Origin of the sequence: Sporosarcina sp. GW1-11 (assembly GCF_033088395.1) — a bacterium.
GTDB lineage: Bacteria > Bacillota > Bacilli > Bacillales_A > Planococcaceae > Sporosarcina.
Genome location: NZ_JAPMIW010000026.1, coordinates 1 through 43,805, shown reverse-complemented (window position 1 = coordinate 43,805; position 43,805 = coordinate 1). Strand labels below are relative to the sequence as shown.

At 42.2% G+C, this 43,805-nt stretch carries 43 protein-coding genes and 1 riboswitch; of the genes, 41 read left to right on the top strand and 2 right to left on the bottom strand.

What is annotated here, in order from left to right; translation table 11 throughout:
- Window positions 1-328: 328 nt before the first annotated feature.
- Window positions 329-459, top strand: a riboswitch (cobalamin riboswitch).
- Window positions 460-602: 143 nt separating this feature from the next.
- From ORD22_RS13455 to pyrG, 26 genes are all read left to right on the top strand, one after another.
- Window positions 603-1,583, top strand: a complete 981-nt coding sequence (locus tag ORD22_RS13455; protein WP_317646612.1) for an ABC transporter substrate-binding protein — start codon at window positions 603-605, stop codon at window positions 1,581-1,583.
- Window positions 1,576-2,568, top strand: coding sequence for a FecCD family ABC transporter permease (locus ORD22_RS13450; RefSeq protein ID WP_317646611.1), 993 nt, complete (start codon window positions 1,576-1,578; stop codon window positions 2,566-2,568). Before ORD22_RS13455 ends, ORD22_RS13450 begins: the two co-directional genes overlap by 8 nt.
- A 2-nt stretch (window positions 2,569-2,570) precedes the next feature.
- Complete coding sequence (locus ORD22_RS13445; protein WP_317646610.1) at window positions 2,571-4,043, top strand: adenosylcobinamide amidohydrolase; 1,473 nt, start codon at window positions 2,571-2,573, stop codon at window positions 4,041-4,043.
- Window positions 4,043-4,996 (top strand): adenosylcobinamide-phosphate synthase CbiB, encoded by a 954-nt coding sequence (gene cbiB / locus ORD22_RS13440; RefSeq protein WP_317646614.1) that lies wholly within the window; start codon window positions 4,043-4,045, stop codon window positions 4,994-4,996. The genes ORD22_RS13445 and cbiB overlap by 1 nt, the downstream gene beginning before the upstream one ends.
- Complete coding sequence (gene cobD, locus ORD22_RS13435; RefSeq protein ID WP_317646609.1) at window positions 4,983-6,056, top strand: threonine-phosphate decarboxylase CobD; 1,074 nt, start codon at window positions 4,983-4,985, stop codon at window positions 6,054-6,056. Before cbiB ends, cobD begins: the two co-directional genes overlap by 14 nt.
- On the top strand, window positions 6,038-6,607 hold the full coding sequence (locus ORD22_RS13430) for a bifunctional adenosylcobinamide kinase/adenosylcobinamide-phosphate guanylyltransferase (RefSeq protein ID WP_317646608.1): 570 nt from the start codon (window positions 6,038-6,040) through the stop codon (window positions 6,605-6,607). Before cobD ends, ORD22_RS13430 begins: the two co-directional genes overlap by 19 nt.
- Window positions 6,604-6,999: a nucleotide-binding protein gene (locus ORD22_RS13425; RefSeq protein WP_317646607.1), complete on the top strand. Its 396-nt coding sequence runs from the start codon at window positions 6,604-6,606 to the stop codon at window positions 6,997-6,999. Before ORD22_RS13430 ends, ORD22_RS13425 begins: the two co-directional genes overlap by 4 nt.
- 32 nt (window positions 7,000-7,031) lie before the next feature.
- Window positions 7,032-7,796: an adenosylcobinamide-GDP ribazoletransferase gene (locus ORD22_RS13420; protein WP_317646606.1), complete on the top strand. Its 765-nt coding sequence runs from the start codon at window positions 7,032-7,034 to the stop codon at window positions 7,794-7,796.
- Window positions 7,757-8,350 (top strand): histidine phosphatase family protein, encoded by a 594-nt coding sequence (locus ORD22_RS13415; protein ID WP_317646605.1) that lies wholly within the window; start codon window positions 7,757-7,759, stop codon window positions 8,348-8,350. The genes ORD22_RS13420 and ORD22_RS13415 overlap by 40 nt, the downstream gene beginning before the upstream one ends.
- Complete coding sequence (locus ORD22_RS13410) at window positions 8,302-8,679, top strand: bifunctional adenosylcobinamide kinase/adenosylcobinamide-phosphate guanylyltransferase (protein ID WP_317646604.1); 378 nt, start codon at window positions 8,302-8,304, stop codon at window positions 8,677-8,679. The genes ORD22_RS13415 and ORD22_RS13410 overlap by 49 nt, the downstream gene beginning before the upstream one ends.
- A gap of 1 nt (window position 8,680) precedes the next feature.
- Entirely contained in the window at window positions 8,681-9,256 is a 576-nt protein-coding gene (locus ORD22_RS13405) for a cob(I)yrinic acid a,c-diamide adenosyltransferase (protein WP_317646603.1), read from the top strand.
- A 173-nt stretch (window positions 9,257-9,429) separates the two neighbouring features.
- The gene (locus ORD22_RS13400) at window positions 9,430-9,891 is read left to right on the top strand and encodes a polyprenyl synthetase family protein (protein ID WP_317646602.1); all 462 of its coding nucleotides are present in this window, start codon (window positions 9,430-9,432) and stop codon (window positions 9,889-9,891) included.
- Complete coding sequence (gene comX / locus ORD22_RS15180; RefSeq protein ID WP_411567658.1) at window positions 9,845-9,967, top strand: competence pheromone ComX; 123 nt, start codon at window positions 9,845-9,847, stop codon at window positions 9,965-9,967. The genes ORD22_RS13400 and comX overlap by 47 nt, the downstream gene beginning before the upstream one ends.
- Before the next feature lie 47 nt (window positions 9,968-10,014).
- Entirely contained in the window at window positions 10,015-12,336 is a 2,322-nt protein-coding gene (locus ORD22_RS13395; protein ID WP_317646601.1) for a sensor histidine kinase, read from the top strand.
- 11 nt (window positions 12,337-12,347) lie between these two features.
- Entirely contained in the window at window positions 12,348-13,007 is a 660-nt protein-coding gene (locus ORD22_RS13390; RefSeq protein WP_317646600.1) for a response regulator transcription factor, read from the top strand.
- Window positions 13,008-13,303: 296 nt separating this feature from the next.
- Window positions 13,304-14,692: an ATP-binding protein gene (locus ORD22_RS13385; RefSeq protein WP_317646599.1), complete on the top strand. Its 1,389-nt coding sequence runs from the start codon at window positions 13,304-13,306 to the stop codon at window positions 14,690-14,692.
- A 363-nt stretch (window positions 14,693-15,055) separates the two neighbouring features.
- Window positions 15,056-17,203, top strand: a complete 2,148-nt coding sequence (locus ORD22_RS13380) for a (Fe-S)-binding protein (protein WP_317646598.1) — start codon at window positions 15,056-15,058, stop codon at window positions 17,201-17,203.
- A 230-nt stretch (window positions 17,204-17,433) separates the two neighbouring features.
- A complete protein-coding gene (locus ORD22_RS13375) occupies window positions 17,434-18,627 on the top strand; it encodes an acetyl-CoA C-acetyltransferase (protein WP_317646597.1) in 1,194 nt (397 codons plus the stop codon).
- 15 nt (window positions 18,628-18,642) lie between these two features.
- The gene (locus ORD22_RS13370) at window positions 18,643-19,494 is read left to right on the top strand and encodes a 3-hydroxybutyryl-CoA dehydrogenase (RefSeq protein ID WP_317646596.1); all 852 of its coding nucleotides are present in this window, start codon (window positions 18,643-18,645) and stop codon (window positions 19,492-19,494) included.
- Between the two features lie 32 nt (window positions 19,495-19,526).
- On the top strand, window positions 19,527-20,663 hold the full coding sequence (locus ORD22_RS13365) for an acyl-CoA dehydrogenase (protein WP_317646595.1): 1,137 nt from the start codon (window positions 19,527-19,529) through the stop codon (window positions 20,661-20,663).
- A 59-nt stretch (window positions 20,664-20,722) separates the two neighbouring features.
- Window positions 20,723-21,862, top strand: a complete 1,140-nt coding sequence (locus ORD22_RS13360; RefSeq protein ID WP_317646593.1) for an acyl-CoA dehydrogenase — start codon at window positions 20,723-20,725, stop codon at window positions 21,860-21,862.
- Between the two features lie 15 nt (window positions 21,863-21,877).
- Window positions 21,878-22,495 carry a TetR/AcrR family transcriptional regulator gene (locus ORD22_RS13355; RefSeq protein ID WP_317646592.1) on the top strand — a complete coding sequence of 206 codons (618 nt, stop codon included), beginning with the start codon at window positions 21,878-21,880 and terminating at the stop codon, window positions 22,493-22,495.
- 66 nt (window positions 22,496-22,561) lie between these two features.
- A complete protein-coding gene (gene icmF, locus ORD22_RS13350; RefSeq protein WP_317646591.1) occupies window positions 22,562-25,819 on the top strand; it encodes a fused isobutyryl-CoA mutase/GTPase IcmF in 3,258 nt (1,085 codons plus the stop codon).
- Window positions 25,820-25,888: 69 nt separating this feature from the next.
- Window positions 25,889-26,077 (top strand): hypothetical protein, encoded by a 189-nt coding sequence (locus ORD22_RS13345; protein ID WP_317646589.1) that lies wholly within the window; start codon window positions 25,889-25,891, stop codon window positions 26,075-26,077.
- Window positions 26,078-26,374: 297 nt separating this feature from the next.
- Window positions 26,375-26,917: a DNA-directed RNA polymerase subunit delta gene (gene rpoE, locus ORD22_RS13340; RefSeq protein ID WP_411567657.1), complete on the top strand. Its 543-nt coding sequence runs from the start codon at window positions 26,375-26,377 to the stop codon at window positions 26,915-26,917.
- 172 nt (window positions 26,918-27,089) lie between these two features.
- Entirely contained in the window at window positions 27,090-28,688 is a 1,599-nt protein-coding gene (gene pyrG, locus ORD22_RS13335; RefSeq protein WP_317646586.1) for a CTP synthase, read from the top strand.
- A gap of 253 nt (window positions 28,689-28,941) precedes the next feature.
- Here the strand turns inward: pyrG and ORD22_RS13330 are convergent, their stop codons facing one another.
- Window positions 28,942-29,466, bottom strand: a complete 525-nt coding sequence (locus tag ORD22_RS13330; RefSeq protein ID WP_317646585.1) for a DUF2529 family protein — start codon at window positions 29,464-29,466, stop codon at window positions 28,942-28,944.
- 295 nt (window positions 29,467-29,761) lie between these two features.
- On the opposite strand from ORD22_RS13330, the gene ORD22_RS13325 reads away from it, so the two are divergent.
- The 7 genes from ORD22_RS13325 (at window position 29,762) to rpmE (ending at window position 36,100) form a co-directional block, all read left to right on the top strand.
- Window positions 29,762-30,130: a response regulator gene (locus ORD22_RS13325; protein ID WP_317646584.1), complete on the top strand. Its 369-nt coding sequence runs from the start codon at window positions 29,762-29,764 to the stop codon at window positions 30,128-30,130.
- Window positions 30,131-30,224: 94 nt separating this feature from the next.
- Complete coding sequence (locus tag ORD22_RS13320) at window positions 30,225-31,082, top strand: class II fructose-bisphosphate aldolase (RefSeq protein ID WP_317646583.1); 858 nt, start codon at window positions 30,225-30,227, stop codon at window positions 31,080-31,082.
- Between the two features lie 93 nt (window positions 31,083-31,175).
- Window positions 31,176-31,823: a fructose-6-phosphate aldolase gene (gene fsa / locus ORD22_RS13315; protein WP_317646582.1), complete on the top strand. Its 648-nt coding sequence runs from the start codon at window positions 31,176-31,178 to the stop codon at window positions 31,821-31,823.
- Window positions 31,824-31,843: 20 nt separating this feature from the next.
- Window positions 31,844-33,121: a UDP-N-acetylglucosamine 1-carboxyvinyltransferase gene (locus ORD22_RS13310; RefSeq protein WP_317646581.1), complete on the top strand. Its 1,278-nt coding sequence runs from the start codon at window positions 31,844-31,846 to the stop codon at window positions 33,119-33,121.
- 133 nt (window positions 33,122-33,254) lie between these two features.
- The gene (gene glpX / locus ORD22_RS13305) at window positions 33,255-34,220 is read left to right on the top strand and encodes a class II fructose-bisphosphatase (protein ID WP_317646580.1); all 966 of its coding nucleotides are present in this window, start codon (window positions 33,255-33,257) and stop codon (window positions 34,218-34,220) included.
- Between the two features lie 164 nt (window positions 34,221-34,384).
- Window positions 34,385-35,668 carry a transcription termination factor Rho gene (gene rho, locus ORD22_RS13300; RefSeq protein WP_317646613.1) on the top strand — a complete coding sequence of 428 codons (1,284 nt, stop codon included), beginning with the start codon at window positions 34,385-34,387 and terminating at the stop codon, window positions 35,666-35,668.
- A gap of 213 nt (window positions 35,669-35,881) precedes the next feature.
- The gene (gene rpmE / locus ORD22_RS13295) at window positions 35,882-36,100 is read left to right on the top strand and encodes a 50S ribosomal protein L31 (RefSeq protein WP_317646579.1); all 219 of its coding nucleotides are present in this window, start codon (window positions 35,882-35,884) and stop codon (window positions 36,098-36,100) included.
- 62 nt (window positions 36,101-36,162) lie between these two features.
- Here the strand turns inward: rpmE and ORD22_RS13290 are convergent, their stop codons facing one another.
- Window positions 36,163-36,405 (bottom strand): hypothetical protein, encoded by a 243-nt coding sequence (locus tag ORD22_RS13290; RefSeq protein WP_317646578.1) that lies wholly within the window; start codon window positions 36,403-36,405, stop codon window positions 36,163-36,165.
- A 109-nt stretch (window positions 36,406-36,514) separates the two neighbouring features.
- On the opposite strand from ORD22_RS13290, the gene ORD22_RS13285 reads away from it, so the two are divergent.
- The 8 genes from ORD22_RS13285 to ORD22_RS13250 all read left to right on the top strand — a co-directional run bounded on the left by ORD22_RS13285 (window position 36,515) and on the right by ORD22_RS13250 (window position 43,200).
- Window positions 36,515-37,105, top strand: coding sequence for a thymidine kinase (locus ORD22_RS13285; RefSeq protein ID WP_317646577.1), 591 nt, complete (start codon window positions 36,515-36,517; stop codon window positions 37,103-37,105).
- A 97-nt stretch (window positions 37,106-37,202) separates the two neighbouring features.
- Complete coding sequence (prfA, locus tag ORD22_RS13280; protein ID WP_317646575.1) at window positions 37,203-38,279, top strand: peptide chain release factor 1; 1,077 nt, start codon at window positions 37,203-37,205, stop codon at window positions 38,277-38,279.
- On the top strand, window positions 38,272-39,123 hold the full coding sequence (prmC, locus tag ORD22_RS13275; protein ID WP_317646572.1) for a peptide chain release factor N(5)-glutamine methyltransferase: 852 nt from the start codon (window positions 38,272-38,274) through the stop codon (window positions 39,121-39,123). Before prfA ends, prmC begins: the two co-directional genes overlap by 8 nt.
- A gap of 47 nt (window positions 39,124-39,170) precedes the next feature.
- Complete coding sequence (locus ORD22_RS13270; RefSeq protein ID WP_317646570.1) at window positions 39,171-39,737, top strand: stage II sporulation protein R; 567 nt, start codon at window positions 39,171-39,173, stop codon at window positions 39,735-39,737.
- A gap of 60 nt (window positions 39,738-39,797) precedes the next feature.
- Window positions 39,798-40,829, top strand: a complete 1,032-nt coding sequence (locus ORD22_RS13265; RefSeq protein WP_317646568.1) for an L-threonylcarbamoyladenylate synthase — start codon at window positions 39,798-39,800, stop codon at window positions 40,827-40,829.
- A 72-nt stretch (window positions 40,830-40,901) separates the two neighbouring features.
- Window positions 40,902-41,405: a manganese efflux pump MntP gene (locus tag ORD22_RS13260; protein WP_317646566.1), complete on the top strand. Its 504-nt coding sequence runs from the start codon at window positions 40,902-40,904 to the stop codon at window positions 41,403-41,405.
- A 56-nt stretch (window positions 41,406-41,461) separates the two neighbouring features.
- Complete coding sequence (locus ORD22_RS13255) at window positions 41,462-41,905, top strand: low molecular weight protein arginine phosphatase (protein WP_317646565.1); 444 nt, start codon at window positions 41,462-41,464, stop codon at window positions 41,903-41,905.
- Complete coding sequence (locus tag ORD22_RS13250; RefSeq protein ID WP_317646564.1) at window positions 41,905-43,200, top strand: methyl-accepting chemotaxis protein; 1,296 nt, start codon at window positions 41,905-41,907, stop codon at window positions 43,198-43,200. The genes ORD22_RS13255 and ORD22_RS13250 overlap by 1 nt, the downstream gene beginning before the upstream one ends.
- The last annotated feature ends 605 nt before the right edge of the window (window positions 43,201-43,805 follow it).

Below are 43,805 nucleotides of genomic sequence, written 5' to 3'. Positions count from 1 at the left end.
TTTGCGGCATGCCCTTCAAAATAAAGCTCTACCACTTTCTTTTTCAGTTCATATTCATACGTTTTTCTAGTCATGATCTCACTCCTCAGGATGTAGTCTGTCCTTTAGGAGCGCTTTCTTATACTGTCTACTGTAAGGTAATTATGCAAGTGATCGCGCGATTATGTGACGAAATGGCGCTGTTAGAAGAAAGATTGGCTCGGTATTAATAAGGAATGGCGCGGTTCTTGACGTTAAATGCGCGTTCTTACCCATTGCTGAAAGTTTATCTCGCCCACATCACTCTGTACAACAGTTCAATGTATAGTATAATAAAACACAATTACGAATAACATTTACTCCGAAAGGTTCTCTCGTTCAAAGAGAGATGAAAAGGGAAATCGGTACAAGCCGATGCGGTCCCGCCACTGTGAGTGCAAAACGCACGAGCCAGATACCTGCCTTCATCGGAAATAGAGTTCTGTAGCAACCTACGAGGATAGGTACAGTGGAGGGAGTCTACTATAGATTTCGTCCTGCCTAATCCTTCGAAATGTTCGAAGGTTTTTTTCGTTTGTGCAGCAGAGACGTAATGTAATACAAACATACTAGGAGGATATAACATGAAAAAGTTTTGGCAACTGTTGCTAACAGCTATACTCGCAGTATTACTACTAGCAGCTTGTGGCGACGATACGAAGAAAGAAGAAGCTCCGGACAGTTCGGATCAGACATCTGAAGAAACAACTACAGATGAGGTAAAAGACACTACGTATCCGTATACGCTTAAAGATGCGTCTGGAGAAGATATAACGTTCGAAAAAGTACCAGAATCCGTTATTTCATTACTTCCAAGCAATACAGAAACATTATTTGCTATTGATGCAGGGGACAAAGTAATCGCGGTTACGGAAAACGATGATTACCCAGCTGAAGTTGCAGATTTAGACACAGTTGGCAACTTTACCGTCAACGTTGAAAAAGTAATTTCATTGGAGCCAGAAGTGGTTTTTGCCCATGAAATGATGCTCGGTTCAAGCGAAGGTGGAATTAACCAAATTCGTGACGCAGGTATTCCTGTCGTTGTCGTGCCGAATGCAGGAACATTTGAAGAGACATATGAAACGATTCAGCTGATCGGTGAAGTTATGAACAAGAACGAAGAAGCGACTCAAGTGATAGAAGGTATGCAAGCGAAAGTTGCAGAAATTAAAGAAAAAGCAGCGACGATTACAGACAAGAGACGTGTATTCGTTGAGAACTCTGACGTACCGGAAATCTATACGCCAGGTAAAAACACATTCCCACAGCAATTCCTTGATATGATTCATGCTGAAAATATCGTTACTGAAGATGACTGGATCATGATTAGCCCGGAAACAATCGTCAATGAAAACCCTGACGTGATCATAGTCATGTATAGCTACGTACCAGATATTATTGAAAAAATTAAAAAGCGTGACGGTTTCGATACAGTTACTGCGGTGAAAGAAGATCGAATCGTACAAGTTGAAGAAAACATCACTAGCCGGACAGGTCCTCGTTTAGCAGACGGATTAGAAGTTTTTGCAAAAGCAATTTATCCAGAGGTTTTTGGTGAATAAAACCTTGATCGCCTATACTGTGTCGATTGCCACGTTACTTGTGGCAATCTGGCTCGGTGTATCGATTGGTGCTGTGAAGATACCGATAGAGACGCTATGGAGTAACAGTGATGCAACTGCAAGTAATATTTTGTGGAAGATTCGTATGCCACGCGTGTTGCTGGCTGGGATTGTTGGCGCATCGCTGGCGATTTCAGGTGCCGCATTCCAAGGGTTACTGAAAAACCCATTAGCAGATCCATATACCCTCGGAGTGTCATCCGGTGCCTCTGTGGGCGCTGTGATTACACTCTTTTTTGGTATTTCCTTACCGGTCTTAGGGGCGTACACATTACCCGTATTTAGTATGGTCGGTGCTGCGGCTACGATGTTCTTAGTCATCGGCTTTGCCCGGCTAGTCGATCGTTCCATGAAAATGGAAACAATTATTTTAACAGGTATTATTTTCGGTTCATTTCTAGGCTCTGTTTTATCGCTGATGATAGCATTGACACAAGAAGAGTTGCGTCAAATCATCGGTTGGTTACTTGGAAGTGTGTCGATGCGCGGTTGGAATTATATTACAATGGTGTTGCCGTTTTTCATAATAGGTTCATTCATTCTGTGGCTCAATCGCCGGGAGTTGAATGCGATGTTGTTTGGTGAAGAACGCGCACATCATTTGGGAGTCAATGTAAAACGTCGTAAGTTACAGATTTTAATTGGTGGCTCTGTGTTGACAGGCTCTGCGGTGGCGGTTTCAGGGACAATTGGCTTCGTTGGCTTAGTCGTTCCGCATATGACACGGATGATGTGGGGGTCTGATCATCGACATGTGCTGCCGTTATCTTTATTTAACGGAGCTGCATTATTAATCATTTGTGATTTAGTTGCTCGGACGATTATTTCGCCGGCTGAATTACCGGTTGGCGTCATTACGGCATTCATCGGTGCTCCAGTCTTTGCCTATATCTTTTACAAGCAACGTAGGAAGGGGACCATGTAGATATGCTACAGGTGAATCAAGTGTCAGGTGGGTATGATAAGAAGCTAATCGTAAGAAATGTGTCGTTCCACGTGGAAAAAGGGGAAGTTCTTGGAATTTTAGGACCGAATGGTAGCGGAAAGTCTACATTATTGAAAATTATTTCAGGTATTTTGCCGAAACAAAGCGGTACCGTGGTGATAGATGGAAAGCTGGCTTCATCCTATACTCAAAAGCAATTTGCACGGAAAGTAGCAGTTCTGCCTCAACTTCACGCACATGCATTTTCTCATACCGTTGAGGATACGGTAGGGCTCGGTAGGTATCCACATCAGACAGGACTGTTTTCTAGTTGGTCAGAACAAGACGAGAAAGCAGTGCAAGATGCGATGCACTATACAGGAGTTACACGTTATGCAGATACACCGATTGAATTATTATCAGGCGGCGAGCAACAGCGCGTGTTTGTTGCTCAGGCGCTTGCTCAGGAAGCGCCTATTTTATTGCTAGACGAACCGACGAATCACTTGGATATTGCGCATCAGCAACAATTGCTAGATACGATTCGCAATCAAGCACACCAAAAAGGAATCACGGTTATATCGGTGTTCCATGATATTAATTTGGCTGCACTCTATTGTGATCGACTGCTTTTACTGAAAAAAGGTGAAGTGGCAATCATTGGTGAACCGCAAGATGTCGTGCTGGAACAAGAAATACGAACAGTTTATAATGCGCGTGTGAAAACGCAACCACATCCCGAGCTGCCGAAACCACAAATGACGTTACTGCCTAATTTGCAAGAAGAGACAAAGTTGTTCCGCGTGACAAAAGAAGATGTCATGGTGCAAGGGGATCATGTGTTAGTGCAAGCAAAGCAACCACTGAAGACGATTTCATCAGCTGTACATAATGCGGGAATGGGTTGGTATCGGACGTTTGTCAATCGAGGAGTGCGAGCGGATTATAATATTGATGATGTACAAAAAGAGAACACGGAGTATTTGCGGTCGCATGGCTATCATCTGACAGATACAGTTGCGATGATGACAGCAGTTAGCCCAGAGCATGTAGAAGTGGAAGAGTACCAAGGGGATTTTGGTTCAATCGTTATCGCGGTCACAGCGGGTATCGGCAATGCGGTGGATGTCTCGAAATCTTGGCAACGTGAAGATAGTTGGTATGTAGGCACGATCAATACGTGGGTGTTTATCAATGGGGCGCTGGCGGAGGAAGCATTCGTTCAGGCAATGATTACCGCGACGGAAGCGAAAACGAAAGCGTTGCAAGATGAAGAAGTACTAGACCCTGAATCAGGTACAATTGCGACAGGAACGTCAACGGACAGTTTGTTAATTGCGTCTACTCAGCAAGGGAAGTGCATTCCGTATGCGGGGCCGATTACGCAACTGGGTAAATTAATCGGTCGGGGCGTGTATGAATGTACAGTGCGGGCGATTCATTCGTATCGTCAGGCGAAGGAGGAGTTCCAGTGATACCGGCACATTTTATAGCGATCGCAATCGGTATGGTGCTGGATCGACTGATTGGTGATCCTCCGAATTGGCCACATCCTGTTAAATGGATCGGCACATCGATAGGGAATTTGACGAAGTGGTTGAATAAAGGAACAATGCGCACGTTTAAAGGGGCATTTTTATGGCTTATTGTTTGTGGAACAACTTTTGTGCTTGTAATCTGGCTCGTTAGTTTCTCTTATCGTCTTCATTTATTTGCTGGAATTGCGATTGAAGCAGTACTCATTGCTGCAGGGCTTGCGCAGAAAAGTTTGAAGGACGCAGCTATGCTTGTTTACGAACCGTTGCAGTCTGGAGATTTGAAAGAAGCGCGTGAAAAACTGAGCTGGATTGTCGGTAGAGATACAGACACACTAGATGCTTCGGGCATTTCGCGAGCGGCGATTGAGACGGTTTCGGAAAACACCTCAGACGGTATCACCGCGCCTTTGTTTTGGGCATTCTTGCTTGGAGCACCTGGCTTATGGCTTTATAAAGCAGCGAATACACTCGATTCAATGGTCGGCTATAAAGATGAACGCTATCGTGAGTTCGGTAAAGTGTCTGCACGAATGGATGATTTATTGAATATCATTCCTTCGAGGATAACTGGTTTATTAATCGTCTTATTCACTCCAAATGAAGGAAGATTACCTATTCGCCAGCGACTTGGTGGTTGGTTGCGCGATGCAAAACGTCATATGAGTCCGAACAGTGGTTATTTAGAAGCGGCTACAGCTTGGCAGTTGAATATCCAATTAGGCGGTAAAAATACCTATCGTGGTGTCACGTCAGAACGAGCGACGCTAGGGCCATCAGTTGTCGCAAGTGCATCTCATATTCGTTCTGCTTGCAGACAAATGCAAGTGGTGTCCTTGGTTTTCTGGTTAGTATTTACGGTGATAGGAGTGTGGATGTATGCGATTGCCTGAACATGGAGCGAACTGTGCGCGGTTATATGAATCGTTGAATATACCTGTACCTGAAAAGATTTTGGATTTTAGTGAGAATTGTAATCCAGCGGGTCCGCCAGTAGTAGTTAAAGAAGCGTGGGCGGATTTATTGTCTACTATTACAAGTTATCCGGATCCGGACGGTCAGCCGTTTAGAGCTGTAGCCGCGAAATTTCATCAAGTGGAAGAACGGTGTGTGCTTGTTGGAAATGGGGCGGCAGAATTATTGTCGTTGCTGGGGGAATGTTATCGCGGGGAAAAAGTGCTGTTGATTGATCCAACGTTTTCTGAATATCGGGCGACACTCGAAGCGAGTGGAGCGGAAGTTGTTTCGATTCAAGCGAAGGAAGAAGATGATTTTCGATTGCCTGTTGCGCAGATTGTCGATGCTTTGCCGAAAGTGGCGGCTGTTTATCTGTGCACACCGAATAATCCAACGGGTATTTTACCGACATTGGATGAATTGTTAACCATCGTTCAAGCGGCTGAACGTAGCAGAACGGAAGTCGTCTTGGATGAGGCGTTTATTGATTTCGTAGATGAAAGCCGTTCGTTCATTCATCATTTAGAAAAATATCCACACGTCATTGTCGTTCGGTCTATGACGAAAATGTATGCAATTCCTGGTATTCGTTTAGGGTACCTTGTGACGCATCCAGAAATTGTCTCGATGGTGAAAAGCCGAACACCTCATTGGCATGTGAATGGCGTAGCAGCTGAGATAGGAGCATTATGTTTAAATGAACGAAGCTACTGCGAGTCTGCAATTCTTCATGCGCAAACGGAGCGTGCCAAGATGGTTGAGTTTTTACGTGCATATGATTGCCAAGTTATTGATTCAGTAGCGAATTATTTAATCTTTGCACCGAAGCAAGACGCCCGAGTATTGTATCGCTATTTACTGGCACGAGGAATCGTCTTGCGTCACTCGGAAAACTTCCGTGGCATGGACGGTAGGTGGTTGCGTGTGGGGATGAAATCAGCTGAGCAGATGAATTCGTTGCGGGAGGCGATGGCGAATTGGTTCGAGGAACAGTAACGTTCATTAGTGGCGGTGCGCGCAGTGGGAAAAGTACGTATGCGGAGCAATTACTCGTTGGGCAACCGGGTCGTCTCGTGTATATCGCTTCAGGTGTAGCGTATGATCAGGAAATGAAAGAACGCATCACGAAGCATCAGTACGATCGTAGAATGGCCCACTGGGAAACTATTGAGCAGCCACTGAATATTCACGAAGTATTACCTTTCTTGCAGGCAGGGGACTTGGTGCTATGGGATTGTATGACGACTTGGTTAGCGAATGAATTGTATGAAGGCTATGAAGCGGATGATCCTTGTTGGCAACGTCCAGGGTGTTTGGAACAGAAAACGGAGCAATTACTACGTACAATCGAGCAAATTAAGGAACGTGTCACGCGGCTAGTCATCGTCTCAAACGAAGTGCTAGATGATTGGCCGCAGTATGAAGGTGAAACGGAAGTGTACCGAAAAACGCTCGGTACACTGCATCAAAAACTAGTTCAACAATGTGATGTAGCAATTGAAATGGATCACGGCTTGCCGATCATCTGGAAAGGGGATTCGCGATGAATGGATTAATCGTCGTAGGCACGGCTTCTGACGTAGGGAAAACGATGATTTGTAATGCGTTATGCCGAATCCTTTCCAATAAAGGAGTCAATGTGGCACCTTTTAAATCACAAAATATGTCCGATTTTTCGGTGGCGTTACCAAATGGTCGCGAAATTAGTCGCTCACAATTTCAACAAGCGCAAGCGGCACGGACGGAGCCGACCGCAGAAATGCATCCTATTTTATCGAAAACTATACAGGCATTCCAGTCGCAAGTGTCATTCCTGTTCTTGAGCAGCATGGCATTCCGGAAGAGGATATGGAACACAAGACGGAACCCGCGGCTGACGGAGTGGATGTTTATGAACAGTGGGCAAATCATGTACAGCAACATATCAATTGGCCGTTGATTCAATCTATTTTGGCGTAAAGGAGCGAGAAGATGAATAGCATTTTATTAGCGCTCCAATTTTTCACTTCTTTGCCTGTGCGTAAAGAATTACCACTCGGGAAAAAAGAAGTATCAGGCATGTATATGGCGCTACCTATCATTGGTGCGGGTATTGGTTTATTGCTGGCGGGAACTGCTTATGTCACTGTAGAGTTCAATAGTTTCCTTGCGGCGATGCTGATTTTACTTGTTGGGTTGATTGCGACAGGTGGCTTGCATGTGGATGGCTTTGCGGATCTTGGCGATGCTTTTTTCTCCTATCAAGAACGTGAGAAGCGTTTGACGATTATGGATGATCCAAGACTCGGGGCATTCGGTACATTGTCTTTGCTTATTTTGTTAGGGTTGAAAATCGGCTTGTTTATCGAAATGTTAACACTGCCGCATAGTTGGGTGTTACTTGTCACGGTACCTATTCTATCCCGTGCTGCAGTAGTCTATTATTTCACGCTAACAAATACAGCGAAACAAAACGGTATCGCATATTTTTTCAAGCAACACTTTTTACGTACACGGATGCTTGTGGCAGTGAGTACCATCAGTCTGCTTGTTAGCATCGCGCTCGGTGTAGTGTATAAGTCTGTTCTCCTACTTGCTATCATGTTATCCGTGATGGTTTTCGCAATCTGGCTCTATCGTCGCTTTACCGTCAAACACTTCGGCGGCGTAACAGGTGATTTATGCGGCGCATTCATTGAAGGAATGGAGGTGCTGTTATGGTTCGTCCTTATCGTTTATTTTTCATTCGCCATCTAAAGACCGTGGCCAATGAAAAACGGCAATATTGCGGTTGGACAAATAGTGAACTAGCTCAAATAGCAGGGGAAGCAATTGAATTTCCAATCGATGTAGAAACAGTGTATGGTAGCGATTTAACTAGAACACGTCAGACGGCAAAGATCTATTTTCCGGATGCAAGTTATATTGAAGATTCGCGTTTACGAGAATGTCATTTTGGAGATTTCGAAGAGAGGACATACGACGAGTTGAAGAATGATTCGGATTACCGTAATTGGCTGGATGATCCGTGGCAGATAGCACCGCCTAACGGTGAAACATTACAGCAAGTGAAGTCGCGAGTGCTTGATGCGTTGGAAGATTTACCGAATGACGCAGTCGTCGTAACGCATGGTGGAGTGATTCGTTTACTACTAGATACATTCGCTACGGATTCGCGTTCATTTTGGGAATGGAAAGTAGACAATGGTTCGGTTTGGAAATTCGAGTGGGCAGACGAGCAACAACGGAAGGAGCGGGCGCAATGCATGTCATTATCGGAGGTGCCTATAACGGCAAAACGGAGTATGTAAGGCGCTTAGTTGGCGATCAGCCGGTACAATTTTGTACAATGGAAACAGCAGCGGCATCAGACGAGCGATTAGTCATAGTCGGCTTGCTGGACTGGCTTAGACGAACAGAGATGGATGAAGCGCAAAGTTTACAAGCTGTGCACGATGTAATGAAGCCCGACACAATCTTCATCTTGACGGAAGTCGGTCGCGGAATTGTACCGTTTGAAGCGGAGCAACGCGAATTGCGCGATCGATGCGGACGGCTCTATCAGTATTTATTTGAACAAGCGACAGAAGTTACGAGAATTTGGTATGGAATTCCCCAACAGATTAAAGGAGTGAAGTGAGATGAAAATTTATACGAAGACAGGCGATAAGGGTCAGACGAGTTTGATTGGTGGGCGCGTGGCGAAAGATGATTTGCGAGTAGAAGCTTATGGTACGATAGATGAATTGAATTCATTTATTGGTAAGGCTATGACAGAACTAGAAGCAGACAAGTTTGCAGATATTTTGACTGACTTAGAAGCAATCCAGAATGAATTATTTGATGGTGGCGGTGATTTGGCAAACGTCATGAAAGAACGTCACTACAAGTTGGACGATGCACCAATAACCGTACTTGAAGAGCGAATCGACAAGTTGATGGAAGAAGCGCCCGCACTAGAACGCTTCATCTTGCCGGGTGGTTCACCTGCAGCGGCAACATTGCATATCGCCCGCACGGTTACACGTCGCGCTGAGCGAGTAACGGTAACGTTGATGAATGCAGCAGACGATGTTTCACCAGTCGTTCAGCGTTATTTAAACCGCTTGTCGGATTATTTATTCGTTGCAGCTCGAATTGTTAATGCGCGTTTAGGTATCGCGGATAATGAATATGTTCGTAGTGCAAAGGTGTTTCGTACGGATGATAAGAAATGAATGGTAAAAGGCTTGGGGAAGTAATCCTAAGTCTTTTTTTATTGGCGTCCTGCGACTAGAATCAGTTTACTTATGTTCTATGAGCAGTCACCGACGTTCGATAATCGCCCTAGCACTTTCATACAATCTATTGATGAACTTCCGTTACTAGAATTTTATATGACAGTGGAAGTTTGAGGAAAATAGGATACAATGAAGAATATGCTCTTCAATCGGTAAATGGGCAGTATAAAGATCTTCTGAATATGTGTAGAAATGAAGCGGATTACATACAGATGACAATCGAGAAGTCAGGTTCGTTGGTTGCGCTCGCTTGTGTAGTGGGTTCAGTATTGGCAACGAAAGACTATCCGGTTGAAATAGAAACCTATTCTACTTATATCGGTCTTATAGGACAAATGACTAATGATTTAGCAGATATAAAAACGTGGAATGAAAAGAATGATTTACTTAATAAAAAGTACAGTCTACCTATCCTTTATTTGTTGAATTACAAGGATAAAGATCTTAATTTTATTCATGAATATTACTTGGACCAGGTAGAGAAAAGTGAAATAGTGAAGAATCAGGAGCTTATTTCCGCAAAATTTGTTGGAAAAAGTAAAAGACGGAACAGCGAGCTTAGTTGGAGTTAGCCCGGAAGAATTAAAGGCAATTATGGAAGTATTCTTCGATGGACAAATTACACCTATAGCTTATTACTGGACATAAAATTTTGAACTGGGATAGTAATCCTTGTTTTTTTAGGAGTTAACATGATGAAGTCTGTTAAATTTACCACCTATAGCTTGCTGGCAATAGTATTGGCCATAATGATCACCGTTTATTTAACTGTAGTTATCTTAAAATTCCCACTAGTCGGTATGGAAGTAAAGTCAACAACTGACCAGTGGAAAGTGGAAAGAATTGTTGAAAATGGATGGGCATCGAGTCAATCGATAGAAGAAGGAGATATTGTAAAATTTGTTGATGGGAAAAAGCCCGAGCATCATACTACCGTAGTCAAGTTTAATCGGGTAGAAATGGCCGATTCCATAACAATTATAGATCAGGACTTGAGAGAAAATACATATTCCATCACGCACACTGATTCAGACAGACAGTATATTATCTACTTGTTTCTACCACTTGCATTTACTCTTACGACGATACTATTAAGTATTTTTCTATATAGAAGAAAGAAATATGACAAATCAGCAATGATCCTCATCTATTTTTTATTAACAATAGGTGTTAGCTATCTAAGTGCATCTGTTTCTGCTAGAGGAGACATTATAGGCAGGGTTTTGAACATCTTCACATTGCCTGCATCATTACTATTATTCGCGCACTTTCTACAAAGTTATTTAGTAAGATTCGATTTAGTATTTATAAAAACTAGATCGTTAAACATATTGTATATCATCTATTTTAATGTTATTTCATTAGTCATTAGTATCTTTATATTTCACAAAATAAATTCTTATATGATAGCTATTGAGCTGCTATTCTTCTTGTCATTACTAGTATATTTACTTTATCTAATTATTCGATTTTATCTAAAACACAAAAATACTGAAGCGAGTAATGTTCTGAAAATTTTTGGACTCACATTAATTTCATCAATACTTCCATTTGTCGGTTTATATGTAATTCCCACTATTCTTTTTAGTAAGGAACTTGTATCTGCTGAAATGACAGCAATTTTCTTACTCATCATCCCGATTGCTTTTGTTTATTTACAACTGGCAGAAAAGTTATTTGATATTGAATTTTTATTGAATAGGTTACGTTATTATTCTTTACTTTCTTTTCCGTTCACAAGCGTTGTAGTGATAGTCGTCTGTTTTCTTTTGAAAATTGATTTTCTGTCTAAAGAAATGATTATGATGTTTACACTTTTGTTGATCAGCACCGTGTTATTTTTGTACGTAAAAGAATACGTAGATTATTATTTTAAGCATCACTTATTTTCACAAAAGGGAAACTATGAAGAGAGCTTGTATCACTTTTTCCAAAAAGCGAAGCATGAAACGAAGGTAAGTAGTTTGATTACTAGTCTTCAAAATGAAATTAAAAATGTGTTAAAGGTAAGGAATGCATTCTATATAAAGATGGTGAAAGTGCAGAACGGGGAAAAATGGATTCCGGTAACTAATGAAAATAAATGTCCACACTCCTTTATTGAGGTGCTAGAAGAAGTGCAATGGGGTAATCATGGAGCTCGTTCTTTGATTGAAGTATCGGATGGATTCGGTATAGTTATTGGGGGAGACTACGATCATATACATACCATATTTTTCGGTATGAAGAGATCGAAAGTCAACTTGAATATCCAGGAAAGAATTTGGCTTGAGTCATTAGCGTACTTTTCTAGCATCCTTCTCGAAAACTTTCAATTAATCGAAGGACTTTTCGAGAAGATTGAGAATTATAAAGCGGAAACCCGACTAACTAACACAAATTACCCTTACTGGCTTTCAAGATTATTATTCTCTTTGTCGGAAAAGGAAAGAGCGAATTTATCCATTGATTTACATGACTCAGTACTTCAGGAACAATTACAACTTTTGAGAGAAGTTGAAAAGATAAAGGGGAAAGTTGTAGATCCAGCGATTAAAAATGAATTGATGGAGCTTATGGAAAAGGTGCTAGACAGTATTCACTTAATTAGAGAAACGTGTAATGAACTTCGACCACCTTTTTTAAATGAAATAGGAATTACTCAATCCATTCAAAGTTTAATCGATCAGACAAAACTGCGCTGTGATTTTATTATAAAAACAAAATTGGATCCATCGATTCGACAACTAGATAAAGAGTATGAATTAACCTTGTATCGAGTGGTGCAAGAACTTTTAAATAATGCATCAAAACATTCCCAAGCTACTGTAGTCGAACTATCTCTTCAACAGACTAATCAACTAGTAACCTTGAGATACAGTGATAATGGGAAGGGATTCGATATGACAGAGTTACAAGATTCTTTTAAAACGATGGGGATTTTCGGGATGAAAGAGCGAGTGAAGAGTATAGATGGTATGATTGATATTAGCTCTGCTCCAGGAAAAGGAACGCAAGTATACATCGAGATAAAATAGGGGGGCTACGAATGATTAATGTATTAATTGTCGATGATCATCCGGCAATTGGACAAGGAACTGTGGCTCTTATAGAACAAGAAGAAGACATGAAAGCTACGATCATTATAGATGTTGATAAAGTTTTAGACGCGATTAAAGAAAATAGTTATGATATTTATTTAATAGACTTATATATGCCGAAAATAAATGGTATAGAACTTACAAAAATGATTTTACACGTTGATCCAGATGCCATTATTCTTATTTATACTGGTTTTGACTTAGTTTCGCATTATAATTTATTAATTGAAGCTGGGGTTAAGGGGTTTATTAGTAAGACTGCCACACAAGAGCAGTTGATCACCGCAATCAGATGTGGAATAAGGGAAGAAGCGGTAATATCCTTTCAGTTATTAAAACAACTGAGAAGAGTGGATTCTGAACCGTCAACTAATAAAATAGAACATAATTTAGGCAATATGACGTTATCAAGCAAAGAACAAGAAATATTAGCAGGGGTTTCTAAAGGTCTGACAAACAAGGTAATCGCAATGGATTTGTCTATAAGTCAAAGGACTATTGAATACCATCTAACCAAGATCTTTTCGAAACTTGGAGTTAGCTCAAGGACAGAGGCATTATTGAAGGCGAAAGAGTTTGGTTTGTTGTCTCAACAGATAGTTGAATAAAGTAAAAAAAGCTGGCATATCATTGTCAGCTTTTTTTACTTTATTCTGCCTTCAGGAAATCGCATGTCTACCGCATACCCCTAGTAACACTTCGGAAAACCGCAAGTTGATTTACGGTGAAATCCGACAGAATCTATGTGAGAATAATAGAACGAGATATATTTTGTGTTAAAAGTATGTAATGACTAATTAGTTGAGTAGATAAGAATGAGTAAAGTCCTTATCCATAGTAACAAGAATTGTTTTACGTTTAAAATAGTTCTAAGATGTTTAGTGAAGGGGATCATGGTATGGCGATGAAAACGTTGGATATCAATAAATATCTTGAAAGCTCTCTAAATAAACTAATCATTAGTAAAAACGGCGATATACTTGGAATGACAAACGTTTTTAAAAATTTGGTGAATGAAAAAGAGCTACCAAACCATATATCAGAAATATTTGATGATCTATTATATAAAAAGATCCGAATTATTCTTGAATGTAACCAAGACCTTCAAACTAAAGTCCAGGAATCTTTAATTGGAAATTTAAAAATATCAGATGGACATAATGCATCCTGTTATATTACGTACGAGCCGGACAGTGAAAAGGCGATTATTACTGTAAATTTATATGAACAACAAGAGTCATGGAGTAAATTATATGAAAATACTTTTTTTGCGTGCACCACACCATTGGCGATTTTGAATGAATGGGGCTTTTTTGTATCGGTGAACGATGCATTCTGTAATGAATTCCATTTTCCGTCTAAAAGTAATGGCATTCATTTGAAAACATTTTTAGAAGGTTTCCAGTGCGAAGAAAATTTCTCTTTTGATGATTATTTTCTTCGAATAAAGAATGAAACATTTTTACAAACGAAAATTTCATCTCAAGTATTGGGGGAAACTACGAATTACAATTTATTATTGCAGCTTGATCCCAAAACTGAATTATTCCTCTTGAAAATAGTAGAAACTACCGAACAAGAGAGACTTCTAGACTTATTAGCCCGTTCCGATCAATTATCGACAACTGGAGAGATTGCGGCAAGTATTGCACACGAAGTTCGAAATCCTATGACAACACTACAGGGATTTCTTCAACTACTTGAGCATGAAGTGATAGGGAATGCTCAAAAATATGTCAAGGTGATTCAGGAAGAAGTTAAACATATGAACAGTATTCTAGACGAAATGCTTTCACTTTCAAAACCAGTGGTGGATAAAGTAACGATATTTTCACTTCCAGAGTTAGTAGAAGAAGTTTTAATTTTACTCAGACCAAAAGCGTTGTTAGATCAAATTAATTTAGTAAACGAAATACTTGTGACTGAGCCGGTTTTAATCAAAGCAAATCCAAAACGTATGAAGCAAGTACTCGTGAATTTGCTGAAAAATGCGATGGAAGCAATGGAGTCTGAAGGTACGCTAGGTGTTCAAATTTGTGCATCAACAGATAGTATAGTGGATATCTGTATTTCAGATACTGGTATTGGCATGAGTGAAGATATGCTAGAAAAGATCTTCTTGCCATTTATTTCTGAAAAAGAGGGAGGTACAGGTCTAGGCCTTCCGTTTGTTAAAAAAACGATAACTGAATACGGGGGGACGATTTCCGTTAGGAGTGAAGTAGGGAAGGGCTCTGTATTCCAGCTAGGTCTTCCACGAATCGATAGTAGTTTATTGGAAATAAAATCTTAATTATACGGACGATAAAAGGCTGAACCGCTTAAGCGTAGTTCAGCCTTTTTTAAGTGGTTAGGGCATTGCTTGATTATTGAAGTAAAAAACATCGAGGTTTCAATAGATCTCCTTAGTACCACAGCAATAGAAGAGAATGAATGTACCCTGTAAAATCAGGACAAGTTACTAGTCATCTAGGCGACTCATTAACATAAAATAAATACGATGGTATTTTTTCGCAAAGAAAGCAAGCGTTAAATTAATAATTAAATATCAAAAAACGGTTGACTGAATGATCATTCATTATTACACTATATTTAGAATATATATGTAAGCGCTTATAAATGGGTCTTACACAGAACTTCAAAGGGGGAGAAAGAGATGAATCTGTTACTTGTCGCAAACTGGATATTATTCCTAGCGGTCGTCGTGTACGGCGTAGGCCTATTTTTATACCTATTAAAAACCCGTTATGAATTTATTCAACTGGGAAGAAAAGAAGACTTTGACCAGAATGTTAAAGAGCGGCTGACAAAAATTTGGGTCTATGTATTTGGGCAAAAGAAATTATTGAAAGATAAAAAGAGTGGGGCAATCCACGTACTATTTTTCTATGGATTCTTACTTGTTCAATTTGGAGCAATCGATTTAATCTGGAAAGGTCTAAAACCGGGATCACACTTACCTCTAGGCCCATTGTATCCTGCATTTACATTTTTCCAGGAGATTGTCGTATTTTTAATCTTAGTAGCAGTCGTGTGGGCGTTCTACCGTCGCTATGTTGAGAAACTAGTGCGTTTAAAGCGAGGATGGAAATCAGGTTTAGTACTCATTTTTATTGGTGCATTGATGGTATCTACACTTGTTGCAAACGGAGCGAACATGATTTGGCATAATGAAGGAACTACATGGACGGAACCGATGGCGTCTATAATTGCCATGGTATTCGCAGGTGTTCCGCAAGGTGTTGCTATCGCAATCTTCTTCGTCGGCTGGTGGGTACACTTACTGACATTGCTGACATTCTTAGTGTATGTACCGCAATCCAAGCACGCGCACTTAATCGCTGGTCCAGCAAATGTTTATTTCCACCGTCTCGATCATGCAGGTCGCTTGAAGCCTATTGATTTTGAAGCGTTGGAAGAAGTTGAAGATGAAGATGACATGCCGCCACTTGGTGTGGGGAAAATTACGGACTTCACACAAGCGCAAATGATCGACTTCTACGCATGTGTAGAATGTGGACGTTGTACAAATATGTGTCCTGCAACCGGTACAGGTAAGATGCTATCACCGATGGACTTAATCACGAAATTACGTGATCACTTGACGAATACAGGCGCTGTCATGACAAAGCAAAAACCTTGGGTACCACAATTGATGTTCAATCAATCGCAAGGTAACCAGTTAGCTCTTGCCGCAACGGCAGAAGGCATGACGATGGATGAAATCTACAATCCTTCATTGATCGGCGATGTTATTACAGAAGAGGAAATTTGGGCTTGTACGACATGCCGTAACTGTGAAGATCAGTGTCCCGTAATGAACGAACACGTCGATAAAATTATTGATCTTCGTCGCTACTTAGTGATGACGGAAGGGAAGATGAATGCGGATGCACAGCGCGCGATGACAAATATCGAGCGTCAAGGAAATCCGTGGGGTCTTAACCGAAAAGAGAAAGAGAACTGGAGAGAGGCACGTCCAGACTTACACATCCCAACAGTGAAAGAAGCGAAAAAAGCAGGAGAAGACTTCGAATACTTACTATGGGTCGGTTCAATGGGGGCGTTTGACAACCGTTCTCAGAAAATCGCATTGTCTTTCGCTCATTTATTGAATGAAGCAGGAGTTAGCTTTGCGATACTAGGTAATAAAGAGAAAAACTCAGGAGATACACCACGTCGTTTAGGGAATGAATTTTTATTCCAAGAACTGGCGACTGCTAATATCGCGGAGTTTGAAAAAGCGAATGTCTCGAAAATCGTGACAATCGATCCGCACGCATACAATATTTTCAAAAATGAATATCCAGACTTCGGACTACAAGCTATCGTCAAACATCATACCGAGCTACTGTATGAGTTGGTTATGTCCGGCAAACTTGAACCGAAATATGCGATCGACGAAGTCATTACATTCCATGACTCTTGTTACTTAGGACGTTACAATGATGTATATGATCAGCCGCGAGAAATCCTCAAAGCGATCCCTGGCGTACAGTTGGTAGAAATGAAACGTAACAGACAAGACGGCATGTGCTGTGGAGCAGGTGGCGGAATGATGTGGATGGAAGAAGATACAGGTCAGCGTGTTAACGTAGCGCGTACAGAGCAAGCATTAGAAGTTAGTCCTGGCATCATTTCATCAGGTTGTCCGTATTGCTTAACGATGTTGTCTGACGGGACGAAAGCTGTAGAAGTAGAAGATCAAGTCGGTACGTATGATATCGCAGAATTGCTTGAACGTTCCATTTTTGGAGAACAGCAAATTGAAGTGGAATCAGAAGCAAGTGAAGAACTAGAATAGAGCGTTGTGAAAGTAGAAATGGCTGCAACTACGGAAACGGTGGATGAAATGCCGAAAAAAGCCGACGAAACGCATAATTAAAATTATTGCGAATATCCAGGTAATAACGTACAATTAGAGTATCTAAAACGCTAACAAAATAATAAATCGGAGGGACAAAGTCCCTCCAATTTATTAACCGGAATCCGAGCGAGCGTTCAGTCGACAAAGAGAATAGGAGGAATATATTCATGCGAACAGTAATATTACAAGGTGCTAGAACTCCATTCGGAAAATTAGGTGGCTCATTACAATCACAAACAGCTAGTGATTTAGGCGGTATCGCCATAAAAGAAGCACTTAAGCGTTCAGGCGTCCAAGGTGACCAAGTCGGAGAAGTAATTATGGGCACGGTGCTACAAGCAGGACAAGGGCAAATTCCTTCTAGACAAGCAGCAACAAAAGGTGGAATTCCATTCAGCGTCAAAACGGAAACGATCAATAAAGTATGTGCTTCAGGCATGCGTAGTATCACATTAGGCGATCAGATCATTCGTTTAGGAGACGAAAAAGTGATCGTGGCAGGCGGCATGGAGTCTATGTCCAACGCTCCTTACTATGTGCCAGGTGCACGCTCAGGTCTACGAATGGGCGACAGCAAACTAGTCGACGGCATGATCTTTGACGGACTTTCTTGTTCATTCTCACCAGACCGTGTCCATATGGGAACATACGGAAATAGCACAGCATCTGCCTTTTCATTGAGCCGTGAAACGCAGGATCAATGGTCATTACGTAGTCATGAACTTGCCTTAGCGGCGATAGATAAAGGATTATTAGCTGAAGAAATTGTAGGTGTTAGCATTCCGCAACGTAAAGGCGAGCCGGTCGTCGTAACAGAAGACGAAGGTCCGCGAAGAGGTAGTTCCCTAGAAGCGCTTGCGAAACTGCGCCCAGCGTTCGGTAAAGAGGGAACGGTAACTGCGGGTAACGCACCTGGCATTAATGACGGAGCGTGTGCAGTCGTGTTGATGAGCGAAGAAGAAGCGAAGAAGCAAGGTAAAGAACCACTTGCTGTCATTTTAGGGCACGCTGAAATAGCTATTGAACCTGAGCGATTCCCCGAAACGCCAGGACATGTAATCAATGCATTACTAGAGAAAACAGGTAAAACTATCGAAGACATCGATTTATTTGAAATCAATGAAGCTTTCGCAGTAGTAGCCCTTGTTAGTTCACAACTTGCTGGACTTGATGAAGAAAAAGTCAACGTTAACGGAGGCGCTGTTGCACTTGGCCACCCAATCGGTGCAAGTGGAGCGCGTATTGTACTAACACTTGCGAATGAACTAAAACGCCGTGGCGGTGGAATTGGTATTGCGGCAATCTGTTCAGGTGGCGGACAAGGCGATGGAATTATGATTGAAGTACCGAAAACTAATTAATCGGGGGTATTCTACATGACAATTGAGCGAGTATTTGTAATTGGCGCAGGCCAAATGGGTGGAGGGATCGCCCAAGTTTGTGCGCAAGCAGGTTACCAAGTAACACTCCATGATATCAGTGAAGAATCCTACGACCGCGGCTTCCAAGTAATCAAGAAAAACTTGAGCCGTACGGTGGAAAAAGGCCGAATGACAGAGCAAGAAATGCAAGAAGTCCTCGGTCGTTTCACGAAGTCAACAGATTTACAAAATGCAAAAACTGCAGATATCGTTATCGAAGCAGCTGTTGAAAATATGGCAGTGAAGAAAAAAATATTCGAAGAGCTAGATGAAATTACGCCAGCCCATACGATATTGGCAACCAATACTTCATCTTTGCCTATCACAGAAATTGGCGCAGCTACAAAGCGTCCAGAAAAGGTGATTGGTATGCACTTTATGAACCCCGTTCCTGTTATGAAGCTCGTAGAAATCATTCGCGGCCTGGCGACAGAAGATGAAGTGTTTGAAGTGGTTGAAGACATGACGAAGAAACTTAGTAAAACACCAGTTGAAGTCAATGATTATCCTGGCTTTGTCGCTAATCGCGTGTTGATGCCGATGATTAACGAAGCAATCTTCACGCTGTATGAAGGTGTTGCGACCAAAGAAGCAATTGACGATGTTATGAAGTTAGGTATGAACCACCCAATGGGGCCGCTACAACTAGCAGATTTCATCGGATTGGATACATGTCTTTACATTATGGAAACGTTGTATGAAGGATTCGGAGATTCTAAATATCGTCCATGTCCGTTATTACGTAAATACGTCAAAGCAGGTTGGTATGGTAAAAAGACAGGTCGAGGTTTTTACACGTACGAATGAATCAATAAAGCCGAAAGTCAGAGGTGAAGAAGATGGATTATACATTTTCAGAAGAACAACAAATGATGCGTCAAATGGTTCGTGATTTCGCGAAAAAGGAAATTGAGCCATGGATTCCACGAATGGAAGAAGGAGAATTTCCACGCGAACTAATAGAAAAAATGGGCGAACTTGGATTGATGGGAATTACAGCACCTGAACAATATGGTGGTTCTGAAATGGACTTCCTATCGTACATAATTGCCATCCATGAGTTATCTAAAGTAAGCGCAGTCATGGGGGTCGTATTATCTGTCCATACTTCTGTTGGAATGAATCCGATCCTTTACTTCGGCAATGAGGAACAAAAAAATCGTTACTTACCGAAAATGGCGTCAGGCGAATATTTAGGTGCGTTCTGTCTAACAGAAGCTTCTTCTGGATCAGACGCAGGTTCTTTGAAGACAAGAGCGAAACGCGTGGATGATGAGTATGTCATCAACGGCTCTAAAATGTTCATTACAAACGGTGGCGAAGCGGATGTCTATATTGTGTTCGCCAACACCGCACCCGAAAAAGGAACATATGGCATTACTGCTTTCATCGTTGAGAAAAACACACCCGGACTCGTGATTGGTAAAGACGAAAAGAAAATGGGCTTGCACGGTTCGCGTACAGTTGAGTTACATTTTGATAATATGAAAGTACCGCTAGAAAATAGACTTGGTGAAGAAGGCCAAGGCTTCAAGATTGCGATGGCTAATTTAGATGTAGGAAGAATCGGTATTGCTTCCCAAGCACTTGGTATAGCAGAAGCCTCACTAGAAGCCGCAGTCGGATATGCAAAGGAACGCGAACAATTCGGCAAGCCGATCGCCGCCAATCAAGGCGTCGGTTTCAAACTAGCGGATATGGCTACTGCAACAGAAGCCGCAAGACTACTAGTGTACCGAGCAGCTTGGCTACGTTCAGAAAATAAACCATGCGGTAAAGAGGCCTCCATGGCTAAACTTTTCGCCGCACAAGTAGCAGTAGATAACTCTATTGAAGCCGTCCAAGTTTTCGGTGGTTACGGTTACACGAAAGACTATCCGGTAGAACGCTACTTCCGGGATGCGAAGGTCTGCCAAATTTATGAAGGCACTAGCGAAATCCAACGTATGGTCATTGCGAAACACGTTACCAACTGATGTTCAAATAAATCATTAGAAATAAAAAACATTAAAACAGTATAAGGAGTGGGAGAATAATGGACTTTAAACTATCAGAAGAACATGAAATGATTCGTAAAATGGTAAGAGACTTTGCACAGAAAGAAGTAGCACCAACAGCAGCACAGCGAGACGAAGACGAAACGTTCGATATGGAGATCTTCCGTAAGATGGGCGAACTTGGACTTACAGGTATTCCTTGGCCGGAAGAATACGGTGGGATTGGTAGCGACTATCTAGCTTATGTCATCGCAGTAGAAGAACTATCTAGAGTGTGTGCTTCAACAGGTGTTGTTCTGTCCGCGCATACTTCATTAGCAGGCTGGCCACTATTTAAATACGGTAACGAAGAGCAAAAACAAAAATACTTACGCCCGCTTGCTGAAGGATCGAAAATGGGCGCTTATTGCTTAACTGAAGCAGGTTCTGGCTCAGATGCGGGCGGCATGAAAACAACAGCAAAACGTGATGGTGATGACTATGTGCTAAACGGCTCAAAAATCTTCATCACAAACGGTGGAATTGCTGACACATATATTGTCTTCGCAGTTACGGATCCTGAATCCAAACATAAAGGGACGAGTGCATTTATCGTTGAAAGTACGTTTGAAGGATTCTCTGTTGGTAAAAAAGAGAAGAAATTGGGGATTCGTTCTTCACCTACGACAGAAGTTGTGCTTGATAATTGCCGCGTACCGAAAGAAAATCTTCTTGGTGAAGAAGGCGAAGGATTTATTATCGCTATGAAAACATTGGATGGCGGACGAAACGGTATCGCTGCTCAAGCGGTCGGAATTGCACAAGGTGCGCTGGACGCATCTGTGGAGTATTCAAAAGAACGTGTACAATTTGGTAAACCAATTGTTGCTAATCAAGGTGTTAGCTTTAAATTAGCGGATATGGCTACGTCCATTGAAGCGTCTCGTCTGCTTACGTATCAAGCAGCGTGGCTAGAATCGAATGATCTACCATACGGTAAAGCGTCCGCGATGGCGAAGTTGATGGCTGGCGATACAGCGATGAAAGTTACAACTGAAGCTGTCCAAGTATTCGGTGGCTACGGCTATACAAAGGATTATCCAGTGGAGCGCTATATGCGTGACGCGAAAATCACTCAAATTTATGAAGGAACACAAGAAATTCAGCGTCTCGTCATTTCACGTATGCTGACGAAATAACAGGAGGAGTACAAAATGCCAAAACATGAAGTGAAGTCCACAGTCAAAGATGAAGAATTGATTCAGAAAAGACGCGAGCAAATTAGTCGTGGTGCCGTGAAATTATTCATCGACAAAGGCTTCCACCGCACGACTACACGTGAAATCGCCAAGGAAGCGGGCTTCAGTATTGGCACGCTGTACGAGTATATCCGTACGAAAGAAGACGTGCTATATCTCGTATGTGACAATATCTATCATGAAGTAAATGAGCGATTAGCTAAGTTAGATACAAATGACAACACGCTAGAAGGCTTGCGTACGGCAATCGCCAACTATTTTGAAGTCATTGACGAAATGTCAGATGAATTCCTTGTCATGTATCAAGAGTCGAAATCACTGCCGAGCGAAGCATTGCGCTATGTGTTGACTAAAGAACTTGAGATGGTGCAACAATTCGAAACGATTGTTCGACGTTGCGTGGAAGCAGGCAACTTACGTATCGGACCGGAAGAGGTCTCACTAGCAGCGCACCATATTCTCGTCCAAGGTCAAATGTGGTCATTCCGCAGATGGGCATTGCGCAGAGAATATACATTGGAGCGTTACATCCAAGTGCAAACAGATCAAATCATTAATGGACTAGCAAAATAAACAATAGACTCCACCACGCGAGATTTCCGTGGTGGCAGTCTGTATGTAAGGAAAGGCGGAAAGCTAATGGCTACTGAAGAAATTTATAAACCGAAACATCATATTCGTTTTGTGACGGCATCTAGCCTATTTGATGGGCACGATGCATCAATCAATATTATGCGAAGGATTTTACAGTCAACCGGAGCGGAAGTCATTCATCTCGGCCATAACCGATCTGTTGAGGAAGTTGTAAACGCTGCCATTCAGGAAGACGTTCAAGGTATCGCGATTTCATCTTATCAAGGTGGGCACGTAGAATATTTCAAGTATATGTATGATCTGTTGAAAGAACGAGGCGCTTCACATATCAAAATCTTCGGAGGTGGCGGAGGAGTCATCATCCCGAAGGAAATCAAAGAACTTCATCAATACGGTATCCAGTGGATTTTTTCGCCTGAAGATGGACGGAAAATGGGTCTGCAAGGTATGATCAACCGAATGATGGAACTATCGGATTTCTCCACGACGCCCGAAAATGAGGAAGCAAATCTAGAAAAACTGACAGCAGAAACGCCAGGCGTCTTAGCTAATCTCATTACCTATGTTGAAGATAAGCACTTGAAGAAAGATCAGGCGGCTGAAAAGTTAGTTGAACACGCACGTAAACTTTCGAAGAATACACCGGTTCTTGGAATTACAGGTACAGGCGGTGCAGGGAAAAGTTCATTGACGGATGAATTAATTAGACGCTTCTTACGGGAGTTCCCAGATAAGCGTGTAGCTATTTTATCCGTAGATCCGACGAAACAAAAAACGGGCGGTGCATTACTTGGAGACCGAATCCGCATGAATGCTATTTTTAATAATCGCGTCTATATGCGCAGTTTGGCGACAAGAGGCTCGCGTTCGGAATTGACGACTGCTATTCATGATGTGTTAGATGTTACGAAAGCTGCGGGCTTTGATTTAATCATTGTCGAGACGAGTGGGATTGGGCAAGGTGATGCGCAAATCACGGATATTTCGGACGTTTCTATGTACGTTATGACGAGTGAATTCGGAGCGCCAACGCAGCTAGAGAAAATCGACATGATTGACTTTGCAGACTTAATTGTCATCAATAAATTCGAACGAAAAGGTTCGGAAGATGCACTGAATCAAGTACGTAAACAGTATCAACGAAGCCATACGTTGTTTGATCAAGACTTAGACACGATGCCAGTATTCGGTACAATCGCTAGCCAGTTTAATGACAAAGGTACGAATATCTTGTTTGCGGCACTCGTGGATCGACTGAATGAAGTATGTGACTTTGATTGGACAACGAGTTATTCGGAATCCATTACGGAGCAAAAACAAACAGTCATTATTCCGCCTGACCGTAGTCATTATTTACGTGAAATTGCATCGACGGTACGTAATTATCACGCGAAATCTAAACAACAAGAAGAACTAGCGCGACGCCTATTCCAGCTTGAAGGTGCAATCGAAGCAGTAAAAGAAGCGGATTCCAATGAAGCGCTAATCGATTCATTAACTAGTTTGAAAGAAGGTATAGAAGAGCAGTTAACTAGTGAATCCAAACGTACGTTAACGAACTGGGAAGCGTTGAGGAAATCCTATGAGCAAGACGAGTATATCGTGAAGATTCGTGATAAAGAAATTCGCACAACTCTCAATACGACTAGCTTATCCGGCTTAAAAATCCCAAAAGTAGTTCTACCAAAGTATAAAGACTACGGAGAAATCTTGCGCTTCGTTTACAATGAAAACGTGCCCGGTTCATTTCCTTATACAGGAGGTGTGTTCCCGTTCAAACGTGAAGGGGAAGATCCGAAGCGTCAATTCGCTGGAGAAGGGACACCGGAGCGAACGAACCGCAGATTCCACTATGTTTCAAAAGACGACGATGCCAAGCGTTTATCGACCGCGTTTGACTCCGTTACATTATACGGTGAAGATCCTGATGAACGACCAGATATTTACGGTAAAGTCGGTGAATCAGGTGTTAGCATCTGTACGCTTGAAGATATGAAGAAACTCTATGCTGGATTCGACCTATGCGCACCATCTACATCTGTATCGATGACCATCAATGGACCTGCACCAATTATTTTAGCGATGTTCATGAATGCTGCTGTCGATCAACAAGTGCGTAAAAAAGAACAAGAGCTTGGTCGCACATTAACTGTAGAAGAATTCACAGATGTACGTGAGATGACATTCCAGACTGTTCGCGGTACCGTACAAGCTGATATTCTAAAAGAAGACCAAGGACAAAACACATGTATTTTCTCTACTGAATTTGCTTTACGACTGATGGGCGATATTCAACAATATTTCATTGATAAAAAAGTGCGTAATTACTATTCTGTGTCCATTTCTGGCTATCATATTGCAGAAGCTGGAGCAAATCCAATTTCGCAATTAGCTTTCACATTGGCAAATGGTTTCACTTATGTCGAATATTACTTGAGTCGCGGGATGCATATTGATGACTTCGCACCGAACTTATCGTTTTTCTTCTCAAACGGACTCGATCCAGAATATACCGTTATCGGACGCGTCGCACGCCGCATTTGGGCAATCACGATGCGCGATAAATACGGTGCCAATGAACGAAGCCAGAAGCTGAAATATCATATTCAAACATCAGGTCGTAGCTTGCACGCGCAAGAAATCGACTTCAATGATATCCGTACGACATTGCAAGCGTTAATGGCACTACAAGATAACTGTAACTCGTTACACACGAACGCTTACGACGAAGCCATCACAACACCGACGGAAGAATCTGTGCGCCGAGCTATGGCGATCCAGATGATTATTACAAAAGAACACGGCTTATCAAAAAATGAAAATCCACTACAAGGCGCATACATCATTGACGAACTAACGAGCCTAGTGGAAGAAGCTGTACTTCAAGAGTTTGATCGACTAAATGATCGTGGAGGTGTACTCGGCTCCATGGAAACTCAGTATCAGCGCGGTAAAATCCAAGAAGAGTCGATGCATTACGAGATGAAAAAACACTCAGGCGAGCTACCAATCATCGGCGTTAACACGTACTTGAATCCGAACCCGCCATCTGAAGAGGATATTGATAATATGGAAATTGCACGCGCGACACAAGAGGAAAAAGAAGCGCAAATCCGCAACTTGCGCGCGTTCCAATCCACTCATGCAGACGAATCAGAACAGGCCTTGCTAGACCTTCAGCAAACGGCCATTTCAGGAGGCAACGTCTTCGCTGAATTGATGAAAACAGTCCAAGTCGCCAGCCTAGGTCAAATCACCAATGCGTTGTACGAAGTAGGTGGCCAGTACCGACGGAATATGTAACAAGCTAAAAAGCTGCATATCTCATGCAGCTTTTTTTCCTGTAATTTCACTAACGCGCTCATAACCTAGGTGTCTACGCTCATAGAAAGTGTTCTGACGCTCATAGCCGTGGTGTCCGCGCTCATAGAAATGGATCCCGCACTCATAGCCTGGGTGTCCGCGCTCATAGAAATGGCCCCCACGCTCATAGCCTGGGTGTCCGCGCTCATAGAAATACTCAAATATAAAATCCGCCACACAATAGTGGATAAATTTTAAATTCCAACAGTATAATAGAAACAACGAAGAGAAAGGGGTGTGCTAAATGTGAGATGGTATCACCATGCGATCATAATTTTACTACTATTGATTCTCACATTTTTCCTTTATAACAGCGGTTTAGGAGCAATCCCCTTCAGCTTATCAGCCATATACTTGGGATGTTTGACGGTAAAAGAGTATAGAAACGTAAAGAGAAACAAAAGAATGTAGCATATTGGAAGATAAACTGTATATAATGTAAACTATGCTTATGTGATTGAAGAAAGGACGTGCCATACATTGAATATCCAGGAAATGACAAAAGAAGAACTATTGGAAGAGTCGTTCATCAATATTACACACCACATCTTAACCGAGCGACGCGAATCTTTAACATTACAACAACTGATGGACGAAATACGCAAAATGACAGGTCTTTCTGAAAAAGAAATGAAAGAAAGAATCCTTCAATTCTATACAGATTTAAACGTAGATGGAAGATTCCTTGCGATTCAAGACAACCGTTGGGGATTACGCGAATGGTATCCGGTAGACCAAATCGAAGAAGAAACAGCACCAGTCGTAAAAGTACGTAAGAAGAAAAAGAAGAAAAAAGACTATGATGACGAAGATGAAGATATCGAAGAGGACGATGAAGATGAAGAACTCTTCGATGAAGAATATGTAGAGCTTGGCGAAGAAGATGATATTGATGATGAAGAAGAAGAGGAAGATGAAGAAGTAATCGAGATCGAAGAAGAATTGATCGATCCAGACGATGACTTAGAAGTAATTCCAGATGAAGAACTCGACATTGATGAAGAAGATGAAGAGGAAGACGAGTACGAAGAAGAATAAACAGACTTGACATTTGGAGCCTGAAAATATAAGATTTGTATGGGCTCCTGAAAAGGACACATGAATTCGTGTATACGCGCTCCTTATTGTAGTTACGCTACAACTGGGGCGCTTTTTATATTTTTCACTTCAGCCTTCGAGTATATAAATAGAATAAATGGAGGAAGTACACATGACAAAATATATTTTTATAACAGGCGGCGTCGTTTCGTCTTTAGGTAAAGGAATCAACGCAGCATCTCTAGGAAGATTGCTGAAAATGCGCGGTTTGAAAGTCACAAACCAAAAATTTGATCCATACATCAATATCGACCCACGTATGATGAGCCCATACCAACACGGTGAAGTATTTGTTACAGAAGATGGCGCGGAAACGGACCTTGATATCGGACACTACGAGCGTTTCATTGACATTAAATGTAACCGATACTCAAACGTTACAATGGGTAAAGTGTATGATCTAGTGTTACGCAAAGAGCGTAGCGGGGAATATAAAGGAGCTACTGTACAAGTAATTCCACATATTACGAATGAAATCAAAGAACTAATCAAACGCGCAGGCCAAACGCTCAATGCAGATGTCGTCATCACAGAAATTGGTGGAAGTGTAGGCGATATCGAATCATTGCCTTACCTAGAAGCCATTCGTCAATTGAAGACGGATTTGGCAAAAGATGATGTCATGTACATTCATACCACACTTATTCCATATCTACATGCTGCAGGTGAAATGAAAACAAAGCCAACACAGCACAGCGTTAAAGAATTGAGAAGTCTAGGAATTCAACCGAACATGATCGTCGTACGTAGTGAATATCCAGTACCACAAGAAATGAAAGACAAGATTGCGTTATTCTGTGATATTAAGCCGGAAGAAGTAATCGAAGCATTAGATGCAGAAACATTGTATGAAGTGCCGCTACGTCTAAACGAACAGAATATGGATCAGTTAGTAGTTGACTACTTAGGTCTAGAAACGCCACAGCCTGTATTGACAGAAGTTGAAGAACTCGTCACACTCGTCAAATCACTGAATGAAAAAGTGAAGATTGGTTTGGTTGGTAAGTATGTAGAGCTTCAAGACGCTTACATTTCTGCAGTAGAAGCTATGCGTCATGCAGGGTACGCATTCGGTGCAGACATTGAAATCAAATGGATTGATTCGGAAGCGGTCACGAAAGAAAACGCGGAAGAATATCTTGGTGATGTCGATGGAATTCTAGTACCAGGTGGTTTCGGAGATCGTGGAATCGACGGGAAAATCGAAGCAATCACATATGCGCGTGAACATAATGTACCATTCTTTGGTATTAGCCTAGGTTTACAATTGGCAGCTACTGAAATCGCACGCAATGTACTTGGTTTAGAAGATGCACATTCAATAGAGTTCAATACAGAAACGAAAAATAAAATCACGGTATTCCACCCAGATTGCTTAACTGCAAGCGAAGCAGACAGCACATTACGTCTTGGTGCATATCCATGTAAAGTTACAGAAAACACGAAAGCTTATAATGCGTATGGTGAAGGGTTAGTATATGAACGTCACCGCCACCGCTATGAAATCAACGTTGCGTATCGGGGGCAGTTGGAAGAAGCGGGATTCATCGTCTCGGGTATTAGCCCAGATGGTCGCTTGATCGAAATTATGGAATTGAAAGATCATCCATTCTTCATCGGTTGCCAATTCCACCCAGAGTTCGAATCACGCCCGACACGTCCACAACCACTATTCCGCGAATTTATCCGCGCTTCATTGGAAAATCGCTAAGTAGTAAATAAAATGCCGCCAGAAGGGCTAACCTTCTGGCGGCATTTTTGTATGTAGGCAAAGTAAATGGGTAAACAAATTATACCGTGTCACTAGTACTGTCTTCAAACGATAGCGAGTAGAATCTTCAGCTTATTACCTAGTATCTTAATTTGAACTTTATAAAGTAAAAAATAGATGCTAAGTCACTAAAAAACTACAATGAAATCTCGAGCACACATCAAGTAATCACCTTTACTTGCTATCATTTTTGTTAAAACTCTTCATCATCTTCGAGCATTTCATCAAGTGATAACTTCACCGCTTCATAAATGAAAAGAGTAGCTAGTGCGTGAGGCTGTACGATACGTTCGCCTGTAGGACCCGGAAGCAAACCTTTTTTTAAGCCGGTAGAAATATAAGTGAATGCTAAATCTGCAAGATCATTTGAATCATCTACCGCACTCGCAGTCAGTGCTGCGAATGGAATGAACTGATCTGCTAGTTTTCGAGCAAGTGCTAAGGCGTCTGGATGATTTGCATTTCTTGCAAGTAGCCAAACACGATCTGCTTTCGTCGGTTCCATTTCTACGGTATAACGAACGGCTCCTTGCAAAGGCTCCGCGCCATATAAAGCGGTAGCGGTTACGGCTTCCATTTCGTCGAATGCAGCGATAATGATTCGCCCTTCGCCGACCAAAGCTTGTGCTAGTAAACGTGCGGTTTCATCTATATTCTCTTGCTGTCCATCAGCAATGCGCTCTAAAAGACCTCTAATTTGTGTCGTCAATATTTTCATATATATCCCTCCGACGTTTAGTATAGGGGAGATAATAAAGAAGTGCAAAAATAGATTGTAAAAAAAGAGGGGAAATTGAAATAGTTGCGAATAATATACATATATAGACTAAATGTATAAAATTAGGAATACTTCTTTATTATGAATATGAATGGCCACAATCACATACGCAGTGACAACTAGTATGCAAGCGTTTCCATCTTGTGGAAATTAACGTACTAAACGATCCAATTAGTATTAAAGTATAAAAAACGTAGACATGAAAAGAGAAGCAGGGCGATCGGGGGGCATGGGGATGAAAAAACTATTGATTATTGACGATCAGGCGGGGATCCGATTTTTACTTGAAGAGATCTTTAAACAAGCAGGTGTTCAAACATTATTGGCTGCAAATGGTAAGGAAGCTTTGGAAATACTTGACGAAACAAAACCTGACTGTATTTTATTAGATATGAAAATGCCTGGCATGAACGGTGTCGAAGTCCTTCGTGAAATTAGAAAACGAGTACCAGAAATGGTCGTTATGATGATGACTGCCTATAGCGAAATAGAGCTAACCGAGGAAGCGGGAATGTTAGGTATCGATCATCATTTCACTAAACCGTTCGATATATTTGAAGTGCGTGACACAGTCTTAAAAAGGTTGGAAATTCAAGGCGCCTGACAGTAGTAATAATGGTCTGTATTTGGTATGCTATAGAGCAGAAAGTGTAATGAAAATGCACAAAACTCGTTAAGAAACCAAGGAGGAATATTAAATGCCACTCGTCTCGATGAAAGAAATGATGATTAAAGGTAAACAACAAGGATATGCAATCGGTCAATTTAACCTTAATAATTTAGAATATACACAAGCCATTTTACAGGCAGCTGAAGAAGAGAAATCACCTGTTATTTTAGGGGTTTCAGAAGGTGCAGCGCGTTATATGGGCGGTTTCAAAACAGTTGTCATGATGGTTAAAGGATTGATGGAAGACTATGGTACAACTGTGCCTGTAGCGATCCATTTAGATCACGGCTCCAGCTATGAAAAATGTAAAGAAGCAATTGAAGCCGGTTTTACTTCTGTGATGATCGATGCATCTTCTAAGCCACTCGAGGAAAACATTGAAATTACGAAAAAAGTGGTAGACTTCGCAAAACAACATAACGTATCTGTAGAAGCAGAACTTGGAGTCGTGGGTGGACAAGAAGACGACGTCATTGCAGATGGCGTAATCTATGCAGACCCTGCAGAGTGTAAAGAATTAGTAGAAAAGACAGGTATCGATTGTCTGGCTCCTGCGCTTGGTTCAGTACACGGTCCTTATAAAGGAGAGCCGAACTTAGGATTCGAGGAAATGGAAGAAATATCTAAACAAGGTGATATTCCACTCGTATTGCATGGCGGTACTGGAATTCCACTAAAAGATATCCAACGCTCGATTTCTTTAGGAACTTCTAAAATTAACGTTAATACAGAAAACCAAATTCAAGGTACGCAAGCGGTACGCGACGTACTAGCGGCAGATTCTGAAGTATACGATCCACGCAAATATCTTGCGCCAATGCGCGAAGCGATCAAAGCATCAGTCATCGGAAAAATGCGCGAATTTGGTAGTTCACAGCAAGCATAACCAAAGAATTTTGATTGAGAGAAGGAGGAGTGCAAGACGTCTCCTTCTTTTCCATTGGAATTGAAAACACAATATATCAGGAGGGTCATATACGTGAAGTTTTTTATAGATACTGCAAACTTTGATGAGATAAAAGAAGCACATAGCTGGGGGATTATTTCTGGTGTTACAACGAACCCATCACTTGTCGCAAAGGAAAACATTTCGTTCCACGACCGTTTGAAAGAAATTACTGCACTTGTACCAGGTTCTGTTAGCGCAGAAGTTATCGCACTTGACGCTGAAGGTATGATTGAAGAAGGACGCAAACTGGCGAGCATTGCCGAAAATATTACTGTGAAATTGCCAATGACACCAGAAGGCTTAAAAGCTTGTTCTGTATTCGCGGCTGAAGGAATCCAAACGAATGTCACGCTCATTTTTAGTGCGAACCAAGCGCTACTAGCTGCACGAGCTGGCGCAACATATGTTTCACCATTTATTGGCCGTTTAGATGATATTGGACAAAATGGTGTCGAGTTAATCGAAACTATCTCTGATATTTTCACAATTCACGATTTGGACACGCAAATTATTGCAGCTTCAATCAGACATCCTCAGCACATTACTGCTGCAGCATTAGCAGGCGCTCATATCGCAACGACACCATTTAACGTGTTGCAAAGCTTATTCGCACATCCGTTAACAGCTAAGGGAATCGATCAATTTCTAAAAGACTGGGAAACTAGAACGAATAAGTGATGGAACAAAAGGAGATCGAAATGGACGTTTACAAAATTAAAGGTGGCAAACGACTACAAGGAACGATTAGAGTGAGTGGCGCAAAAAACAGTGCGGTTGCTTTAATTCCTGCAGCGATTTTAGCTGACTCACTTGTAACGATTGCAGGCCTACCGGAGATTTCGGATGTTTTCACATTACAAGCGCTAGTTGAAGAAATTGGTGGGAAAGTAGAAATGAAAGACGGTACGATGACGATTGATCCGTCTGAAATCATTTCTATGCCGCTACCGAACGGCAATGTTAAGAAGCTCCGTGCATCATATTATATGATGGGTGCGATGCTAGGTAAGTTCGGTCATGCTGTGATTGGTTTGCCGGGTGGCTGCCATCTAGGACCTAGACCAATCGATCAACATATCAAAGGGTTTGAAGCGCTAGGTGCCACTGTAGAAAACGAACATGGTGCAATTTATTTACGTTCAGAAGAACTGAGCGGTGCGAAAATTTATTTAGACGTCGTTAGCGTGGGCGCAACGATTAACATTATGCTTGCGGCAGTTAAAGCTAAAGGTAAAACGATTATCGAAAATGCCGCAAAAGAGCCTGAAATCATTGATGTTGCGACACTTTTATCCAATATGGGTGCCAACATCAAAGGGGCAGGTACAAACGTTATTCGTATTGAAGGTGTGGAAAAACTACATGGCACAAAGCACACAATCATCCCAGACCGTATCGAGACGGGCACACATATGATTATGGCAGCAGCTATTGGCGACGGTATTACGATTGATAATGTGATCCCACTTCATGTGGAAGCCGTTACAGCGAAACTCCGTGAGATGGGTGTCAAAGTAGAAGTCGGTGTAGAACAGATTTACATTCCTAAAACGTGCAAGTTAGAAGCAGTGGATGTCAAAACACTAGTGTATCCAGGGTTTCCAACAGATCTTCAACAACCGTTTGGTGTGCTATCGACGCAAGCGGAAGGCTCTTCCATTTTGACTGATACAATTTATCCAGCGCGTTTCAAGCAAATAGACGAACTACGTCGCATGAACGCAAATGGTCGAGTGGAAGGACGTTCTGCGATCATTACAGGCCCGACACCTTTGCACGCGGCGACTGTAAAAGCGACAGATTTACGTGCGGGAGCTGCATTAGTAATCGCTGGATTGGTTGCAAGTGGAGAGACAGAAATAACAGAAGTTGAACATATCGAACGTGGTTACGGCAATATTATTCAAAAACTACAGAAGCTTGGTGCTGATATTATAAAAGTAGAAGGTCTTAAAGCAGCTTCCATTTCAGAGTGACGTTAATTGCCAATTCGTGTATAATAGATACTAACGACACATTCAAGGCGTAGACTTGCCATGGATGCGAACGTGGCAAATGAAAGGTGAAACGTGTCATGCGTCTTACCGCAAACAGGAGGAACAACACATTATGGAACGTAGTTTATCGATGGAATTAGTACGTGTAACAGAAGCGGCAGCCGTTGCAGCGGCACGCTGGATGGGACGCGGAATGAAGAACGAAGCAGACGATGCAGCTACAGAAGCTATGCGTCAAGTATTCGATACAATCCCAATGGAAGGTATTGTTGTTATTGGGGAAGGCGAAATGGACGAAGCACCAATGCTTTATATCGGTGAAGAACTAGGAACAGGTCACGGTCCAGCAGTAGACATAGCGGTCGATCCAGTAGAAGGAACGAACATCGTTGCAGCTGGTGGATGGAACGCGCTTGCGGTTCTAGCAGTTGCAGATAAAGGCAACCTATTGAATGCGCCAGATATGTATATGGACAAAATTGCAGTAGGACCAGAAGCGGTAGGTAAAATTGATATCGACGCTACAGTTACCGAAAACTTGCATGCGGTAGCGAAAGCAAAAAATAAAGACATTACGGATCTAGTCGCGTCTGTCTTGAATCGGGAGCGCCATAAGGATATTATTGATGAAATCCGTTCAACAGGCGCACGTATTAAGCTGATCAATGATGGAGACGTCGCAGCAGCAATTAATACAGCATTCGACGATACGGGTGTCGATATTTTATTCGGAAGAGGCGGAGCACCTGAAGGCGTTATCGCAGCAGTTGGCCTAAAGTGTTTAGGTGGAGAAATCCAAGGTCGTCTTGTACCTTCAAATGATGAAGAGCGCGAACGCTGCATTAAGATGGGCATCGACGTAGACAAAGTATTGATGATGGACGATTTAGTTAAAGGTGATGACTGTATCTTCGCGGCAACAGGTATAACAGATGGAGAATTGATGGGCGGGGTGCAGTTTAAAGGCACATACTGCAGTACTCACTCACTTGTTATGCGCTCTAAGTCAGGAACAATCCGTTTCATAGAAGGACGTCACAGCATGAAGAAAAAACCTCATCTCGTTATGCAAGACTAACTCCCTCACATCCCGGTGTCACAGCCGGGTCTCTTTTCCAAAACTATGAATGATCCATAATGCGCATTATAGTAATAAAAGGAAAGGAAGTACGTTACGTATCTTCCTTTCTATTTAATTTGCGCAGAAATCCCCATATTATAAATGAAGAGTGGTGCACACAGATGACAATGATTACCCTGGCAGATCTAGAGAGTATGACGTTGAAAGACCTCTACGCTCTAGCGAAGCAGTTTAAAGTTACAAATTACAGCAAATTAACAAAGAAAGAATTGATCTTTGCCATTTTGAAATCCCGTGCGGAACAAGAAGGTTTCTTTTTCATGGAAGGCGTTCTAGAAATTATCCAATCTGAAGGGTATGGATTCTTACGTCCGATCAACTATTCATCGAGTTCAGAAGATATTTACATATCTGCGTCTCAAATCCGTCGTTTCGATTTGCGTAACGGTGATAAAGTAACGGGAAAAGTTCGCCCGCCAAAAGAAAACGAGCGTTATTACGGCTTGTTGCAGGTAGAAGCAGTCAATGGACAAAATCCTGAAGTAGCACGTGAACGTGTACATTTCCCGGCATTGACACCGCTGTATCCGGATCGCCAAATTAAGTTGGAGACAACGAAGAATCATATTTCTACACGTATCATGGATTTAGTTTCCCCAGTTGGATTCGGTCAGCGTGGTTTAATCGTCGCTCCTCCAAAAGCAGGGAAGACGATGTTGTTGAAGGAAATTGCCAATTCAATTACAGTCAATCATCCAGAAGCAGAATTAATTGTTCTTCTAATTGACGAGCGTCCTGAGGAAGTAACGGATATCGAACGTTCCGTTAAAGCAGATGTAGTCAGTTCCACATTTGACGAAGTGCCGCAAAATCATGTCAAAGTGGCAGAACTTGTACTTGAGCGCGCGATGCGTTTAGTCGAACATAAACGTGATGTAATCATCTTAATGGACTCCATTACTCGCTTGGCACGTGCATTCAACTTGGTGATTCCTCCGAGTGGACGTACATTGTCCGGAGGGATTGACCCAGCAGCATTCCACCGTCCGAAACGATTCTTCGGTGCAGCGCGTAATGTAGAAGAGGGAGGAAGTTTAACTATTTTAGCGACAGCTTTAATTGAAACGGGCTCTCGTATGGATGAAGTCATCTATGAAGAATTTAAAGGAACAGGCAATATGGAATTACACTTAGATCGTAGCCTTGCTGAGCGCCGAATCTTCCCAGCGCTTGATATTCGTCGCTCGGGTACGAGAAAAGAAGATCTTCTTATTCCGCCTGAGAAGTTAGAAAAGCTTTGGGCTATTCGAAAAACATTCTCAGATGCACCGGACTTCGCAGAACGCTTCCTACGAAAACTTCGCCAATCTGAAAATAACGAAGAATTCTTCGATAAATTGAACGAAGAAATGAAAGCTCACCGTAAAGGTAAAGGATTACTTTAATCTAGAAACAACCAATAAAAATCCAAATCAAACAGTTGCGCGTGACGTGCAATTTTGCTATACTACTTAAGTACGGTTTTCCGTACACTGCATATGCGGCTGACATAAACGGGCCGTGTAAGGCATCGATCCGTCTTATTGGCAATCGGTCAATAAAACACCCCATAATTTATACTCTGTTCCAGATGGTCCAGGGCGAGAGGAGAGATATCGATGAAAGCAGGAATTCATCCTAATTACAAACTTGCAACAGTAATTTGCTCATGTGGCAATACATTCGAAACAGGTTCTGTAAAGGAAGATATTCGAGTTGAAGTATGCTCAGAATGTCACCCATTCTACACAGGACGTCAGAAGTTTGCTACAGCAGACGGACGTGTTGACCGTTTCAACAAGAAATACGGCATCAAAGTTGAACAAGAACAACAGTAATCAAATGCCAGATACCCGTCAGGTGCAGTCGTGCCAGACGGGTATTTTTATCATTTAGCATGCTAAAATAGCCTAATAATCCCGCGCACGCTCTTAGAAAGTGTTTTCGCGCTCATAGAACTCGGCTTCTCGCTCATAGAAGCTGGTTGCGCGCTCATAGAACTTGGCTTCTCGCTCATAGAACCCGGTCGCACGCTCATAGAACTCGGCTTCGCGCTCATAGAAGCTGGTCGCGCGCTCATAGAACTCGGCTTCGCGCTCATAGAACCCGGTCGCGCGCTCATAGAACTCGGCTTCTCGCTCATAAAACGTGACCCCGCGCTCATAGAACCCAGTCAAATGCTCATACCACATTAAATCTAAACTTAAATCAGCAATAATCATACATAACACGGCATCGAAAGGAGATTGAACATGTACGTTTCAATGCAAGGCGGCTGGATGGAAGTCATCTGCGGCAGTATGTTTTCAGGTAAATCGGAGGAGCTTATTCGTCGAATTCGTCGAGCGGAATTTGCTAAACAGAAGATTGCGGTATTCAAACCGGCAATTGATGACCGTTATAGTGAAGAGGCAGTAGTCAGTCACGATGGCTCTTCAACGATTGCTAATCCAATTGTCAAAGCCCGTGAAATACCAGATCTTGTATCAGATGATTTCGATGTGGTCGCCATTGATGAAGCTCAATTTTTTGACGATGAAATACTTAAAGTTGCGATTAGTCTAGCTGATCGTGGATTCCGTGTAATTATCGCCGGGCTTGATCAAGATTTCAGAGGAGAGCCTTTTGGACCGATGCCACAACTAATGGCCGTTGCAGAACATGTTACAAAGTTGCAAGCGGTTTGTACGGTATGTGGATCTCCTTCGAGTCGTACGCAACGATTAATCGATGGACAACCTGCTCGCTATGATGACCCGATTATTCTTGTTGGTGCATCGGAAGCTTATGAACCACGTTGTCGACTACACCATGAAGTGCCTGTTCGCGCGCACGTAAAATAACACCGACGCCGTCTATCCACAAGTATAAAAGGATAGGCGGTTCTGCTATACCTTAAATCATTGAAAAGCCCAACATTATAGAAGAGGTGAAATCATTATGTTCGATAGACTCCAAGCAGTAGAAGATCGTTATGATCGACTCAATGAACTACTCAGCGACCCCGAAATCGTCAATGACTTAGACAAATTACGCACGTATTCCAAAGAACAATCTGACCTTCAAGAAACCGTAGAAGTATATCGGGAATATAAAGAAGTTCAAGCGCAGTATAAACAAGCTAAGGAAATGCAGGAAGAACATTTGGATGAGGACATGAAGGAACTTGTCAAAATGGAAATTGATGAGCTAGAAGGTCGTATCGAACCATTGGAAGAACAACTCAAAGTTTTACTTATCCCGAAAGATCCAAATGACAATAAAAGTGTCATCATGGAGATTCGTGGTGCGGCGGGTGGAGATGAAGCGGCATTATTCGCAGGGAGTTTGTATCGTATGTATACACGTTATGCAGAATCAAATCACTGGAAAGTCGAAGTATTAGATTCATCGCCAACAGAGCTTGGAGGTTTTAAAGAAATTATCTTCATGATTGACGGTACGGGAGCGTATTCGAAATTGAAGTATGAGAACGGTGCGCACCGTGTACAACGTGTACCGGAAACAGAATCTGGTGGACGCACGCATACATCTACTGCGACGGTTGCCTGCTTACCTGAAACGGAAGAAGTAGAAATCGAAATCCATGAAAAAGATATTCGTACCGATACATTTGCTTCATCCGGCCCAGGTGGACAATCCGTCAACACGACGATGTCTGCTGTTAGATTAACGCATTTGCCAACGGGAATCACAGTATCCATTCAAGATGAAAAGTCGCAAATCAAAAATAAAGAAAAAGCAATGAAAGTATTACGTGCACGTGTCAATGATAAATTCATGCAAGAAGCCCAAGCGGAGTACGATGAAAAAAGAAAAAGCGCTGTCGGTTCAGGCGATCGTTCTGAACGGATCCGCACATATAACTTCCCGCAAAACCGCGTGACCGATCATCGAATTGGTCTAACGATCCAAAAGCTTGATCAGGTGATTGAAGGGAAGTTGGATGAAGTCATTAATGCATTGATTATCGAAGAACAAGCGCATCGCTTAGAAAGTTTGGACAAAAATGACTGAAACCATTTTTGAATCAGTTCAACGTGCCAAGCAACTGCTCGAAGCGCGTGGATTGGAACCTAGAACGGCGGAATTGGCAATGCTTGCGGCAACCGGGAAGAGTCGAGCAAATTATCTCGCTAGCTTAAACGAGCATCTGCCTTCTAAACATGATACACTTTTTTGGTCTTATATTACAGAATTACTGACAGGGAAACCGATTCAATACATTCTAGGTGAAGAATCATTTTATGGTCTTTCATTTGAAGTGAATGAACATGTCTTAATTCCGCGTCCGGAGACAGAAGAATTAGTGCACTACGCATTGGAACGTGCGAAGAAATTGTTTAGTAACGAAACGATTCGTGTAGCGGATATTGGAACAGGTAGCGGTGCGATTGCGGTGGCATTTAAAACAGAATGTCCGAGCGCCCAAGTAACTGCCACAGATTTTAGTGAGCGCGCACTTGAAGTAGCGAAGCGAAATGCCGAGCGCAATGAAGTAGAAATTACATTTTTACAAGGCGATATGGAAGAACCACTCGAACAGCAAACATGGGATATCATTTTATCTAATCCACCCTATATCGCAGCGCACGAAAAAACAGAGATGTCAGCTACAGTCTATGACTTCGAACCCGAGTCGGCTTTATTTGCGGAAGAAGACGGGCTATACTTTTATCGCAGACTGGCAGAACGGCTAGCCCCTATGATGAACCGTCCGGCGCTCATCGGTTTTGAAATTGGTTATCAACAAGGAAAAGCGGTGCAACAATTTCTTGAAAAAGCCTTTCCTGAAGCGAAAGTGGATATCGTACAAGATATCAACAAAAAAGATCGAATGATATTTTGTGAGATTCGATGAATAAAACTCCCTCCTGCGGGTCATGATAGATTGCAGGAGGGGATGACATGTTACAAGATTATCCGATTACACAACAACCGACAAAAACATCAAAACTAGTTGCTTTTATAGAATTTACACTTGTACTATTCGCAATTCAAGGGGTGCTATTATTATTTAGTCAGGAAGTACCTACAAGTGAAGCTACGCAATTTCGTATTCTAGCAAACTCAAATACGGTAGCAGATCAGCAAGTGAAACAACAAGTTCAAGAAACTATTGCACCTTTACTTGAACAAGCGATAAGTCACTCAGCTACGACGCAACAGATGAATGATAAGCTACAGCTATTGGAGCCGAAAATTATCGAACTTGCCACACAACAAACGAGTGGATTACCTGTAACGTTTGAATATGGTGCTGCATTGATTCCGCCGAAGAGATTCGGCTTTGCGATTCAACAACAAGGTGTGTATGATGCGTACGTTTTGAAAATTGGTAAAGGTAAGGGAGATAATTGGTGGTGTGCATTGTTCCCAAATGTTTGTTTTCCAGAGGAAGCAACAGTAGTTGAAACAGAAGAAGAACCTGTTACATTTTTCATTTGGGAGTGGATAAAGTCTTGGTTCTCATAAAGATACCCACATTTTTTGTGGATAAAATTTGTGGAATGTGTATAAAAAGGGGTTGATCACATGAAGACATATAGTAAAATGGTGGATAACCCCGTTGATAAAGATGCGGTATATGCACAAGCTGTGGATATCCTTCGTTCAGGAGGAGTTGTTGCATTCCCGACTGAAACAGTTTATGGTCTAGGGGCTATCGCTACTGACGAGAAAGCTGTACAGCGAATCTTTGAAGCGAAGGGTAGACCGGCAGATAATCCATTGATTGTACATATTGGAAGAAAAGAAGATGTCGCGCAGTACGTTGCGGAAATACCTGAAGTAGCAAACACACTAATGGAAGCATTTTGGCCGGGGCCGTTGACATTAGTGATGGAAAAAAAGCCTGGAGTCATTGCTGAAACAGTGACTGCTGGTATGCATACAGTTGCGATCCGTATGCCTGATCATCCTGTAGCGCTGCAACTATTACAAAAGCTAGAATTGCCTCTAGCCGCGCCCAGTGCAAATCGCAGTGGAAAACCTAGTCCAACCGAAGCGGCACACGTGTATCATGATTTAATGGGAAGAGTTCCATTGATTATAGATGGTGGGGCAACAGGTATTGGTGTGGAATCAACTGTTCTAGATATCACTGTCACGCCGCCAGTAATTTTACGTCCGGGTGGCATTGTCAAAGAGCAGTTAGAAGAATTGATTGGTACCGTCCATTTAGCAACAAAGCCGAATGATGTTATCGAGACACCGCGTGCGCCGGGTATGAAATATACACATTACGCACCGGATGCACCGCTATTCGTTATTGAATCGGACGCTGCCATTATAGAACGTGCGCTAGACACCATTCATCAACAAAAAAAGCGCGCTGCGATCATTGGCCCGGATGAGTTATACACAGAAAAAGCGGATTGGTACTTTTCAACAGGAGCGATGGATAATCATGAAGCTATGGCGACTAATCTGTACAAAGCGATTCGTCAATGTGACGCGACTGATGCTGACATGATCTTAGCAATCGAAACAGATCTTTCGGGTATCGGTGCGGCAGTTATGAATCGACTAGACAAAGCCTCTGACGGCAAACGTTTTACGGAATGAAATAAAATAGGAATAGCCCCCTGAAGCGTACGCATACGATAGATAGATGCGGACGGCAAGGGGGCTTACTCATTGATAGAAATCATAGCGGCAGTTATTACTACAATTGATATCCTTATCATTTACACTGTTCTTCAACTACGTCGTGGAAGACTAATGACTGTGTTATGGACTACGATTTTAAATATGCTGTTACCGCTTATTGGGTTTTATATGGGCGAGTTAGCCGTGCAGTATTTTGCGGGGTGGAGTCAGGCTTTATCAGGTATTATGCTTGGTTTGATTGGCTTGCATGTTTTATTAGATGATGCAGAACGTCCAACTATGATAAAGAGAATGTCACCGTTTTTCTTGGCATTGCTTGTAAGTTTGGATGCATTTACCGTAAGTGTGACATTCGGAATGATGCAGTTAAATAAATGGTTGTTTATTCTAGCGTCAGGTTTCTTTTCTATCATCTTCTCTAGTATCGCTTTGTTATCAACCGGACGTATTCATTTTATCAATGGAAAGTATATTAGATATTTGACAGGGGGTATATTTATTTTTATAGGTGTATTGTCCTTTATAATCTGAAGGAAAGTATATCTTTTATCTTATAAATCCGTTATTCTATAAAGTAGGTGAGGAAAATGAATATTTACTTTATTTGTACAGGAAATACATGTAGAAGTCCGATTGCTGAAGCGATAGTGAATCACTCGAATGTGCCAGGTATAACGGCGAAATCTGCAGGAATTCATGCAATGGATGGCTTGCCGATCTCCGCCAACTCCGCGCAGTTGTTGGCAGAAGCCGGAATGTCATACAAAGAGTTTTCAAATGAACTTAAACGATCTGACATGCAATGGGCAGATGTAGTCTTAACGATGACAGCGAGCCATCGAGATTTTCTACATAGTACATTTCCAGAGATGAAAGACAAAGTTTTTACGTTAAAAGAGTATAGTGGGTTACCTTTTAGTCCGGATGTGCATGATCCATTCGGCGGTGATCTAGCGACATATCGCAAAACATTCAATGAGCTGACAGAACTCATCCACTCTGTCATTCAACAGCTCGCGGGAGGGAAATAATGACAGAAGTGAAGAGGAAAGTAGGTTTGCGTAAAAAACTCGTATTTTTTGTTGTAATTCTAGCAGTCATTACCTATACAACAAGCGCAGTCTTCATTAATTGGGTACAGCCAACGTTCTTCCCGAATGTCCAGCCATTCGTCTTTGAATTGCTAACGTATGCAATGGGTGTTATGTGGTCAGGAATTTTAGCTGCACTATTTAGCGTGATATTAACTAAGCCATTACAGCGTCTTGAAACAGCTGCGATGAAAGTGGCGGATGGCAAGATTGGTTCGGATATTCAATTGCCTAATTCGTCTGATGAAATCCATTCCGTCTCGTTAGCATTTCAACAAGTTGTTAGGAATTTACGCAGTATTATTGAACAAATAGAATCCAACTTTCAGACGACAGTCAAATGCGTGGATTCATTGACGAAGGAAACGGCTGTAGCTTCAGGTCAATCGGATGCAATTGCACGCACAATTGGAGAGATTTCAAGCGGTGCGGAAGCTACATCCAATGCAATTAGCGAAACGGTTCAAGCGATCGAGGACGTTCGGCAACTGGCGACGGAAGTGAATAGTCGTGCGGGTCAATCATCCGAGCAGTCCAAAGCGATGTTACGCGAATTACATAAAACGACGGAAGTATTTCAAACCGTGTTGACAGGTATTCATCAAATGACAGCGCAAAGTGAACAAGCATTGGAAACAATTCACGAATTAGATGACAACGCACAAAAAATCGGTGAAATCGTCGAACTGGTAGGCAGTATCGCAGGTCAGACGAATTTACTTGCGCTCAACGCCTCCATCGAAGCAGCTCGAGCAGGGGAGCACGGAAAAGGTTTCGCTGTAGTCGCTGGAGAAGTCCGCAACTTAGCAGACGAAAGCGCCAAAGCCGTCCAAATGATCTCTACACTCGTTATTAGCATCCAAGAGAATGTCGAAAAAGTCGTTTCCGAAATGAAAAACCAAGTCAATACAGCCTCGATAGAAGCAAAGCGAGCAACCGAAACAAATGCCAATGTGGAATCCATGACCGTTACCATTCACGCCGTCGTTGAATCCGTCGAAGAAATCTCACACATCGTCAGTCGTCAACTTGAAACCATCGAGCACACAGCGGCACAATCGATGGAAGTCGCCTCCATCGCAGAGGAAACATCAGCAGGCGCTGAAGAAGTACGGGCCGCCACGGAAGAACAAGTTGCTTCTATAGAACAAACTAACGAAAAAGCCCTTGAGCTACAAACTCAATCCGAGCAACTATATAAAGTCATACGCAAATTCGATCGATCAGTAGATTGAAAACACAAGCCTAGCCGCCAAGTCAGACATATCGACTGCGTGGGTAGGTTTTTTGTTCGAGGAAACGCGCGGGAGTGTTCGTCACGGATTTGGTGAGTTCTAGACATATCAATAGGTTTCTGCATGTAGTGAAGTAATTCGTCACTGAACCCACTTCGGCGCTGGCGGCTGGCTCCCACAATGAGCCAGAAAGGAAGATCGCCTCTCTGTCTTATCGCTCCGCCTACGTTTCGTGAAGGTAAATAAGTGGCATAGTACGTTGAAGTTGGTTAGTGATTCAGTTTGTTCAAGACACATCAAAACGCTTCTGTATGTGGAAAAGTGATCATCACTGAACCCACTTCGGCGCTGGCGGATGGCTCCCACAATAAGCCAGATAGGAAGAGCACCTATCTGTCTTATTGCTCCGCCTACCGCTTGTAAGGCGCCTTCGTTTGGTGAGGGGAAGTAAGCAGCATAGTACATTGAAGTTGAAAGGTTTCATTCGGTAAGTGCCAAAGCCCACTAAAACTACACTGTACATACTAGCGTAGGCACAACTGCGGGGTCGGCCGAAGCCATGAGACAACTAGCGCGCCTTTCGCTTGTTGGCTCATGGCGGGAGG

Excerpts from the sequence above, each read along its gene's own strand:
- ORD22_RS13455 (WP_317646612.1), top strand. The coding sequence starts at position 603 with ATGAAAAAGTTTTGGCAACTGTTGCTAACAGCTATACTCGCAGTATTA.
- ORD22_RS13445 (WP_317646610.1), top strand. The coding sequence starts at position 2,571 with ATGCTACAGGTGAATCAAGTGTCAGGTGGGTATGATAAGAAGCTAATC.
- cobD (WP_317646609.1), top strand. The coding sequence starts at position 4,983 with ATGCGATTGCCTGAACATGGAGCGAACTGTGCGCGGTTATATGAATCG.
- ORD22_RS13425 (WP_317646607.1), top strand. The coding sequence starts at position 6,604 with ATGAATGGATTAATCGTCGTAGGCACGGCTTCTGACGTAGGGAAAACG.
- ORD22_RS13420 (WP_317646606.1), top strand. The coding sequence starts at position 7,032 with ATGAATAGCATTTTATTAGCGCTCCAATTTTTCACTTCTTTGCCTGTG.
- ORD22_RS13415 (WP_317646605.1), top strand. The coding sequence starts at position 7,757 with ATGGTTCGTCCTTATCGTTTATTTTTCATTCGCCATCTAAAGACCGTG.
- ORD22_RS13410 (WP_317646604.1), top strand. The coding sequence starts at position 8,302 with ATGCATGTCATTATCGGAGGTGCCTATAACGGCAAAACGGAGTATGTA.
- ORD22_RS13405 (WP_317646603.1), top strand. The coding sequence starts at position 8,681 with ATGAAAATTTATACGAAGACAGGCGATAAGGGTCAGACGAGTTTGATT.
- ORD22_RS13395 (WP_317646601.1), top strand. The coding sequence starts at position 10,015 with ATGAAGTCTGTTAAATTTACCACCTATAGCTTGCTGGCAATAGTATTG.
- ORD22_RS13390 (WP_317646600.1), top strand. The coding sequence starts at position 12,348 with ATGATTAATGTATTAATTGTCGATGATCATCCGGCAATTGGACAAGGA.
- ORD22_RS13385 (WP_317646599.1), top strand. The coding sequence starts at position 13,304 with ATGAAAACGTTGGATATCAATAAATATCTTGAAAGCTCTCTAAATAAA.
- ORD22_RS13380 (WP_317646598.1), top strand. The coding sequence starts at position 15,056 with ATGAATCTGTTACTTGTCGCAAACTGGATATTATTCCTAGCGGTCGTC.
- ORD22_RS13375 (WP_317646597.1), top strand. The coding sequence starts at position 17,434 with ATGCGAACAGTAATATTACAAGGTGCTAGAACTCCATTCGGAAAATTA.
- ORD22_RS13370 (WP_317646596.1), top strand. The coding sequence starts at position 18,643 with ATGACAATTGAGCGAGTATTTGTAATTGGCGCAGGCCAAATGGGTGGA.
- ORD22_RS13365 (WP_317646595.1), top strand. The coding sequence starts at position 19,527 with ATGGATTATACATTTTCAGAAGAACAACAAATGATGCGTCAAATGGTT.
- ORD22_RS13360 (WP_317646593.1), top strand. The coding sequence starts at position 20,723 with ATGGACTTTAAACTATCAGAAGAACATGAAATGATTCGTAAAATGGTA.
- ORD22_RS13355 (WP_317646592.1), top strand. The coding sequence starts at position 21,878 with ATGCCAAAACATGAAGTGAAGTCCACAGTCAAAGATGAAGAATTGATT.
- icmF (WP_317646591.1), top strand. The coding sequence starts at position 22,562 with ATGGCTACTGAAGAAATTTATAAACCGAAACATCATATTCGTTTTGTG.
- rpoE (WP_411567657.1), top strand. The coding sequence starts at position 26,375 with ATGACAAAAGAAGAACTATTGGAAGAGTCGTTCATCAATATTACACAC.
- pyrG (WP_317646586.1), top strand. The coding sequence starts at position 27,090 with ATGACAAAATATATTTTTATAACAGGCGGCGTCGTTTCGTCTTTAGGT.
- ORD22_RS13330 (WP_317646585.1), bottom strand. The coding sequence starts at position 29,466 with ATGAAAATATTGACGACACAAATTAGAGGTCTTTTAGAGCGCATTGCT.
- ORD22_RS13325 (WP_317646584.1), top strand. The coding sequence starts at position 29,762 with ATGAAAAAACTATTGATTATTGACGATCAGGCGGGGATCCGATTTTTA.
- ORD22_RS13320 (WP_317646583.1), top strand. The coding sequence starts at position 30,225 with ATGCCACTCGTCTCGATGAAAGAAATGATGATTAAAGGTAAACAACAA.
- ORD22_RS13310 (WP_317646581.1), top strand. The coding sequence starts at position 31,844 with ATGGACGTTTACAAAATTAAAGGTGGCAAACGACTACAAGGAACGATT.
- glpX (WP_317646580.1), top strand. The coding sequence starts at position 33,255 with ATGGAACGTAGTTTATCGATGGAATTAGTACGTGTAACAGAAGCGGCA.
- rho (WP_317646613.1), top strand. The coding sequence starts at position 34,385 with ATGACAATGATTACCCTGGCAGATCTAGAGAGTATGACGTTGAAAGAC.
- rpmE (WP_317646579.1), top strand. The coding sequence starts at position 35,882 with ATGAAAGCAGGAATTCATCCTAATTACAAACTTGCAACAGTAATTTGC.
- ORD22_RS13290 (WP_317646578.1), bottom strand. The coding sequence starts at position 36,405 with ATGAGCGAGAAGCCGAGTTCTATGAGCGCGCGACCGGGTTCTATGAGC.
- ORD22_RS13285 (WP_317646577.1), top strand. The coding sequence starts at position 36,515 with ATGTACGTTTCAATGCAAGGCGGCTGGATGGAAGTCATCTGCGGCAGT.
- prfA (WP_317646575.1), top strand. The coding sequence starts at position 37,203 with ATGTTCGATAGACTCCAAGCAGTAGAAGATCGTTATGATCGACTCAAT.
- prmC (WP_317646572.1), top strand. The coding sequence starts at position 38,272 with ATGACTGAAACCATTTTTGAATCAGTTCAACGTGCCAAGCAACTGCTC.
- ORD22_RS13270 (WP_317646570.1), top strand. The coding sequence starts at position 39,171 with ATGTTACAAGATTATCCGATTACACAACAACCGACAAAAACATCAAAA.
- ORD22_RS13265 (WP_317646568.1), top strand. The coding sequence starts at position 39,798 with ATGAAGACATATAGTAAAATGGTGGATAACCCCGTTGATAAAGATGCG.
- ORD22_RS13255 (WP_317646565.1), top strand. The coding sequence starts at position 41,462 with ATGAATATTTACTTTATTTGTACAGGAAATACATGTAGAAGTCCGATT.
- ORD22_RS13250 (WP_317646564.1), top strand. The coding sequence starts at position 41,905 with ATGACAGAAGTGAAGAGGAAAGTAGGTTTGCGTAAAAAACTCGTATTT.